Annotated in this window: 54 protein-coding genes, 1 tRNA gene and 1 pseudogene; 24 read left to right on the forward strand and 32 right to left on the reverse strand. The window is 54.1% G+C overall.

Features of this window, described 5'->3' with window-relative positions:
- Window positions 1-99: 99 nt before the first annotated feature.
- Window positions 100-185, reverse strand: a tRNA-Leu gene (locus TH5_RS11870).
- 222 nt (window positions 186-407) lie between these two features.
- On the opposite strand from TH5_RS11870, the gene TH5_RS11875 reads away from it, so the two are divergent.
- The 4 genes and pseudogenes from TH5_RS11875 (at window position 408) to TH5_RS11890 (ending at window position 4958) form a co-directional block, all read left to right on the forward strand.
- Window positions 408-995, forward strand: a complete 588-nt coding sequence (locus TH5_RS11875; RefSeq protein ID WP_114111331.1) for a YqaA family protein — start codon at window positions 408-410, stop codon at window positions 993-995.
- 28 nt (window positions 996-1023) lie between these two features.
- Complete coding sequence (locus tag TH5_RS11880) at window positions 1024-1530, forward strand: disulfide bond formation protein B (protein ID WP_114122053.1); 507 nt, start codon at window positions 1024-1026, stop codon at window positions 1528-1530.
- 262 nt (window positions 1531-1792) lie between these two features.
- A complete protein-coding gene (locus tag TH5_RS11885; protein ID WP_114122139.1) occupies window positions 1793-2680 on the forward strand; it encodes a helix-turn-helix domain-containing protein in 888 nt (295 codons plus the stop codon).
- A gap of 109 nt (window positions 2681-2789) precedes the next feature.
- Window positions 2790-4958 (forward strand): annotated as a pseudogene (locus tag TH5_RS11890) (TonB-dependent siderophore receptor).
- Between the two features lie 91 nt (window positions 4959-5049).
- Here TH5_RS11890 and TH5_RS11900 read toward each other — a convergent pair.
- The gene (locus TH5_RS11900) at window positions 5050-5616 is read right to left on the reverse strand and encodes an HNH endonuclease (protein WP_007089028.1); all 567 of its coding nucleotides are present in this window, start codon (window positions 5614-5616) and stop codon (window positions 5050-5052) included.
- Between the two features lie 370 nt (window positions 5617-5986).
- Window positions 5987-6280 (reverse strand): 50S ribosomal protein L28, encoded by a 294-nt coding sequence (gene rpmB / locus TH5_RS11905; RefSeq protein ID WP_062951537.1) that lies wholly within the window; start codon window positions 6278-6280, stop codon window positions 5987-5989.
- Between the two features lie 487 nt (window positions 6281-6767).
- Here rpmB and TH5_RS11910 point away from each other — a divergent pair, with 487 nt between their 5' ends.
- The 5 genes from TH5_RS11910 to TH5_RS11930 all read left to right on the forward strand — a co-directional run bounded on the left by TH5_RS11910 (window position 6768) and on the right by TH5_RS11930 (window position 9671).
- Window positions 6768-7523: an SDR family oxidoreductase gene (locus tag TH5_RS11910; RefSeq protein WP_114122056.1), complete on the forward strand. Its 756-nt coding sequence runs from the start codon at window positions 6768-6770 to the stop codon at window positions 7521-7523.
- 66 nt (window positions 7524-7589) lie between these two features.
- On the forward strand, window positions 7590-8012 hold the full coding sequence (locus TH5_RS11915) for a cupin domain-containing protein (RefSeq protein ID WP_114122140.1): 423 nt from the start codon (window positions 7590-7592) through the stop codon (window positions 8010-8012).
- Between the two features lie 137 nt (window positions 8013-8149).
- Window positions 8150-8614: a carboxymuconolactone decarboxylase family protein gene (locus tag TH5_RS11920; protein ID WP_114122057.1), complete on the forward strand. Its 465-nt coding sequence runs from the start codon at window positions 8150-8152 to the stop codon at window positions 8612-8614.
- Window positions 8601-9347 carry a sigma factor gene (locus tag TH5_RS11925; protein ID WP_114122058.1) on the forward strand — a complete coding sequence of 249 codons (747 nt, stop codon included), beginning with the start codon at window positions 8601-8603 and terminating at the stop codon, window positions 9345-9347. The genes TH5_RS11920 and TH5_RS11925 overlap by 14 nt, the downstream gene beginning before the upstream one ends.
- Window positions 9348-9482: 135 nt before the next feature.
- Window positions 9483-9671, forward strand: a complete 189-nt coding sequence (locus tag TH5_RS11930; RefSeq protein ID WP_062951542.1) for a hypothetical protein — start codon at window positions 9483-9485, stop codon at window positions 9669-9671.
- A 73-nt stretch (window positions 9672-9744) separates the two neighbouring features.
- Here the strand turns inward: TH5_RS11930 and TH5_RS11935 are convergent, their stop codons facing one another.
- Together TH5_RS11935 and TH5_RS11940 are read right to left on the reverse strand one after the other, a co-directional pair.
- On the reverse strand, window positions 9745-11811 hold the full coding sequence (locus TH5_RS11935) for a putative bifunctional diguanylate cyclase/phosphodiesterase (RefSeq protein WP_114122059.1): 2067 nt from the start codon (window positions 11809-11811) through the stop codon (window positions 9745-9747).
- Window positions 11812-11996: 185 nt separating this feature from the next.
- Window positions 11997-12596, reverse strand: a complete 600-nt coding sequence (locus TH5_RS11940; protein WP_114122141.1) for a short chain dehydrogenase — start codon at window positions 12594-12596, stop codon at window positions 11997-11999.
- 105 nt (window positions 12597-12701) lie between these two features.
- Between TH5_RS11940 and TH5_RS11945 the strand changes: the two genes are divergently transcribed.
- Entirely contained in the window at window positions 12702-13646 is a 945-nt protein-coding gene (locus TH5_RS11945; RefSeq protein ID WP_114122060.1) for a LysR family transcriptional regulator, read from the forward strand.
- Here TH5_RS11945 and gluQRS read toward each other — a convergent pair.
- The 4 genes from gluQRS to TH5_RS11965 form a co-directional block, all read right to left on the reverse strand.
- Window positions 13621-14460, reverse strand: a complete 840-nt coding sequence (gene gluQRS, locus TH5_RS11950) for a tRNA glutamyl-Q(34) synthetase GluQRS (protein ID WP_114122061.1) — start codon at window positions 14458-14460, stop codon at window positions 13621-13623. The genes TH5_RS11945 and gluQRS overlap by 26 nt on opposite strands.
- A 20-nt stretch (window positions 14461-14480) precedes the next feature.
- The gene (gene cobT, locus TH5_RS11955) at window positions 14481-16397 is read right to left on the reverse strand and encodes a cobaltochelatase subunit CobT (protein ID WP_114122062.1); all 1917 of its coding nucleotides are present in this window, start codon (window positions 16395-16397) and stop codon (window positions 14481-14483) included.
- A 55-nt stretch (window positions 16398-16452) separates the two neighbouring features.
- On the reverse strand, window positions 16453-17460 hold the full coding sequence (gene cobS, locus TH5_RS11960) for a cobaltochelatase subunit CobS (RefSeq protein ID WP_114122063.1): 1008 nt from the start codon (window positions 17458-17460) through the stop codon (window positions 16453-16455).
- A 197-nt stretch (window positions 17461-17657) separates the two neighbouring features.
- Window positions 17658-18302, reverse strand: coding sequence for a J domain-containing protein (locus TH5_RS11965; protein ID WP_114122064.1), 645 nt, complete (start codon window positions 18300-18302; stop codon window positions 17658-17660).
- A 160-nt stretch (window positions 18303-18462) separates the two neighbouring features.
- Between TH5_RS11965 and TH5_RS11970 the strand changes: the two genes are divergently transcribed.
- The 3 genes from TH5_RS11970 (at window position 18463) to TH5_RS11980 (ending at window position 20738) form a co-directional block, all read left to right on the forward strand.
- Complete coding sequence (locus TH5_RS11970) at window positions 18463-18753, forward strand: BolA family protein (protein WP_114122065.1); 291 nt, start codon at window positions 18463-18465, stop codon at window positions 18751-18753.
- A gap of 150 nt (window positions 18754-18903) precedes the next feature.
- Complete coding sequence (locus TH5_RS11975; RefSeq protein WP_114122066.1) at window positions 18904-20157, forward strand: PQQ-dependent sugar dehydrogenase; 1254 nt, start codon at window positions 18904-18906, stop codon at window positions 20155-20157.
- Window positions 20157-20738, forward strand: a complete 582-nt coding sequence (locus TH5_RS11980; RefSeq protein ID WP_114122067.1) for a c-type cytochrome — start codon at window positions 20157-20159, stop codon at window positions 20736-20738. The genes TH5_RS11975 and TH5_RS11980 overlap by 1 nt, the downstream gene beginning before the upstream one ends.
- 13 nt (window positions 20739-20751) lie before the next feature.
- On the opposite strand, the gene TH5_RS11985 is transcribed toward TH5_RS11980, so the two are convergent.
- The 6 genes from TH5_RS11985 to TH5_RS12010 form a co-directional block, all read right to left on the reverse strand.
- A complete protein-coding gene (locus tag TH5_RS11985; RefSeq protein ID WP_341866609.1) occupies window positions 20752-21714 on the reverse strand; it encodes a hypothetical protein in 963 nt (320 codons plus the stop codon).
- A 446-nt stretch (window positions 21715-22160) separates the two neighbouring features.
- A complete protein-coding gene (locus tag TH5_RS11990; protein WP_114122069.1) occupies window positions 22161-22748 on the reverse strand; it encodes a DUF2889 domain-containing protein in 588 nt (195 codons plus the stop codon).
- Window positions 22749-22877: 129 nt separating this feature from the next.
- Complete coding sequence (locus TH5_RS11995; RefSeq protein ID WP_114122070.1) at window positions 22878-23327, reverse strand: CBS domain-containing protein; 450 nt, start codon at window positions 23325-23327, stop codon at window positions 22878-22880.
- Between the two features lie 239 nt (window positions 23328-23566).
- Window positions 23567-24841: an HlyC/CorC family transporter gene (locus TH5_RS12000; protein ID WP_114122071.1), complete on the reverse strand. Its 1275-nt coding sequence runs from the start codon at window positions 24839-24841 to the stop codon at window positions 23567-23569.
- A gap of 122 nt (window positions 24842-24963) precedes the next feature.
- A complete protein-coding gene (gene aroB, locus TH5_RS12005; RefSeq protein ID WP_114122072.1) occupies window positions 24964-26103 on the reverse strand; it encodes a 3-dehydroquinate synthase in 1140 nt (379 codons plus the stop codon).
- The gene (locus TH5_RS12010; RefSeq protein ID WP_114122073.1) at window positions 26100-26702 is read right to left on the reverse strand and encodes a shikimate kinase; all 603 of its coding nucleotides are present in this window, start codon (window positions 26700-26702) and stop codon (window positions 26100-26102) included. The genes aroB and TH5_RS12010 overlap by 4 nt, the downstream gene beginning before the upstream one ends.
- Window positions 26703-27099: 397 nt before the next feature.
- Between TH5_RS12010 and TH5_RS25500 the strand changes: the two genes are divergently transcribed.
- From TH5_RS25500 to TH5_RS12030, 5 genes are all read left to right on the forward strand, one after another.
- Complete coding sequence (locus TH5_RS25500; protein WP_167443535.1) at window positions 27100-27237, forward strand: hypothetical protein; 138 nt, start codon at window positions 27100-27102, stop codon at window positions 27235-27237.
- Between the two features lies 1 nt (window position 27238).
- Window positions 27239-29221, forward strand: a complete 1983-nt coding sequence (locus TH5_RS12015) for an antifreeze glycopeptide (protein ID WP_244204897.1) — start codon at window positions 27239-27241, stop codon at window positions 29219-29221.
- Between the two features lie 12 nt (window positions 29222-29233).
- Window positions 29234-30172: a site-specific tyrosine recombinase XerD gene (gene xerD / locus TH5_RS12020; protein ID WP_114122074.1), complete on the forward strand. Its 939-nt coding sequence runs from the start codon at window positions 29234-29236 to the stop codon at window positions 30170-30172.
- 213 nt (window positions 30173-30385) lie between these two features.
- A complete protein-coding gene (locus TH5_RS12025; protein ID WP_114122075.1) occupies window positions 30386-32233 on the forward strand; it encodes a GGDEF domain-containing protein in 1848 nt (615 codons plus the stop codon).
- 77 nt (window positions 32234-32310) lie between these two features.
- On the forward strand, window positions 32311-32706 hold the full coding sequence (locus tag TH5_RS12030) for a hypothetical protein (protein WP_147250096.1): 396 nt from the start codon (window positions 32311-32313) through the stop codon (window positions 32704-32706).
- 21 nt (window positions 32707-32727) lie between these two features.
- Here the strand turns inward: TH5_RS12030 and TH5_RS12035 are convergent, their stop codons facing one another.
- Genes TH5_RS12035 through TH5_RS12055 form a run of 5 tightly spaced genes read right to left on the reverse strand, consistent with a single transcriptional unit; the run spans window position 32728 to window position 36257 of the window.
- On the reverse strand, window positions 32728-33372 hold the full coding sequence (locus TH5_RS12035; protein WP_114122077.1) for a DUF459 domain-containing protein: 645 nt from the start codon (window positions 33370-33372) through the stop codon (window positions 32728-32730).
- Between the two features lie 2 nt (window positions 33373-33374).
- Window positions 33375-34685, reverse strand: coding sequence for a CCA tRNA nucleotidyltransferase (locus tag TH5_RS12040; RefSeq protein WP_114122078.1), 1311 nt, complete (start codon window positions 34683-34685; stop codon window positions 33375-33377).
- Window positions 34686-34736: 51 nt separating this feature from the next.
- Window positions 34737-35024, reverse strand: a complete 288-nt coding sequence (locus tag TH5_RS12045; protein WP_114122079.1) for a hypothetical protein — start codon at window positions 35022-35024, stop codon at window positions 34737-34739.
- A gap of 19 nt (window positions 35025-35043) precedes the next feature.
- Entirely contained in the window at window positions 35044-35679 is a 636-nt protein-coding gene (locus tag TH5_RS12050; protein WP_114122080.1) for a CoA pyrophosphatase, read from the reverse strand.
- Window positions 35676-36257 carry a DUF1285 domain-containing protein gene (locus tag TH5_RS12055; RefSeq protein WP_114122081.1) on the reverse strand — a complete coding sequence of 194 codons (582 nt, stop codon included), beginning with the start codon at window positions 36255-36257 and terminating at the stop codon, window positions 35676-35678. The genes TH5_RS12050 and TH5_RS12055 overlap by 4 nt, the downstream gene beginning before the upstream one ends.
- A gap of 115 nt (window positions 36258-36372) precedes the next feature.
- Between TH5_RS12055 and TH5_RS12060 the strand changes: the two genes are divergently transcribed.
- From TH5_RS12060 to TH5_RS12075, 4 genes are read left to right on the forward strand one after another with little or no spacing between them, the layout of a single operon-like run.
- A complete protein-coding gene (locus TH5_RS12060) occupies window positions 36373-37410 on the forward strand; it encodes an AAA family ATPase (RefSeq protein WP_114122082.1) in 1038 nt (345 codons plus the stop codon).
- A 3-nt stretch (window positions 37411-37413) separates the two neighbouring features.
- The gene (locus tag TH5_RS12065; protein WP_114122083.1) at window positions 37414-38367 is read left to right on the forward strand and encodes a DUF58 domain-containing protein; all 954 of its coding nucleotides are present in this window, start codon (window positions 37414-37416) and stop codon (window positions 38365-38367) included.
- The gene (locus tag TH5_RS12070) at window positions 38364-41081 is read left to right on the forward strand and encodes a DUF4159 domain-containing protein (RefSeq protein WP_114122084.1); all 2718 of its coding nucleotides are present in this window, start codon (window positions 38364-38366) and stop codon (window positions 41079-41081) included. Before TH5_RS12065 ends, TH5_RS12070 begins: the two co-directional genes overlap by 4 nt.
- A complete protein-coding gene (locus tag TH5_RS12075) occupies window positions 41078-43153 on the forward strand; it encodes a hypothetical protein (RefSeq protein WP_114122085.1) in 2076 nt (691 codons plus the stop codon). The genes TH5_RS12070 and TH5_RS12075 overlap by 4 nt, the downstream gene beginning before the upstream one ends.
- A gap of 2 nt (window positions 43154-43155) precedes the next feature.
- Here the strand turns inward: TH5_RS12075 and TH5_RS12080 are convergent, their stop codons facing one another.
- Window positions 43156-44088, reverse strand: a complete 933-nt coding sequence (locus TH5_RS12080; protein ID WP_114122086.1) for a LysR family transcriptional regulator — start codon at window positions 44086-44088, stop codon at window positions 43156-43158.
- Window positions 44089-44255: 167 nt separating this feature from the next.
- Here TH5_RS12080 and TH5_RS12085 point away from each other — a divergent pair, with 167 nt between their 5' ends.
- On the forward strand, window positions 44256-45221 hold the full coding sequence (locus tag TH5_RS12085) for a glutathione S-transferase family protein (RefSeq protein WP_114122087.1): 966 nt from the start codon (window positions 44256-44258) through the stop codon (window positions 45219-45221).
- A 103-nt stretch (window positions 45222-45324) separates the two neighbouring features.
- On the opposite strand, the gene TH5_RS12090 is transcribed toward TH5_RS12085, so the two are convergent.
- The 9 genes from TH5_RS12090 to TH5_RS12130 form a co-directional block, all read right to left on the reverse strand.
- On the reverse strand, window positions 45325-45831 hold the full coding sequence (locus TH5_RS12090; protein ID WP_114122088.1) for a F0F1 ATP synthase subunit B family protein: 507 nt from the start codon (window positions 45829-45831) through the stop codon (window positions 45325-45327).
- A 4-nt stretch (window positions 45832-45835) separates the two neighbouring features.
- Window positions 45836-46321, reverse strand: coding sequence for a F0F1 ATP synthase subunit B family protein (locus TH5_RS12095; protein ID WP_062951573.1), 486 nt, complete (start codon window positions 46319-46321; stop codon window positions 45836-45838).
- A gap of 74 nt (window positions 46322-46395) precedes the next feature.
- A complete protein-coding gene (locus TH5_RS12100) occupies window positions 46396-46620 on the reverse strand; it encodes an ATP synthase subunit C family protein (protein WP_007089066.1) in 225 nt (74 codons plus the stop codon).
- A gap of 60 nt (window positions 46621-46680) precedes the next feature.
- Window positions 46681-47403 (reverse strand): F0F1 ATP synthase subunit A, encoded by a 723-nt coding sequence (locus TH5_RS12105; RefSeq protein WP_114122089.1) that lies wholly within the window; start codon window positions 47401-47403, stop codon window positions 46681-46683.
- 33 nt (window positions 47404-47436) lie between these two features.
- The gene (locus tag TH5_RS25995) at window positions 47437-47790 is read right to left on the reverse strand and encodes an AtpZ/AtpI family protein (RefSeq protein WP_244204898.1); all 354 of its coding nucleotides are present in this window, start codon (window positions 47788-47790) and stop codon (window positions 47437-47439) included.
- A gap of 459 nt (window positions 47791-48249) precedes the next feature.
- Complete coding sequence (locus tag TH5_RS12115; protein ID WP_114122090.1) at window positions 48250-49593, reverse strand: class I SAM-dependent methyltransferase; 1344 nt, start codon at window positions 49591-49593, stop codon at window positions 48250-48252.
- A 91-nt stretch (window positions 49594-49684) separates the two neighbouring features.
- The gene (smc, locus tag TH5_RS12120; protein WP_114122091.1) at window positions 49685-53218 is read right to left on the reverse strand and encodes a chromosome segregation protein SMC; all 3534 of its coding nucleotides are present in this window, start codon (window positions 53216-53218) and stop codon (window positions 49685-49687) included.
- Window positions 53219-53290: 72 nt separating this feature from the next.
- On the reverse strand, window positions 53291-53887 hold the full coding sequence (locus TH5_RS12125; protein ID WP_114122092.1) for a DsbA family protein: 597 nt from the start codon (window positions 53885-53887) through the stop codon (window positions 53291-53293).
- A 233-nt stretch (window positions 53888-54120) separates the two neighbouring features.
- Window positions 54121-54744 (reverse strand): DUF721 domain-containing protein, encoded by a 624-nt coding sequence (locus tag TH5_RS12130; protein WP_114122093.1) that lies wholly within the window; start codon window positions 54742-54744, stop codon window positions 54121-54123.
- 80 nt (window positions 54745-54824) lie between these two features.
- Between TH5_RS12130 and mutY the strand changes: the two genes are divergently transcribed.
- Window positions 54825-55895 carry an A/G-specific adenine glycosylase gene (mutY, locus tag TH5_RS12135; protein ID WP_114122094.1) on the forward strand — a complete coding sequence of 357 codons (1071 nt, stop codon included), beginning with the start codon at window positions 54825-54827 and terminating at the stop codon, window positions 55893-55895.
- A gap of 78 nt (window positions 55896-55973) precedes the next feature.
- Here mutY and TH5_RS12140 read toward each other — a convergent pair whose 3' ends face one another.
- Entirely contained in the window at window positions 55974-56183 is a 210-nt protein-coding gene (locus TH5_RS12140; RefSeq protein ID WP_114122095.1) for a hypothetical protein, read from the reverse strand.
- A gap of 142 nt (window positions 56184-56325) precedes the next feature.
- The gene (locus TH5_RS12145; protein WP_037990538.1) at window positions 56326-57426 is read right to left on the reverse strand and encodes a site-specific DNA-methyltransferase; all 1101 of its coding nucleotides are present in this window, start codon (window positions 57424-57426) and stop codon (window positions 56326-56328) included.
- Window positions 57427-57671 lie beyond the last annotated feature (245 nt).

The raw sequence follows: 57671 nt of genomic DNA on the forward strand, positions 1-57671 counted from the left end.
CGTGTACCACCTGTTGTGTATCACTCGGGAATTGAGAAGGTTTTGCGTGTTATGATGACGTATAAAAATCAACGACTTATCGTTAATTTTGTAGGTCGATGGTGCCCCCGGGGAGAATCGAACTCCCACTCTCAAAGAGAAACAGATTTTGAGTCTGCCGCGTCTACCAATTCCGCCACAGGGGCAGGCACATATGGGTGCGTTGCGCACCCGCCATCGTGGGGGCGGATAATAGCTGTAAATTTCGTCCGGTCAATGGGACTTTGCGCAAAAATTGCGTTGCCAGCCGCATAGAGCTTTCTGCGGGAAAAGGTCATTGCGGCACAAGGCCAAATGCGGTTACATCACCCCCATATCGGCCACCGCGCCGCATCGTTTTGATCGTCTTAACCGCAAAGGGCGTTTCCGTGCTGCGCAGCCTTTATGACTGGACCCTTGGCCTGGCCGCCCATCGCCACGCTGCCATTGCGCTTTTCATTATCGCCTTTGTGGAAAGTTCGATTTTTCCGATCCCCCCCGACGTCCTGCTGATCCCCATGATCATTGCAGCTCCAACCAAGGCATGGCGCTATGCCTTGATCTGCCTTGTCGGGTCTGTACTGGGCGGCATTGCTGGCTATGGCATCGGTTACTTCCTGTTTGAAAGCATAGGCCAGCCGGTATTGCAGCTTTACGGCTATGGCGCAAAGTTCGATACATTCCGCGACTATTATAATGAATGGGGTGCATGGGCGGTGTTCATTGCCGGCGTAAGCCCGTTCCCCTACAAGGTCATTACCATTCTGTCGGGTGTGACAGCGCTCGACCCGGCAATATTCATGGTTGCATCGGTTCTTGCGCGCGGTTTGCGCTTCTTTATCATTGCTGCCCTGATCTGGAAATTCGGCCCGGCTATTCGCGACTTTATCGAAAAACGGCTTGGCCTCGTTTTTACCATATTTGTTGTGGTCCTTGTCGGTGGATTTGCCGCCATCAAGCTGATCCCGCACGGTTAATACCGCAAAACGATAACGGAACGACCCGATGATAAAATTGCTTCGCGCACATTATGCCCCGGCCCTGCCACCGGTTGCCATTTTCCTGATTTCCGCCGGAAGCCTCGGCTTTGCCTTCTATGCCCAGTATGTGCAGAAGCTTCTTCCCTGCGTGTTGTGCCTGTATCAGCGCGTTCCGTTTTATGTTGCGGGCGGCCTTGCCATCCTTGCCCTGCTTTTGCTTAGGATACCCGGCGCGTCACGCGTTCTTGTTTATCTGTGTGGCATGGCATTTGCCATCGGAACCGGCATTGCGATCTATCACGTCGGTGTCCAGGAACTATGGTGGGAAGGCCCAGCAATGTGCGGCGGCCTGACAAGCGGCGCGGCTTCGGTCGCGGACCTCAAGGCACAGTTAATGGCGCAGCCGATTGTTCGCTGCGACAAGATTGACTGGACCCTGTTTGGCATCACGATGCCAACGGTCAATGTCTTCTTCTCGGCCATTCTTGCCATCCTGTGCTTTATTGCTCCGTCGCGCTGGATGAAGCAGTAACATTTGCGATCTGCCCCACGAACCCGCCGGTAGCGATCAGGCGGGTTTGAAGACCGATACCTAACGCGACCAATATCCGCCCGATTAAAATTGCTCCATTTCTGCCTTTTCCAGATTGGTAATGCGAATTGTTCTTGTTTGCACGCAATTCTTCTTATAGTGTCCACCAATCCAAGCATTAATTGATCAGGCAGGACCGGCGCATTGAAGGCAACCGGCTTCTGCTAGAACACAGACAAGGACGATCCTAGGAATGCCGGACATGACATTCCATCCCCAAATGACAAGCAGGATAGAGGGCATCTCGCTTCTGGACGATCTGCGTTTTCGTCGCTGGAATTCTGCGATTACCGATCTGTGGCATGTCGAATGCCGTGAAAAGGCTGGGGGCACCTACGTTTCCTGTGCACCAAGACTGGTCGCCATTCTTGATTGCAGCGGACAATCGAACTTCCGCGTCAAAACGCCCGAAGATCCTTTTGGATCTTCTCGTCGCGAACAGGGGTGCCTGTCATATATTCCGGCAGGAATGGAAATTTCTGCCGAAATTCGGGAAAAATGCCGGTTACGTCACCTTGATATCCATCTCGATATCAACAACCTTGAAAAGCATCTTGATCAAGAGATTGATCGCGCAATCCTTGAAACGCCCCGGATCGGTTTTTGCGATCCCCGGATCAGATCACTTGTGCACATGATCGCAGACGACCTCGCCAGCGATATCGCCTCGCCTGACCTGTACGGAGAGAGTCTGGTAACGGCTCTTACCAGTGCGTTGCTGACGCCACTTCCCGAAAGCGAAACATCACGCAAACGCGGCAAACTTGCCCCGCACCACTTGCGCAAATCGGTAGATTTTATTGAACAGAATTGCGGTCGCGTTATCCGGCTTGATGAACTGGCGGAACTGACTGGTCTGTCACAATCCTATTTCTGCTCGGCATTTCGCGAAACAACCGGCATGCCGCCCCATCAATGGCAAATGAAGGCACGCATTGAACGCGCCAAATCCATGCTGCGCGACAACACAACACCGCTTGCCAGTGTCGTGGCACATGTCGGCTTTGCAGATCAGGCCCATCTGACCCGCGTCTTCCGCCGCATCACAGGCACCACACCGGGCGTATGGCGACGCGAACATACCGCCTGAAAATTAAACCAAAATCCGTTCAATACGGGCAAATAGGGTTCAATATCCGGTTTTCCTAATCGTGCTATCGGACTGTCACACATGACAACCGATGCAGGAAACCCCTCAAATGACGTTCTTGACCCGAACGCGCTTCAAAACAGCCCTTCTTGGCAGCGTTGCAATTCTATGCACCAGCTTGCCCACACAACTTCTCGCCCAGCAAGCCACGGACGAAACCAACGAGGAAATCGTTGTCGATCCTCTTTTAATCGAGGCAGAGCGCCAAGAAACAGCAACATCACCGGTCAAGGGATATGTTGCCGGACAAAGTGCTACAGCGACCAAAACCGATACCCCAATTGCAGAAACCCCGCAGTCCATTTCAGTGATCGGGAATACGGAAATTGAAGCCCGCCAAGCTCAGTCCGTGTCAGAAACACTGAACTACACGGCTGGTATTCAACCTGACAAATTTGGCTATGACAAGCGTTTGGACTGGTTCAACATTCGTGGGTTTGATGAAACCCAGAACGGTCTTTATCGGGACGGCCTCCAGCAACGCTCTTATAGTTTTGTTTCTTGGCAACAGGAAACATACGGATTGGAACGCATTGAACTGATGCGTGGCCCAACTTCAGTCCTTTATGGGCAAAATGCTCCTGGCGGCCTGATCAATACAGTATCCAAACGACCAAGAGCCGACATGGAAAACGAAATTGAACTCCAGACCGGCAGCCATAATCGCAAGCAAGGCTCATTTGATATTGGTGGAAAAATTGTCGAAGATGGTTCGGTTCTTTTCCGTGCAACCGGGCTTCTCCGAGACTCTGACACGCAGGTTAACTACGTCGAAGATGACCGAGTTTATTTCGCCCCTTCCCTAACATGGGAAGGGGAAGATACCAGCTTGACTCTATTATCTTATTATCAAGAAGATAACACCGGTGGCGCCAATAGTTGGCTTCCTGCAAACGGCACATTCCGCGACGCTATCAACGGTGCCATTCCGACAGATTTCTTCACGGGCGAACCAGGTTACGACCACTATGATCGTACTCAGTATGCCATCGGCTATGAATTCAGCCATAACTTCACTGATTCCCTGATGTTCCGTCAGAATGCTCGCTATAGCTATGTTGAGGTTGATTATGACAGCCTTTACGGAAATGGCTGGGCAGACGAAGCCGTAGGCACACTAAACCGCGGTGTTCAGGAGACTGATCAGGAAGGCGACTCCTTTGCCATCGACAACCAACTGCAGGCAAAGTTCGAGACTTCCGGCATCCGCCACACCATGTTGGGTGGACTGGATTATCAGCGATATGTTTTTGATCGTTTCCTGCGCTACGGAACGATTGATTCCATCAACGTTTACAATCCTTCCTATGGAAGCCGTCCGACCAGTTATTTCACCCCAACCGATGAAAAGCTCACAGCAGAACAGGTTGGTGTTTATTTACAGGATCAGATCGAGTTTGATGAACACTGGGTTCTAACCCTCGGTGGACGTCATGACTGGGCGGATGAAACGACACTGAACCAGCAAAATGGAACGGAAAGCAGTTGAAACGATAGTGCTTTTACAGGACGTACCGGGCTTGCCTATAAAACCGATTTTGGTCTGACTCCCTATGTCAGTTATTCTGAATCATTTAATCCGGTTTCCGGTTCAGATCGCTTTGGCAACAGCTTCGATCCTGAAGAAGGTGTTCAGTATGAAGTTGGTGCCAAGTACGAACCAGAAGGTTTTGATGGCTTGTTCACCGTGGCCCTGTTCGATATCACTCGTGAAAATGTTCTGACAAATGATCCTTCTGGTGGTGCTTTTGATAACATTCAGGAAGGTGAACAGCAGTCCCGTGGCCTTGAGATTGAAGGCCTGTTTGAACCTATTGAAGGCCTGACGACAAAATTTGCCTACACTTACCAAGATGTCGAGATTACCGAAACCAACACCGCATCCGAAAAAGGCAATACTCCATCCGGTATTCCAGAGCACACTGCATCAGCATGGGCTGACTACACTTTGAATTCTGGGCCGTTATCTGGTTTGGGAGTTAATGGCGGCATACGCTATCTGGGATCAACATTTGCAACTGATGCAAACAATGTCAAAGTCCCTTCAACGACTCTGTTTGATGCAGGCATTCACTATGATCTGGATGCTTATCGTTTCGCACTTAATGCCACTAACCTGACAGACGAACGTTATGTGACTTCCTGCGCCGATAGCACAAACTCGTGCTATTACGGCCCGGGACGTACGATATTGGCATCGGTCAAATATCGCTGGTAGTTACCACCTGACTGCGATGAAACACAAAAAGCACTGTTCTTAATTGGGCAGTGCTTTTTGTTTATTAAGAAGGGAAGAGAATGGGACGTTCCTAAAAATCGTATTCCAGTTCGGTATCCCAGTACAAAAAATCCCGCCAACTTTCGTGAAGATAGTTTGGCGGGAAGCGGCGTCCGATGGTCTGGAGTTCGTGCATGCTCGGCTGTTCGGGTGTTCTGCGCAGCCGAAGTCCGGCTTCCCGGATCGATCGACTGCCCTTGAAAAGGTTACAGTCCGAACAGGCCGTCACAATGTTCGACCAGTTCGTGCGACCGCCCCGCGACCTTGGGATCACGTGATCAAATGTCAGATCACTGGTGGGCAGACGATCCCCGCAATACTGGCAGGAAAACTGATCGCGGAGGAACACGTTGAACCGGGTGAAGGCCGGGCTGCTTTTGAGCGAAACATATTCCTTGAGCGATATGACGCTTGGCAGTTTCATTTTGAAGGACGGGGAATGGACTTCACGGTCATATTCTGAAAGAACATCAACGCGTTCCAGAAACACTGCCTTTAGCGTATCCTGCCAGGACCACAAGGACAGCGGGAAATAGCTTAACGGCCGGAAATCGGCGTTAAGAACAAGTGCCGGACACGCATTGGGCGATAAATGCATACCATCCGCTCCACCGTGTTTACCGAGTCGCCCCCACTACTTAGCAGGTTCGCGAATCGCGGGTGATGAACATATCGTGACGTTTCATCAAGCCATGCGACGCGGTCGCGTAAATCACTGATAGAGCAAAGTATAGACCAATTTTCGCAAAGCGCAAATGCCGCTTGAAGCCGAGTCGCAAACATTTGCATAAAACCGGCATGAACAAAGACGACTCGTATCTGCGTCCTGCCGCCCGACCAAACAAAAAGGCCGCGCATCGGTGATGCACGACCCTTTTATGGCCCCGGAACAGGGCGATCTGAATTCTTTGAAAAACGAAAGGCCCGCAATCGCGAGCCTTCGTAATTCTTAAAGCAGAAAGCGTGCCTTAGGCAGCTTTTGCTTCAACAGCCTTGGCGACCTGGCGTTTGATTTTCACCAGCTCTGCCGACAGCTTGGAAGCTGCAGTGCCGAGCACATATGCATCCAGACCACCACGTTTTTCAATGGTGCGGATCGCATTGGTGGTCAGACGCAGACGCACCGAACGACCGAGCGCCTCGCTCAGCAGCGAGGTCGGCTGCAGGTTCGGAAGGAAACGACGTTTGGTGCGGTTGTGGGCGTGGCTCACATTCATGCCGACCAAAACGCCTTTGCCGGATACCGGGCAGCGACGTGCCATGACCTGATCTCCTGGTCTATAATTCGCAAAAGGACGCTTGGCCTGACATGCAGGCCCGCGCTTGGAGCCGGGTTATTACCGCCTCTGGCAGATGCCGTCAAGCCTTCATCCACGCTTTTACACGACAAAAACACCTGTTTTGCACATTCCGTTCATATTGCATCGCGCAAGAACGGCTTTTCCCATCTCAACCACACGGAATCAAGCGATTTTCCCCGACATGCCGCCATACCTCCGGTTCGGTTTGGCGCTCCGTATACCTGCGGGATACCCGATTCTGACAGATCACGACCAAGCACATATAATATCAAGGTGAGGGCTTCCCTCTGTCGCCCTCCGGATACTTCTCCAACAGGCCAGTCGATTTTTTTCACAAAAAATGCCGGACCATGTCACTTCTGCAAAATCCGTCTCGTCTTGTTTACGAGCGTCGACGGAATGTCATTCCGATGTCCGAGCGCTTGAGACCAGCTTGAAGGGTTCAGACATGAAGATCGTCATTATCGGTGGTACGGGCCTTATCGGCACCAAAACCGTCGCGCGTCTTGCCGCGCAGGGCCATGACGTGATCGCGGCCTCCCCCAATACAGGTATCAATACAATCACCGGCGACGGGCTTGCGGAGGCACTTGAAGGGGCTGAGGTCGTTATTGATCTTGCGAACTCGCCCTCGTTTGAAGACGCGGCAGTCATGGAATTTTTCCAGACATCTGGGCGGAATCTTTTGTCGGCCGCAAAAGCTGCCGGTGTCCGCCATCACATCGCCCTTTCGATTGTCGGTACAGATCAGTTGCAGGGCAGCGGATATTTCCGTGCCAAGAAGGCACAGGAAGACCTGATCAAGGCATCTGGCATTCCCTTTACCATCGTCCATTCAACACAGTTCTTTGAATTCGTCAGTGGCATTGCCAATGCCGGCACCGTCGGAAACGATGTTCGCCTTTCAACAGCCTTTATCCAGCCAATTTCATCGGACGATGTTGCCGATGCAATGGCGGCCTTTGCGCTTGGCAAACCGATGAACGGCATTGCCGAAATCGCCGGACCGGATCGTTTCCGCATGCATGAACTGGTCGCGAAATATCTGCGTGCCATGCAGAACCCTCGCACCGTCATTGCCGATCCCAAAGCTCCCTATTTCGGTGTTGAACTTTCCGAAAAGGCACTTGTCCCGGATATCGATCCGTGGCTTGGCACGAACCGGTTTGAAGACTGGCTCGGGCATTCAATTGCAGCCCAGTGAATGCCCCAGACATCCACAACCTACGGCCACCTTTGCTTGTTTACCCATCCCCGACAGGAGGCAAAAATGATCAGGAAATTTCTCTTCGCGTCCGCCCTGCTTGCGCCCATCACTTTGGCACAAGCCGCCGCGGCCCATTCAGAGGACAAAGACGCCAAAGTCACCGTTGTCTATGAGCACGAACTGCCCAATGTACCGGGCAAAAGTATGAAGGCGGTATTGGTCGAATATGGCCCTGGCGGCTTTTCCTCGGCACATACCCATCCGGAATCGGCATTCATCTACGCAACCATCCTTGAGGGTGCGATCAACAGTCAGGTGAATGATGGCCCGGTCATTACCTATCGCGCCGGCGAGAGCTTTTCCGAATATCCCGGCGACCGCCACGGTGTCAGCGCAAATGCCAGTGACACCGAACCGGCAAAACTGCTTGCCGTGTTTGTTGTCGATACCAACGAGACCGTCCTGACCACCCCGATTGAGAAATAACCCGTCGGCGGCCCCCTCCGCCGGCACGGATCGCCGCATCAGTTTCCCCCGACCCGGGTGCGGCGATCCTTATCCGACATGTTGGCTGCACCGAGAACCTGCCAACCGCCCCCCAAGCAAAACAAGGAAACCAAACCATGACACTGCGTGTTGAAAACCATTTCAAACTTGCATCAAAATGCATAAAGCCGATGATGGCGTTGGAAGGTGCCATTCAGGAAAGCAGCCTCGAACACCGTTTGCTCGAACTCGTTAAAATCCGTGCGTCTCAGATCAATGGCTGTGCATTTTGTCTTCACATGCACACCACCGATGCCCGTGCTGCCGGAGAAACCGAAATGCGTATCTATATGCTTGATGCATGGCGGGAATCATCGCTTTACAGTGCCCGGGAACGGGCAGCACTTGCCTGGACCGAAACCCTGACGCTGATCGCCGACAAGGGTGCTTCCGACGACGAATATGCTGCCCTTGCCAGTGTATTCACCCCTGAAGAACAGGTTTATCTGACCATGGCTATCGGTGCGATCAATACCTGGAACCGGTTCCAGATCGGCTTTGCCGCGTCTCATCCGATCAATGCATCCGATGTACCCGCCTGATGAAGCAACAGCGGTGTTCGAAGAACACCGCACCCAACTCAAACGGCTGGCTTATCGCATGCTTGGCTCTTTGGCCGAGGCGGACGACGTCGTCCAGGATGCCTGGATTCGCTGGCAACGCACCGATCACAACGTTGTCCGCAATCCCGGCGTTTTTCTGAAACGGATCGTGACCCATCTTTGTCTTGATGTAATGAAGTCCGCCCGTGCCCAGCGCGAGGTTTACGTCGGCAACTGGTTACCCGAACCGTTGGTGGAGTTAGAGGAAGAACCGCAAACCGACGAGTTGACCCTTGGCCTTATGCTCGTGCTTGAGCGGCTTTCACCGTTGGAACGTGCTGCATTTCTATTGCACGACGTTTTTGCGGTGTCCCTTAACGATGTCGCCGAAACACTGGACCGCGATCCTGCCGCCATCCGACAGCTTGCCGTGCGTGCCCGCAAACATGTTCAGGCAGCCAAACCGCGATACAGCGTCGAACGTGACGAAGGTGAAAAAATCACGCTGGCCTTTTTCAAGGCCGCTACACATGGCGACACCGAGAAGCTTCTGTCTTTTCTTTGGATCGACGGGTTACCCGGCTTTGCCAGTCTGGAACGCGGCAATGTCTTGCAAACCACCGCCCTTGATATCCGTGACGGCAAGATCCGCCGTATTTTCATCACACGCAATCCCGACAAGCTTCGCAACGTTGCCAGGTTGCTGAACTTGCCTGATCCACAGGCTCACTGATTTTTTTTATCGATCACGACATAGTTTGATAAGTATCGCGACGCACAGATTGATCCTTGTCAAAACATCATCGCGCATTCGGTGTTAGCGTGTTGTCATAGTTATTCCGCACACGCTTGGGGAGCATTGCGCAAGATGAAAACCGATTCCAAGGTATCCCTGCCCCTTTTGGGCATTTTGCTGGTCGCTGTAATTGGCCTGGTTCTGTATCTGGCCGGTTATGTGCTTGCGCATTTCGGCATTCCTGTCGCATCGATCTGGATTTATGTCGCTCTGGCGCTGGTTCCGGTCTGCTTCCTTGTGCTCCTGGATTTCAGCCGCTAAGCATTGTACTGAACGCTGACAACAAACGGCCTGCCGCATTTCGGACAGGCCGTTTTGTTTATCCGATGCAGGATCAAACGTTTGGTTCCGTTTTCTGCCAATGCGGATCATCACAGGGGCTGCTGGATGGCCGGGCAAAGAAATAGCCCTGATAGGCGTCCACACCCATCGCCGCAAGTTCACTGCGCTGTTGTTCGGTTTCAATACCTTCGGCAATCACATCAAGCCCGAACCGATGCGCAATCAAAATCGCCCCTTCAATTACCGCGCGTGCGTTGATATCCATGTTCAGGATAAAGGATTTGTCGATTTTGACGGCATCGACACGGATCTGATGCAACCGCGAAAGCGACGAATAGCCGGTGCCGAAATCATCGATATGGATTTCCACCCCCTGATCATGCAGATCGGAAAGGACTTCCGAAATCAGTTGCATGCGCCGGATATCAAATATCGATTCTGTCACTTCAATAATCAGGCGATTGGCCGGCAGCCCCGTTTCAAGCAGAAGGTTCTCCACCATACGCGCAAAGCGTGGCACCACAATCTGACGGACCGAGACGTTAACCGCCACCTTAGGCCCACCTGCAAAACCGGACCAGTCAAGGATGGTTTTGCAGGCCTCTCGCATGACCCATTCACCGATATCGACAATCAGCGCAGATTCCTCGGCAATCGGGATAAACTCGTCGGGCGGTATACGCCCAAGTTCGCCACTTTCCCACCGCAGCAAAACTTCGTAGGCCTCGATTTCCCCATTTTTTGCACTAATCACTGGCTGGTATTCAAGATACAGCTCGTCGCCGGGCATCGCCTGACGCAAGGCCTGATTGATGGCAAGCCGGCGTTCCTGTTCGACCAGCAATTTGCTGTCATAACTGTGCACGCTGCCACGTCCCGATCGTTTGACTTCAGCCGCGGCCAAATCGGCCCAGTGGATCATTTCGGCAATTTGCGGGTTTTCGGTCTTCCCGAAAGCAACGCCGGTACTAAAACCGACATGCAATGTCTGTCCCGCAATATGGATGGGCCGGTTGACCGCCGCACGAACTTCACCGATGGTCTGGTCAACCAGTTGATGCAGGTTTTCGGGCTGGTCCGTCAGGATCATGATGAATTCATCGCCGCCCCAACGTCCCACCGCGTGACGATCATCAACATATTCCCGCAGGCGGGCCGAAACTTCCTTAAGCACCAGATCGCCGATTGCATGGCTCAACCCGTCATTGATCTGTTTGAAATGATCAAGATCAATGAACAGAACTGCATAAGCACGATTACCGTGGCTTGCACGAGCTTCTTCAAACCAGGACACAATGCCGTCACGGTTCAGCAATCCGGTCAAAGTATCACGGACCAGAAGATTGCGAAGTTCCCGCGTCCGTTTCGCCACGCGAGCTTCCAGCGTCATATTCCAGTCACGGGTGATCCGGTTCTGTTCACGCAGATCATCCACCAGACCGTCATTTTCGTGTTTAAGCGCAAGCGACCGATAGAGAATTACATGATTGTTGCGATGGGTAACCATCATGACAGTCAGAAATATGAAACCCAGTGCGGCCAGCACATAATTCGGTTCGGGCATGACTATCAATACAATGCTGGCTGGCAGCAGCAACATCACGAGATAAAAGCGGCCAACTCTGAAAACAGGGGCCAGAATACCCGTTGCCCCGCCAGCAAGTCCGGCCAGAATGATCAGCATGACAAACCGGCTTTCATTGCTTTGCTCCGGCAGATCAAAGATGGCTGCCAACGCCCAAAGCGTTGCCCCGGAACAAACACCCAAGGCATATCTCACAAGCCATTTGTGGAAATCCGTATCATCAAACGCCGAAACCAGCCGCCGTTCGGCATGATAACGATATCCGCCAAACAACCGGATCACAGTCGTTATAATGATCACGGCAATCCACATGCTCATGCCAAATGACAGTTCACCCTGAAACCACAGGGTTCCTGCAAGACCGCTTCCGGCCGAAAGATTGACAAGAACATTCGCCCAGTTGTTACGATAGGCAAGGTCAAGAAGGTCCCCACGGACCTTCTTTTGCAGCTCCAGCCCTGCTTCGTTCCCGTGTCCGGGTTCCAAAAGCAGCCGTTTCAAGGTTTTGGCCACCCTGGCCGTTAACTGCCCCATCCGGTATTTCCGTTACAGCCGTTTACACGCTCAACCATCGGATGCGTAACATTAGCCGTTTGGATAGTAAGCAGTCACCTCGCATAATTCCAGACAGAAAGTATGGTTTTTTCGGAGCAAGACCCCTTGTAACACCCAAAACCGGCCAAGACATGACGTCCCGGCCGGTTTTCCATAACTGATCGTTAGAAAATCTCGAAAACCTGACCGGTTTGAAGACCTTCGACCGACTTTGCATAACCAAGGGCCGCACGTGACGCCGGAACGGGGGCATGCCCGCGGAAATACGGTGCATAGCCTTCCATTGCCTCAAGGATCACACCGGGGCTGACCGCATTGATTCGCAGGCCCGGCTTCATTTCAATCGCGGCGGCACGCACGAATGACTCGATTGCGCCATTCACCATCGAGGCCGAGCTGCCATAACGGATCGGATCTTTGGACAGGATACCGGTAGTCAGCGTGAATGATGCGTTATCCGCCACATGGTCACGCCCGACCAGCACCAGATTGACCTGCCCCATCAGCTTATCATTGATACCGATGCGGTATTTGTCATCGTCCATTTCGGAAAAGTCACCGAAATGAACCTTACCCGTCGCTGAAACGACCGCGTCAACCTTGCCGACCTTGGCAAACATTGCCCGGATTGATGCAATATCGATCAGGTCAACATTGACATCCCCACTTGAGCGGGACGCACGAATGATTTCATGACGTTGGGATAATTCGGCATCAATCCCGCGTCCGATGATTCCCGATGCGCCTACCAACAGAACTTTCATTTCATCCTCCATCTTCGGAATATGTTGCAATGGAGGGATCGTCTCACAGGACAATTTTGATGTTAATCTGGTGTTTTTCAAACATTTTGTTTAATATTTTAAACAATGAAAGATCATCTTAGTGAAATGCGCAGCTTTGCGGCGGTTATAGAAAATGGTGGCTTTACCCAGGCAGCCAAGGCGCTTGGCGTATCCAAGGGCCTGATCAGCCAGCATGTCAAACGGCTGGAGGCCGAACTTGGTGCGCAATTGCTGTTCCGGTCCACACGCAAAGTCGAACCGACCGAGATCGGCACAACCTTTCTGGGCTATTGCCAAAACATCACCCAAAGTGCCGCCGCTGCATTCGAGGCCGTCGAAGCCTTGCGCGGCGAGCCGGTGGGAACCGTGCGCATCACGGTTCCCGTTTCCTTTGGTGAAATGTTTCTTGATGACATCATCGTCGCGTTTCAAAGAACCCATCCACGCATCCAGATCGAGATGGAGCTGGAGAATACGTTTCGCGATCTGCAATCGGCCCATATCGATATCGCCATTCGTGCCGGACTAACCGACGATCCGGCACAAGTTGCCATTCCGCTCGGTCAATTATCCGAACTGATCTGCGCCAGTCCGGCCTACTGGGCAAAGCATCCAAAACCTGAAACGCCTGCTGATCTGGCAAATCACAATTGCCTGCTGAACTTTCAGTACTACAAGGACGGCAATTGGGTTTTCTTTTCTGATGATGGCGCACAATCAGTTCCAGCGCAGGGTAATCTGCGCCTGAACCATTATCCACTTTTGCGCAATGCCGCGATCCGCGGCTTGGGGGTTGCCCGGCTGCCCCGTTATGTTGCCCTTCCGGCAATCTTTGAAGGATTGCTTGAAACGGCACTTAATGGCTATTCATCACCCTTGCGGCCGATCTATCTGGTTTACCCGTATCAGGCGAACCTGCCAGTCAAGAACCGGCTGATGATCGATTTTATCCGCAGTTGGTTTATTGAACGCCCGGACCTTCTGGAAACCAAGACGGCATCGCTTAGGCAAATCCCGTCAGCGCCATAACTTCAACAGCGGTCATGCCTTCTTCGCGCATGGATCGCAGCGTTTTGGATTTGTCCCGCTTGGCAAACCGTTTGCCATCCGGCCCAGTCAGCAAGCCGTGATGATGATATTCCGGCACATCGTAGCTCAACAGTTCCTGCAGCAATCGATGCAGGTGACTTGCAAAAAACAAATCTTCGCCGCGGGTGACAAGGTTGATCCCCTGCAAATGATCATCATGGGTCACCGACAGATGATAGCTGGTCGGTGTATCTTTGCGCGCCAGGACAACATCGCCAAATATTTCCGGTGTGGCATCCTGTTTACCGGCCTTGCGATCATACCATGACAATGGGCCATCAGCCTGCCTGAGGGCTCGCCCCATATCCAGACGCAGGGCATAGCTTTCACCGGCGGCCATGCGGCCTGCACGCTCGGACTTACTGCAATTACGGCAGGTTCCCGGATAATGCGCACCATCAGGACCGTGCGGGGCATTTCCGATCCGCTCTATTTCCGACTGAATGTCTTTTCGGGTGCAAAAACAGGGATAAAGCAGACCGGCATCGGTCAAACGATCAAGCACCTGCTGATAATCGCTGAAATGTTGCGACTGGATGCGAACGGGTTCTTCCCATTGAAGCCCCAGCCACCCGAGATCTTCGTAGATCGCATCGATATATCCCGGACGACAGCGGGTCTGATCGATATCCTCAATCCGCAAAAGAAAACGACCATCCGGTCCAGCCTGTTTTGCAGAAAACAGGGCAGAGGCCGCATGGCCAAGATGCAGAAACCCGGTCGGACTGGGGGCAAATCGGGTAATGGCTGTCATGACGCCCTTATCCCCTTTGCCTACCAGCGGTCCCGATCACCGGTCGCCTTGTCTCTGGCGGTATCCGCAGGCACATGACGCATTGGGCGTTTGGGTTGACGCGCGCCCTGTTCATCGAACAGATCGGACAATTCGCGCAACATGGTACCCCCCAGTTCTTCCGGATCGTTGATCGTTACAGCACGCTGATAATAGCGGGTAACATCATGGCCAATCCCGATCGCAAGCAATTCAACCGGTGAACGGGTCTGAATCCCGTCGATTACCTCGCGCAGGTGACGTTCGAGATAATTTCCGGAATTTACCGACAGGGTTGAATCATCGACCGGCGCCCCATCGGAAATCACCATCAGAATCCGGCGTTGTTCCGAACGGACAAGAAGGCGTTCATGCGCCCAAAGCAATGCTTCACCGTCGATATTTTCCTTAAGCAACCCTTCGCGCAACATCAGACCAAGATTTTTGCGCGCACGCCGCCACGGTGTATCGGCTGCCTTGTAGATAATGTGACGCAGATCGTTCAAACGGCCGGGTTTCGGCGGCTTGCCATTTTCAACCCATCTTTCGCGCGATTGACCGCCTTTCCACTGACGGGTGGTAAAGCCAAGGATTTCGACCTTCACCCCACAACGTTCAAGGGTGCGCGCCAGAATATCGGCCGAAAGGGCGGCAATCGTGATCGGCCGCCCACGCATGGAACCGGAATTATCGATCAGCAGGGTCACGACAGTATCGCGGAAATCCGTATCCTGTTCCTGCTTGAAAGACAGCGAAGTTGACGGCGTTGCAACAATGCGGGCGAGTTTCGCCGCATCAAGAATGCCTTCTTCAAGGTCGAAATCCCAGCCACGGTTCTGCTGCGCCATCAGGCGTCGTTGCAAGCGGTTGGCGAGGCGCGAAACAACGTTCTGCAAATTCGCCAGCTGTTTGTCGAGCATGGCACGCAGACGCGACAATTCAAGACCTTCGCAAAGCTCGTCTGCCGTAACGATTTCATCAAATTCACGGGTGAAGGGCTCATACCCGCGTTCAATCGGCTCGTTCCTGCCATCAAATTCCGGCTGTTCGCCCGGTCCAGCAGGCTGTTCTTCCTGCGACATGGCTTCAAGCTGCTGGTCGTCGATATCGCCTTCACCGGCTTCGGCTTCTTCGGTACCGGCGTCCTGCTGTTGATCGTCGCCATCCGGTTCGGATTCGTCAGCCTGCCCCTGCTGACCGCCCTGGCTGTCGAGTTCTTCATCCGGGTCGGTCTCGCCGTCTTTTTCATCTTCGTCCTCGCCTTCATTTTCAGGCGGGGCATCATCGATATCATCTTCCAGCGAAAGATGATCAAGAAGACGGCGCAGCCCCCTTGCAAAGGCATCCTGATCGTCCAGAACATCACTTAGATCGACCAGATCTGCACCGGCATTTTTTTCGATATGCGCACGCCACAGATCGATCAACGGACGGGCCGATTGGGGTGCTGGTTCACCTGTAAAAATCTCGCGTGCGAGCATGCCGATCGCATCGGCAAAAGGTGCATCTTCACGCGCGGTCAGACGATGGAAGTTCTTTGCACGGCAATCCTGTTCGGCATGTTCGCGAAGGTTCTTGCGCACACCGGGGAAATAACGCGAACCGACCGCCTCGCAACGCGCGGTTTCCAGCGCGTCGTAAACGGCCTGTGCCTCGGCCGTTTCAGGCATCCGTCGAGCATGCAGGGCCACGTCATGGTGACGCAGTTTCAGGGCCCAGCCGTCCGCAACACCGCGCAGATCGGCAACCTCGTCCTTTGGCAGGGCCTGTTTGGGCATCGGCAGGCGCACATGTTCACCATAGCCACCCGCCCGACCGCCTTTGACAAAGCCGACTTCAAGATCATTGCGTCCGGCAAGCGCGCGAAACGTCGCCGCTGTGCCGCGCAAAAATCCGGAAAGCGCTTCATCATTCTTCATCTTACTACTCGCTTCTGGAATCAGGTCGCCGATTTGCTTTAACAATGGATGGTCCTTAACGGACCATCACATTGATGGCTTCTTCGGGCAGTTCCTCGCCAAAGCACCGCTGATAATATTCAGCCAGAATCGGGCGTTCCACCTCGTCGCAACGGTTCAGGAACGTCACACGGAAGGCATAGGATATATCCCCGAAAATCTCGACGTTTTCGGCCAGCGTAATAACGGTACGCGGGCTCATGACGGTCGAAATGTCGCCTGCAACAAACCCCTGACGGGTCAGATTCGCAAGTGCAACCATGGCCTCGATCTTCTTGCGGCCTTCGACATTATCGAACGACGGTACCTTGGCTGTAACGATGTTGGTTTCATCCGCAACCGAAAGATAGTTAAGCGTTGCCACAATCGACCAACGATCCATCTGGGCCTGGTTGATTTGCTGGGTCCCGTGATAAAGGCCGGTTGTATCGCCAAGACCAACCGTGTTCGACGTGGCAAACAGACGGAAATTCGGATGTGGATGGATGACCTTGTTCTGGTCAAGCAGGGTAAGCTTGCCATCGACTTCCAGAACACGCTGGATCACGAACATCACGTCCGGACGGCCGGCATCATATTCATCAAACACCATCGCGACCGGGCGTTTAAGTGCCCACGGCAGAATGCCCTCTCGGAATTCCGTGATCTGTTTGCCATCGCGCAACACAATGGCGTCCTTGCCGATCAGATCGATACGCGAAATGTGGCTATCGAGGTTCACACGGACACACGGCCAGTTCAGGCGTGCTGCAACCTGTTCGATATGGGTCGATTTGCCCGTCCCGTGATAGCCTTGGATCATCACACGGCGGTTATGGGCGAAGCCCGCCAGAATGGCCAATGTGGTATCGCGATCAAACCGATAGGTCGGATCGACCATTGGGACATGTTCGCTGCCCTGGCTGAATGCCGGAACTTTCATGTCGCTATCAATTCCGAACGCTTCGCGAACAGAGATTTTGATGTCTGGTGCATCCAGCGGATGTTCGGCGGCTGCACCTGTCGCTTCGTAACCTTGGCTCATAAGTACTCGCGCATTTTATCGGACCGGTGACGCGGTCTCGTTTGAAACTAGCTCATTAATAGCGGCTAAGATGCGCGTGACAAAGGGAAGATACGCAAAAAAACGTCTATCGCCGCAAATGGATCGAACAATGAAAAGGTCCGGAGCATGAATTGCAAGGCAGATTTTATCAAAATTTGCCCGTCAGCGATTTCTGATTACGTCGAAACACGCGCTTCCAGATCACGGATATAGCCCATCAGTGACGAATAGGCCGCGCTGATTTTCTTGAAGCGTTCCTCTGCAACCTTGTCCCCGCCATTGGCATCGGGATGATATTTTTTAGACAACGCCTTGTATTTCGACTTCAGCTCGTCCTTGGAAAACGGCCATGGAAGGTCAAGCGTTGCCATGGCCTGCTGCTGTTCGGACGGCATACCCATCGCCCCGGCACGACGCTGGGCATCTTCGCTTTTGCGTCTCCGATCCCCGGCAGGGTCACCACCGGGTCCATGATGAGTCGGATCACCGTCTTCGTTAAAGAAACCGAACCCGTCGCTGAATTTGAAATTGAACGGTTTCTTGGCACCACGAATATGCCCAAACCGCCATGTCGGGCGCTGCCAATGGGTATCTCGCCGGACATCGTTTTCGATGTCTTCGGCTTTCATGCCCTCGTAATAGTTCCAGGACTTGTTGTATTCCCGGACATGATCGAGACAGAATTTGTAATAGTCGCGCAGCTTGCGATCCTTGGGGGCACGAAATTCGCCATGACCTTCACATCCCGGCCACTCGCATTCGGGCAGGTCTGGTTCTTCGTGATAAAGGGTTTTGCGCTTGTTGCGTTGGCCTCGGTTCATCTGCGTCTATATGTTCTGATCATCCGGCTTCGCAATATCATACGGGTCGATTTAATGCGATAAAAGGCTTGAAAAACTGCCATCGCGTGCCAGAACCTTGCCAACAGTTAGATTTTCGCATTCATCAATGTGAAACACACCGAAACAAGAGGCCATTGTCATGCAGGTAGCCCAGCAGATTCGAGACATCCTGACCACGGAATTTGCTCCCGAGAAACTAGAAATCATTGACGATTCGTCAAAACATGCAGGCCATTCCGGAGCCGACCCGCGTGGTGAATCCCATTTTTCAGTACTGGTGGTGTCCAAAAAATTCGATGGCGAGAATCGCGTCAATCGCCAGCGGCTGGTTTACACCGCCCTTGACCAGCTTCTCAAGGACCGTGTTCATGCGCTGGCGCTGAAAACCATGACGCCTGCCGAGTATGCCGCAGCCCTTACCCGGAAATAACCATTGCGTTTATTCCGCATAGTGAAATCAACTTAGACGACCGTTATTTTTCGGCGCAATATCTGCCCAGAAGTTGCACGTGCGGTTCACTGCACATGCAACACGGGCGCTGGTCAAATCTGCGCCCGATACAAACGGGAGGACTATGTGATGAAAACGCGCCTTGTCGGGGCGAGCGTCGCCCTGTTTATGTCCGGAACAGCCTATGCGCAGGCCCCAGCACCGGACAATCTCGAAAAGCTTTCCAACTTCCAGTCGACCGGAACCACTGAATTCACCAGAATTGAACAAACCGGAGACTATGCCGACGGCATCAAAAAAACTCTTGAGCGCATTACCCTGCCTGCCGGTTTCAAGATCGCCCTTTATGCTGTTGTGCCCGATGCCCGACATATCGCGGTTGGCCCGCAGGGGGTCGTGACATTTGTAGGCACGCGCAAGGATAAAGTCTGGTCGGTGACCGACCGCAACAAGGATCGCGTTGCCGACGAGGTAAAGGACTTCGCCCCGTCTTTACGGTTTTCCATTCCAAACGGTCCATGCTTCTCACCCGATGGTATGCTCTATATCGCAGAACAGAACCGGGTTCTGACATTCCCCGCAGCCGAATTTTTCTATGAGAGCCCGGATGTTGCGGCGTTCAATGTTGTTAAACAGGGTGAACTGGTCCCGCCATCCGAAGAAAGTTATAATCACACCGCACGTGTTTGCAAAATCGGCCCGGATGGCAAACTATATATCTCGCTTGGGCAGCCGTTCAATGTTGCTCCCAAAGACAAGCTGGATCTGTATCGCGAACACGGGATTGGTGGCATCATCCGGATCAATATCGACGGAACCGGTCGCGAAGTTTACACTTATGGTGTTCGCAACTCGGTCGGACATGATTTCCACCCTGAAACTGGTGAACTTTGGTGGACCGACAATCAGGTTGACGGCATGGGCGATGACATTCCCCCGGGTGAGATCAACCGACAAACCGCAGCCGGTCAGCATTTCGGCCATCCATGGTATGGTGGTGGCGACGTTCGCACCAATGAATATGCCGGTGAAGAAGTCCCCTATGACGTCGTAATGCCGGCTGTGGAAACCGTGGCGCACGCCGCTGACCTTGGCATGAGCTTCTATACCGGCAAAATGTTTCCCGCCAAATACAGCAATGCTATTTTCTCGGCCCAGCACGGGTCGTGGAACCGCACAACACCGGTCGGGGCGCGGGTAATGGTGACCTTTATCGACAGCGACGGCAATGCGAGTACAGAACCCTTTGCCGAAGGCTGGATCGATGAAAACGGCGAATATCTTGGTCGTCCGGTCGATGTAGCGCAGCTTCGGGATGGATCGCTGATCGTGTCCGATGACCTTGCCGGTGCGCTTTACCGCATCTGGTACGAGGGCTCCTGATGCGGATAGTGCTTTTCATGATCCTCGGCGGGCTTCTGCCCGCCGGGGCCACCTTGGCGCAGGATCTTGATGCTGGTCGAAAAGTTGCGGGAATGTGCCGCACCTGTCACGGGCTGGACGGTTTTGCCCGCATCCCTATTGCGCCACACATCGGTGGTGAACCTTCGGAATATATCAAAGCCCAGTTATACGCCTTTCGCGATGGCAGCCGGGAACACGAAATGATGACCGTCGTCGCCAAAGGCCTGTCAGATCAACAGATTTCAGACGTGGCCAACTGGTACAACCATTTCGAAATCTCCACAGCATTCCCCACCGGAAAATCCGGCAACGATGCGCCTGAACTTTGCGTGGCGTGCCATGGCGCGAACGGTATCTCGGAAATGCCGGATGCCCCGAACCTTGCGGGTGAAACCAATATCTATATCGAAACTCAGCTAAAAGCGTTTCGGAACGGCAAACGCAATAATGAAATTATGTCACCGATTGCGGCTGACCTGACTGATGCAGATATCCAGGCGGCGGGCGACTGGTACAATTCCATTGAAATCAAAATCACCGACCCGGCCAAACCGAACTGATCTGATCTGATAATCAGCTATCGGGACGCAGAGCGCCCGAGACATCAAGGCCAACCGTCATTGCAGCAATGATATTTCCGGTATCGGGATCGACAACCGGCACTGTCACCTGCGATAGGAAGGTACGGGTCGATCCATCAAAATAGATATCGGCGATCTGGCTGAGATCAGGGTCCTGCCGGATAACAACTTTGAATTTCGGTTCGTCGGACTGGTCGAAATCTGATGTCAGACGGTTCATGCCGATCACCGCCCCCTTGGTGTTGAAGACAAATATTTCCGCGATATTGTCGGCATCGTCTTCCTGGAATGAACGCAACATACCGGAAAGGGGATTTTCAAGGATCTCGGTCGCCTTGGCACTGGCAACACCGAGTTCACTCTCCCGGCGCCATTCACGATCCAGATCGGCAAGTGCCCCTGAGCGCATATCGGCCATGTCCAATGCAGACCGGACCGCTGCAATCAGCTTTGGATTACCTGCCATCGTACGGATCATCGGCAATTGTTGGCGAGTGATAAGATCGCGTTCCCAATCCTCAAGTCGCATGGGCAAAGTTTCGCAGGTGCGAAGTGCCGTGTTCAGGGCCGCAATCAGATAGGGATTGCGGCGAGTATATTCGCGCCCAAAATAGACAACAAGCGGTGCATATCGTTCGAACTGAATGTTGAACTGGGTTTCATGATGCCCCATGTCGTCGCGTGCGGCTTCAAATGTCTGCTTGTCCACCAAGGCATATTCTACCCGCCCGGCCAGAACCTGCGAGATCAGCGAGTTGATGGACGGCACCTTGGCGATTTCATGATAGCCCTGCTCGGCTAGCCACTCGGCCTCGTTCGAACCAAGGATGGCACCAACAGACAGCAGACTGTCAGGTGCCGGGATTGCCGCGAAACTGCCCTGCTGCCCGGCTGCTGAAATCCAGACCCATTTTTCGAGGGCCAGCGGCAAGGTAGGGTCGGCATATTCGTCCATAATCGGGCTTATCCGCGCGAGAAAGAAGCCATCCGCCTGCCCCTTTCTGACCATTTCCCGATTGCGCTGGCGGGGTGCAATTGCAATTCCGTACCCCACTCCGATCCGATCGAACGCACAATTCAATACGTTTATGGAATAGCCTTGAAGAATCCCATCCTGCAATTGCTGATACGGGGGTTGCAGATTGGTTTGCAGGATCAGAAACGCATCCTCGCCAAGTGACTCGGGAGAGTCCTGTGCTTCCGCGGACGAACTATTCAGGATTAAGGCAAAACAGAATGCAGCCAGACAAAGTCGCGGAATGCGGATACAAGCAAATGCCGATTGTCCGAAAAGATGTCGTCCCCATGACTGTGCGTGGCGTCCCATACAACACCTGATTTTCATCGAAAACCCATCGCAGATAATATTGTGGCTGATTATTGTCGTTACAAGATCGGCGCTCAGTCGCCGGTATACATATCCGGAGCGATGCGCTTGACCGCAGCACCGTCGCTGCGCCATCCATGACAGCTATTGACCAAGGGGGACCTGCGTTTTTTAGGCGGGTTCGATGCGGTGACGTCCTTTTCCTGCTGTTTACGCCGTTCTTCGGCTTCCCGGGCACGGATGGGAAAGATTGTCTGAAAGGCAGTTGTTGCCACCGGTCCCATCAATTCTGTCAGATGGGTGCATCCGTGAATACCGCCGACCCTTTCGCGGATCTGCTGTTTCAGCCCCGGCCCGATCCGAAGCCCGACCAGTGCCTCGTAATTCGGGGCGATTTCATTACAGGCATTGAATGGTGCATGGTCTGTGACGGCTTCGACCCCGTTAATCACCATGTCATCCCCAACGGTAATGCGCAGCCACATTTCATGGATTGGCACGCCGGCCGGTATTTCCCCACGGTCGTTATTTTCAAACCCATATGTCTTGGTATCAGTAATATGGCCTTCGATATCCCAAAGACCGTCCTTGCGGCGATATCCGGTGCAGGTGACATTGCGGGTGTGGATATGTTCGCGCTCGGCGGGGCTGGACAAGGGCATGGCGTATCTCTCCTTTACGTAAACGTAAAGACATTAACCGCTACGTTGTCAACCTTCAAAAACGCAAAACGGCTGACGCGCAAGCCCGCATCAGCCGCCATAAAGCATAATACATCGACAGAATCTGATTTACGCGACCCCGTAATCGGACCCGAAAATAAACTTCTCGCGTTCGCGCAAATCCTCTTCGAGCTGTGCCTTGACGACATTGAAAAGGTCACGAATGGAGACCATGCCGACAACAGTTTCTCCATCAACCACCGGAAGATGGCGGTAACGCCGGGCACTCATCAATTCCAGAGCATTCATTGCCGTGTCATCGGGACCAAGCGTATCGGGATTGGCCGTCATAACCTGTTTAAGGGGTGTTGATGCCGCATCCAGTCCTTTCGCCACAACCCGGTTCACAAGGTCGCGTTCGGTAAAGATACCGGCAAGTCTGGCACTGTTATCAACAATGATCACGGCACCGATCTTGCGTTCGGTCATCATATTGACGGCATCCATAACCGAGTCTGCGGGATTCAAGGTTGCGATCGACTGCTCTTTGACCACACCAGGTACGATTTTCGTATCCATATTTTTCTCTCTGCGGGTTGCTGTTGCCACGTGCCCTGCCCCGATCAGATTGCCTGAAACAGCGCTTCAAACGCGCATTGGGGCCCATATTTTGCAAGTGGCCCTGCAATCACATCGATCAAGACCTTTGATGATCATTTTAACCGATAAGTAGATTTAACAGAACAGTTTTACACCGAACAACGCAAAACAGGCAGCACGGCTTCCCATACTGCCTGTTTATTTTAGCGGGTTTGGTGCTAATTCAGCTCGTCGGTGGCGACTTCACGAACTTCGCGCAATTTGATCCGCGTGATCTGATTGCGAATACGGCGCAAGACTTCGAATTCAAGCCCGTGGAAACGGAACTGCTGCCCGACATCGGGAATACGACGGGTCTCGTAAAGCAGCAAACCGGCAACAGTGGCGGCTTCTTCATCCGGCAGGCGCCAGCCAAATCGACGGTTCAGATCGCGAATGGTTACATCCCCACGCACGATGACCGAGCCATCCGTTTGTGGTTGGACCCCGACAACCTCGACATCGGTTTCATCGGCAATATCGCCAACGATTTCCTCAAGAATGTCTTCCAGCGACACAACACCTTCGAAGGCACCATATTCATCCACGACGATGGCAAAATGTTCGTGACGTTCCTTGAACGCTTTAAGCTGATCGGCGAGCGTTGTGCTGTCAGGGATGAACCATGGTTCGGAACTCAGCGCGCGAACATCTTCAGCCGTTTCCGGTTTGGTCCCGCGAACAATTGCCTTCAACGCCTCCCGCGCATGCAGGACACCAACGATATTGTCCGGATCCTTGTCATAGATCGGGATACGCGTGTGCGGGCTTGCAAGAACCGTATCAAGAATTTCTTCCATCGGTCGGGTGATATCGATCATCTGCACCTTGCGACGGTGCACCATGATTTCCCAAACCCCGACATCTTCAAGGTCAAGCACCCCATGCAACATCGTGCGTTCGGCATGGTGATCGCCGACAACCACATCATCGGCATGCAGCTCGATCGCCCCGCGCAATTCACGTTCCCGGTCCGTGCCTGGCCCCTCGCCGCTGCCAAACAACCGCAGGGTAGCACGCACAATCACCTGAATGCTCTGGGTTACGGGGGCAAAGAGAACAACCAGAATACTCATCGGTCGCGCAACACGAAGCGCCATGCTGTCAGCATGTTGCAACGCGTAGGTTTTCGGCAGGATTTCCGAAAAGATCAGAACAAGTGCTGTCATGGCTGCGGTTGCGTAAACCACACCGCGTTCACCAAACAGTTCGATCATGACGGACGTCGCCAGGGCCGAGGCCAGAATATTGACCAGGTTATTGCCCAGCAAAATCGCCCCGATCAAACGTTCCTGATACTGACGTAACCGGTTGACGATACCTGCGCGTACATCCCCATCCTGTTCTTTGTGATGCATCACCGGCTTTGATGCCGCTGTCAGCGCAGTCTCCGAGCCAGAAAAGAAAGCCGAAAGCATCAGCAGGATAAAAATCACGACAATCGTGATTGTCATTCAGGTCCGTCTCCAATGGTATACACAACAGATCATCACATTGTGCTGTTGCGAGGTATCAGGTCAATCATCGATCCGGCAAGTCATCGACTTCACAGCGATTTATTTAGCCCTGCCCGATATCAGGCGTGACAGGATCGGGTAATGGCTGCACGCATTTTCTGAATATCCATCGCCTTGGATGTAAAGGCCTTGCCGATTCCACGCGTCATCACAAATGTGATCTCGCCGTCGCTCACCTTTTTGTCGCGCGACATATGTCGCATTAAACGGTCGATGTCCCAGTGCATGCCGGACACTTCAGACGCACATACGGGTAATCCGACAGATTTAAGATGACTGACAATCCGGTCTTTTTCACCAGCTGGAGCCATCCCCATGGCGCTGCAGACATCATGCGCAATGACCATGCCCATCGCCACCGCTTCGCCATGCAAAAGCTTTGCGCCGTATCCGGTTTCGGCTTCCAGCGCATGGCCGAAAGTGTGCCCAAGGTTAAGCAGGGCACGTTTTCCGGACTCGCGTTCGTCCTGCGAAACGATTCGTGCCTTTGCCGCACAGCTTCGCATTACGGCAGTACGGCGTTCCGGGCCATCATTGTTCAGAACGGCTTCGGCATTGCTTTCAAGCCAGTCGAAGAATTCCGGATCATCAATCAGGCCATACTTAACGACTTCGGCATAACCGGCCAGCATTTCGCGGCGCGGCAATGTATCAAGTACCGCCGTATCAGCCAGAACCAGACGCGGTTGATGAAACGCCCCGACAAGGTTTTTGCCCGATTTCGAGTTAATACCGGTCTTGCCTCCAACGGAACTGTCGACCTGCGACAGCAGGGTTGTCGGGATTTGAACAAAATCAAGACCGCGCAAAAGCGATGCGGCAACATAACCGGCAAGATCACCAACCACGCCACCGCCCAGCGCGATGATCAGGGTTGAACGCTCAATACCCATCGCAAGGATCTGTTCAACGACATCCTCGAACACGGCAAAGCTTTTGGATTTTTCACCCGCCGGAACGATAACTTCGCGATGTGCAATTCCGGCAGCATTCAACGAAGCCAGAACCGTTGGCAAATGACGGTCTGCGACCATCGCATCGCTTATAATGACGACACCGGCCTTTTTAACGAACGATGCAATATGACCGGCAGTATCTGCGAGAAGGTTACTACCGACCAGAATGTCATAACTGCGTGCGCCAAGTTCAACGCGAAGGACATCATGACTTTTTGCAGCGGGGGTCGTCTGATTGCTCACCGGATTATGTTCCCGTCTTTATCAAATGAACGCGCAAGCAGGGCCAGAACCCCATCACGCGTTTCTTCCTTGGATGATTCGTCACAATCAAAAATGATGTCAGCCCCGGCATAGACCGGATAGCGCGCCTCAATCAGGTCAGCCAGTATCTGACGCGGATCACCATTGTTCAGCAGCGGGCGATGCGTGCGCCCGCTGGTACGTTGCAGCAGCAGATCAAGGTCGGCACGTAGCCAGACAGAGATAGACTTTTCAAGAATAAGCGCACGGGTTTTTTCGCGAATAAACGCACCGCCACCCGTCGCAAGCACGAGCGGCTCACCATCAAGCAAGCGGGCGATCACACGTTCCTCACCATCGCGAAAGGCTTCTTCGCCATACAGCTTGAATATGTCGGCGATCGAACAGCCTGCGGCTTCCTCGATCTCACGATCGGCATCGACAAAATCCAGATCAAGCGCCTTGGCGACCATCCGTCCGATGCAGCTCTTTCCAGCCCCCATAAGGCCGATAAACACCAGCGGTCTGCCTTTCAGGCTTGTCCGGATACTTGCAAGCACGTCATCGCGCAAACCCGACTCGGCAATATTGCTTTCCATGATCGGTTTGCAGTCCTGTCTTTAATCCGGTTATCACACAATTTACCCATTTCTTTAGGCCAGCTAAGGCGTGAACGCAAGCAAACCGCACTGTTGACCGACAAATTCCTTTGTCACATGGGGGATCTACGCACTATCGGGTAGCCGGGCCATTTGCATACCAACAGAAAACTTTTGCCAATCGCGTTAACCCTCTGTGAGGACCCAGACCCTAAACTGCCTTTATATCGCCGAATTGGAATGTCAGGGAAAAGGTTCGGGGAACGGGGTTGGAAAAATCACAGGCTGAATTCATGGCTTAGGGCCAAAGCGGTTCGGCTCTGTCTTGCATCTTATACCGGGCTCCGCATACTGATCTTTGCGCATATCGAACCAAAGCACCGAAGTCTGGATAACCATGAAGATAATTTCGCGTCTCATTTTATTGCTGATCATTGCCGTCATCGTTGGTGGCGCAACATTTCTGGTCACCTGGGATATACCGTCACCGACGACCCAGATGGAAGAAACCATTCCGAATTCGAGGTTTAACTGACATGCGCTTGCGTTCTCGCCTGCTGATGCAATCCTGTTTCATCACCATGATGACAGGGACCGGAATCACTTTGCCCTCGGCTTTTGCCAATGCGCAGGCACCGGTGCCGCTGTTTTTGAAACAGGAAGCAGAACAGAACGCAAATTCACAGTCCGAGCAGTCCTCCCCTACCACAAACAACAATTTCGGTCAGGGTACGGCGACACAAACCGAAACATTCCCTAGCGACCCCGATGCTGTACAGACAGTAACCCTCCAAGCGGTCGATGCCGAAGCAGTCGGCACACTGGGACGTGAACGTGGCGGACTTGGCGTTGATATGTGGAATGGCACCAGCCGTGAAACTGCTGCGCGCCTGCTTACGGATCTTCCGGCAACCCCCGCCACACACACGGCCCGCGATCTTTCGCGTCGCCTGCTACTGAGCATCGCGGCAGTTCCCGATGATCACAAGGAAATCAGCATGCTCGAAACGCGTGCGGCCAAACTGATCAATATGGGGGAGCTTGATGGTGCAATTGATCTGGTTCGTGCCACTCCGCAAGGCGCACGCGGTTCGCTTCTGGCCCAGACAGAAATCAATGCCCTGATGATTTCCGGAAAACTTGACGATGCCTGTGCCGCGATTGATGGATACGGCAACAGTTTTGATGATCTTTTCTGGCTCAAGGCCGCTGTCATGTGCGCCCTTCATGCCAATGACCGCGCATCGGCCTCGTTCTCGACCGATCTGGTCCGCGAAATGGAAGGCGAAACCGACAAGACATTCTTTGGTCTGGTTGCCGCCATCCGGAACGGTACCGCCGCATCTCCGGACATTCTGGTCAATCTGCGACCGATTGACATCGCCTTGCTTGAAATCGCCAAACAAAACATCCCGACCAGTCAACTTGAGACCGGCAATCCCTCCGCCATTCTTGGATTGGTCAATGCGTCGGCAACATCGACCGATGTCCGGCTTGAAGCCGCACGGAAAGCTGAAAGCCTGGGCCTGATTGATGCTCCCCGGTTGCGCGACATATATGGCGCAGTGTCATTTGATGCCGATACACTTATCAACGCCCTTGATGCTGCCCCCGAAGCCGTCCCGGCCCGTCAGTATGCCAAACTTTATCAAGCGGCGGGCAAAAGTGACGTTCCGGCGGTACGTGCGGAAATCCTCGCGGCTCTTTACGAGAGTGCAATCATCAATGGTGATTTTGCACAGGCATCCCGTCTGACATCTGATCTTCTGGCCGATATCCCCGTGAATGGCGATTTTTCCTGGTTCGCAATTGATGCGCTGAAAGCCTCGGTCGCAGCAGACAATATGGAACGTGCGTCAGGCTGGCTGCAAATCGCCAAGAATAACGCCAATCCGGGGAACGACATCGAATCCCGTCTGATCCTTCTATATCCGGTTCTTGCACTTGCCGGACTGGAGGATACCGGTGCCTCGATGATGGCCGAGGCCGATGATGCGTCCAACGGCAGCGTTACGGTTAATCTGCCCGATGATACGGCCGCGACACCTGTGCGATACGGACTTGGGGGTGCTGTGACACTTACCCCGCCAGCGACGACATCCGCTCCGATGAACGACGCTCAAGCCAAACATCGTGCCCGCATGGCAGAATGGCAGGAAATGGACGCGGCGCGTGGCGATCAGATACAGGCAAAACGTGATGCAGAACTGATCTTCAGCCTTTTTGACGGGTTCGGAATCGAAGTGCCGGTCGCACTTTGGAATGTGTCTCTGACCGCCCCCTATCTTGACACGCGCCAGACTGTCAGCACGGCTGTCAGCCATCATCTTGAAACCGCAGCAATGAATATGCAACGCGGCAAGACGGTTGCCCTGACCATTCAGGCACAGCAGGTTGCCAGTGCTCCGGAGGGGGACCCCAAGGACCTCTCGGATGCGGTTGCCGCACTCAACCATATCGGACTGACACAGGAAGCACGTCGCCTTGCCGTCGAAATACTGATGGCACGCAGCCAGTAACGGATATGAATTGTGGCCCAGCCGCCTAACAGCAATCTTGTCGCTGCCTTTCTGGAAATGATGGCGGCAGAACGTGGTGCGAGTATTCATACGCTCGACGCGTATCGTCGCGATCTCGAAGATTATGTTGCTAGTCTGACCAGGCAGAAATCGGACCTTATCGGCGCGCAGGACATACATGTTCGAAAATACATGGCATCACTTGGTGATACTGGTCTGGCCCCCCGCACGCAGGCCCGGCGTCTTTCAGCAGTAAGGCAGTTTCACAAATTCCTGTATGCCGACGGATATCGCAATGACGATCCATCCGCCCATATTGACAGCCCCAGACAGGGCAACACGCTACCCAAGTTTCTGACAATTGATGAAATTGATCGGCTGATTATCACCGCAACCCGCCATGACGGCATCAAAGGCAAGCGGCTTCTGGCAATGGTGGAACTGATGTATGCCACAGGCATGCGCGTTTCGGAGCTGGTTGAACTGCCTTTTTCCGCCGCGGCGCGCGATCCGCAAATGTTGATAGTGCGCGGCAAGGGAAGCAAGGAGCGCCTCGTGCCGTTGTCCGATCCGGCACGTGATGCTTTGCGAAACTACCTTGAAATCCGGGACTCTTTCATTCCGATGACCAGGGCGAAACAACCCGGCCACTCACCCTATCTGTTTCCGTCGCGCGGGAAGTCCGGTCACCTGACACGGCAAATGTTTCTGAATATGGTCAAAGACCTTGCCGCCGAAGCCGGAATCGCCCCGTCACGGGTATCACCGCACGTTTTGCGTCACTCGTTTGCCAGCCACCTTCTGGCAAACGGCGCTGATCTGCGGAGTCTGCAACAGATGCTAGGTCACTCCGATATTTCGACGACACAGATCTATACGCATGTTCTCGAATCGCGATTACGCGGCCTTGTGCAGGAACATCATCCGCTGGCGCAATTGCTGCGCGGTTGATCACGATCCGCCCGGATCGTCAAATTTGTCTAGCTTTCCGTATAAGAATACTCGACCAAATTCTGCAAAAAATGTCGGTTTTCTGCGGATGTCACATATTCGTAACTGTACTGTCATCAGGTTGTTGCCGATCCTGCGATAGGAGCGGTACATCATTCATGATGCTTTGCTAACCAAAGGATCGGTAAAATTTTTCAAGATCGGGGAACAGCCTTGGCATTTGATGCGGAGGACGAACTGACAGCTGACAGATCGGAGGGGCCAGCTATCCGCCTTCGAAACTGGAAGCAAATCGTCGAGAAAGTCGACTTTGCCTTTCAGCCCATCGTCAATCCGCATACCGGTCATGTTTTCGGATATGAAGCCTTGCTGCGTCGCTGGGAAGACAGCGGCTTTAGCTCGATCCAGTCTCTTTTCGATACCGCCTGGGAAACCGGGAACCTGCACGGTGTGGATATGATGCTGCGCGAGAAGGCGATTGCAAAATTCGCGCGTCTGCCCGAAGCCCGCCGTTTAAAACTTTTCTATAATTTTGACAGTCGCGTTGTCCGCACCCGGGATTATCAGCCCGGTCGCACCGCGGAACTCCTGCGCAATGCCGGACTTGAACGCGACACCATCTTTCTTGAAATTTCCGAACGGCACGACATCAGCAACGCTCAGTACCTTCAGGATATCCTGCTGCGATATCGCAGTCAGGGTTTCAAGGTCGCAATTGATGATTACGGCAGTGGCTTTGCCCAGTTGCGCGCCCTGTATGAATGCGAACCCGACATTATCAAGATTGACAGGTTTTTCATCGACGGCATTGATCGCGACCGGCGCAAGGAACTGTTTGTATCGCAGATCACCGCTTTCGCGCATATGATTGCCGCACAGGTTGTCGCCGAAGGCGTTGAAACCCGAGAGGAATTTCTGTGCTGTCGCCGGATCGGGTGCGATCTGGTTCAGGGTTTTTTCATCGCGCGGCCATCTGTCGATTTACCAGAACGTACCGATATTGTGCCTGCCATTTCCGGTGTTTCACTGGAAAACCGGCGCGGTGTTGAACGTGATGGTGATGTGCTGCGGTCATACCTTCTTGAAACACCACCAATCGAAAACAATATCAACCCGGTCGAGATTCTATCCTATTTCCAGAAAAATACAGACATTGCCATCGCACCGGTTATCAACCGGCAAGGCGAACCGCTTGGGGTTATCCGGGACTCTGATTTCAAGGCATTCATCTATACCCCGTTCGGGCGCGAGCTTTTGCAAAATCCGGCGAACCGAACCAATATCAGCCGGTTTTTACGCCGTTGTCCCATTGCAGACATCAATACCAGTCTCTCAGAACTGCTTGAAACTTTTGTGGCAGCAGACTCGCTTGACGGTGTGATCCTGACCGAGAACGGACTTTATCTTGGGGTTCTGGATCAAAGTGCACTGTTACGCGCTGTCAATGAACGCAACACGCTTAATGCCCGCGATGAAAATCCGCTGACGCGCCTCCCGGGGAACAGTGCCATTTATCGATATGCCGCAAATGCACTCGCCAAACCGCGTCGCCGTCGATTTGCTGTCTATTTTGATTTCGACAATTTCAAACCCTTCAACGATCTATATGGATTCCGGCAGGGTGATCGGGCCATACTGCTTTTCAAGGACATACTTGGCAAAGCACTTAGCCAGAATGACTGGTTTGTTGGCCATATCGGTGGCGATGATTTCTTTGCCTATGTTCAGTCGATTGATTTCGAGGATGCAGTCAGCGCGGTGCAACGTGCCCAATACATGTTCGATGAACAGATCAAAAGCTTCTATGATGCCAAAACCCGCGATCAGGGTTATCTGATCGGCAAGGGACGTAACGGTGAAACAAGCGAATTTCCACTTATGACCGTAAGTGCTGCATTGGTTCGTATCCCGCCGGAGCGCACGGATATCACCCTTGATCACATATCGATCGAAGCAGCCAAGCTAAAGGCAACAGCTAAAAATAGCCCGACCCGATTTGCCAGCGGTCATTATGATGCCACGGATGCTGTCACGTCGATGACGCCACCAGAAGTCCGGTAAACCTGCGTGGTTCGCCTTATCGTTGCAAATAACGCTTTTCTTTAAAATCGCCGACGCTAAAATCCGGGACTAGCAGCATGCCCGTTGTGCTGCCCTTAGCAACAAATGTATCGAGCTATCCCGACATTATGGTCAGCGTTACCAGCACGTCTGAAATTCTGCCGCCGATCCCGGTTCGCCCTGCGAGTCCGGTTTCTCCGCGTGCATCACAGACCCAACAGGATCAGCAGAAACAATCCGTCGAGCAGGTCGCAAATTCGATCCAGCTTTCGGAACACGAAATCGAACGTGTTCAGCGTGCGGCGGAAACAGCACGCAATGAACGCCGGTTTCAGGACGGGCAGAATGCCTTAACGTTGGAAAACAATCAGGCCGAAGATGCCGCGAATGGTTATGGCGCCAAGGGGCAGTCTAACGGTAATTTCGTCAACGCACCCAACAGCCGTGGCAGTCTAGTTGATTTACATGTCTAGCAGAACGGCAATATCGCGGCCTTAAAGCCCGATTGCGCGTTTCCAACCATCCCAGTTCCAGATCAGTTCTGCAACCCGATCATAACCGGCGCGGTCCGGGTGGTATCCATCCCCGCGACGAAGCGCACGCTGCCAATCCTGATCGGCAAGGGTTGTGGCATGCAAATCAAGATATGGTACATCAAACCCACGTGCCGTTTCGGCATATATCTGGTTAAGTCCTTCAAGGCGTTCGTTGATTTCCCTGCTGGACTTGCTGCCATCAATCACCGCCTGTGGTCCTATCCACAATGTCGGTGCCAGCTTTGATGCCTCGCCAATGATATCGACGGCATTGGCTGCCGATTTGGCAGGGGAAACCCGCATCGTGGTTTCTTCACCGCGATCTTCGGCATGATTGGCGTCATTCACGCCAAAGCTGAACATCAGGATCGTGGGGAATTCCGCCACCATACGAAGCTCTGCCTCGAACTTCCAGCGGGTTTTAAGCCCCTCACTGGTTTCAGCACGAATACCAAGATTGTAGATCGTCGTTTCGCGCTTCGCCTCGTCCAGCAAACGGCGACCCAACCGCATTGGCCAGCCCCCCTTTTCGCTGTCGCGTACACCATTGACCAGACTGTCACCAAAACAGCAAATGCGATGACCTGTAACACCTTCGGCCATAATTACTCCTGCAACTTTGCGGCACTTTGCGCCGCCAGATAGGCCATCAGTTCGTCGGGCCCCGGTACAAAGGCATTGGCAAGCCAATATTCCTCGGCAAGCTTTAACAACCGCCCCATTTGCGGCCCGGCAGGAGCAAGACCGGCCACCAAAATGTCACGTCCCTGTATCGGCAACTTCACGGGAACCCAGTCGTTTGCCGCCTGCAGCAAACCCTGCCATTGTTTGTTTTCAACACTCCCCGGGCGGGGTGGGACCGAAGCCCGGGCGGCCCAGGCGATCAGAACCGCATCACGAAATGCGTCGACCCCCAAACGATAAAGATCACGGCGGGTTGTGTCCTCGGACATATCTGCGCTGATCAGGCTGGCATCGGAAATCATCGCAGCGAACCGTTCGGTTTCATCGTTTGATAATCGTAGTCCCTTACCAAAATCGGTTGCAGCCAGAAAATCATCATCGGTATTTTCCGGCGCACGATAAAGGGCTGCCAGGCGACGCAATGGATCGGGCCTGATCGCCGGATCTGCAAGGGCGTTACTGTCAAGCCATTCCATCATACGAAGCCGCGACGTATCTGCCAGATCCGGCAATATAACGGGTAAGACTTTAAAGCCGATCATATCCTTGATCGTGGCGGCGGGACTGCGGGAACGTAGCAGTTTCAGCGTTTCATCACGAAGACGTTCCGGGGAAATATTACGAAGCCCATGGGCCCCCTTTCGACATGCTTCGGCACCAATCGGATCAAGCGGCGGTCGCCCGAACCACGCATGAAAACGGAAGAACCGCATAATACGCAGGTAATCCTCTGCGATGCGATCCTCGGCAATGCCAATGAAGCGCACCCGCCCTTCGCGCAAATCGGTTTCACCATCAAACGGGTCGTAGATCGTCCCGTCCTGATCGCAATAAATTGCATTGAAGGTAAAATCGCGACGTTTGGCATCGCCAAGCCAGCTATCGGTGAAGGCAACCTCGGCATGGCGGCCATCGGTTGTCACATCAATGCGCAGCGTCGTGATTTCATAGGTAGCCGCATCGGTGACCGCTGTCACCGTGCCATGTTTAAGCCCGGTTGGGACAACTTTCAGTCCTGCCTTTTCAAGGGCGATAACCGTTTCTTCCGGTTTCAGATCGCAGGCAATATCCACATCGACCAAATCGCGCTTCAAAAGTGCATCCCGCACAAGGCCACCAACAAAACGTGCCTTGCCGCCGTGTGCAGCAATTGCGTCAAAAACGCGTACCGTATCAGGATGGGTCATGATCCCGTAGGGCTGCAAATGGCCTGTTGCTGTCAGTGCGGTCATCGGTAAATCTTTGCTGGCCGGAAACCTTGCAAGCAGATGGCTTGTTCCGGATTATTCCTTGGGTTCGAAATATCCCGGCTGAACGACGCCATCCTTCAATGTCGGCGCATGATAGATGGAATCAGGCGATGCGCCAGTCCCAAGTGCCGTCGCAATCAGGATTGCCGCCGCCAATGCCACACCGATACCAAGCAGCAAAAGCCATGGCCCTTTGTCCCAAGGCGGGATCACATCATGGCCTTCGCGAATGGCCTTTGCCCGTGCCCATTTAAGCCACAGACCATAAACCAGAAACGGCAGGATAACGGGCAGGACGATCTGGATAATCTGTCGCAACATTACCAATGGTCTCCATTCATTATCGCTCTGCGCTGGCCTTCAGGACTTCGCTGAAATTCACCAGCATACCCGCCGTTGCCCCCCAAATGTAATACTCCCGGTACGGAATGGCGAAATAGCGCCGCTTCGCCCCTTCAAAGGTCACGGTTTGCAGTTTCTGGTTTCGAGGTTCAAGGATGAATTCCAGCGGTACTTCAAATACTTCTGCCACTTCATGCGCATCTGGCGCAAGGTCGAAAGGCGGCGTGATCAATCCGACAACCGGCGTTACCTGATATCCGGTTACGGTATAGTAATCATCCAGACGGCCGACCAGATCGATATGCACACGCGCCAGTCCTATTTCTTCCTCGGTCTCGCGCAGTGCGGTTTCTTCCAGCGTATTGTCATTGTCCTCCTGGCGGCCACCAGGAAAACTGATCTGCCCGGCATGATCACTAAGATGGTCGGTACGGCGTGTCAGAATAACATGCAAACCTTCATCGCGCTGCACCAGTGGCACCAGAACCGCAGCCGGACGGGCGATCAGTTCTCCTTCGGCAAAGGCACGCGCCCGTGATTTCGAACCGGGATAATCGACCGCATGATCTCCGCGCCGCTGCAGGATATCTCCGCGCGGTGCGTTCAGTGCTGCAATGATCTGGGCCGGTGTCATTGGTCAGCCTCCAAGGTCCCGATCTCGAAGAACTTGTTGTGACTGTAAACACCGATACGCACTTTGCCGGTCTCCGGTTCCATAATCTCGTCGGCCATATCGACCAGCTGGTAGAATACCGCCCGGTTCAACCGCGCTTCAAGCCCGCGATCGAGCTTCACATAAGGCGATGGCTCACCTGTTTCGGAGTCGTGTTCCACCCGCAAACCGTGGCTTTCATCAAGCTCAACCCACTGATCGATATTGGTTCTGAGCCGAATGACCGATGCTTCCCCCTCGCCGGTTTTTTCCAGCTCGACTGCAATAAAAGCAACGTCTTCGACCTCGATGCGGGCCATCTCGGCCGGTGTCACCAGCCAGTGGCCTCCCTCTTCGTCTCGCTGCAACACAGATGCGAAGAGTTTGACAAGTTCGATACGGCCAATCGGCCCACCTTGATAGAACCAGGTTCCATCCCGACCTATAGACATAGGAATGTCACCACAGATCTGCGGATGGCGTCCGCCTGCCGGTTTTCCGGCGCGAAGGCGAGTCCAGAGCTTCTCGGCAAGATCGACGGTTTTTTCGTTTTTGCTCATGCTATACACTTGAGTCCGGAACCAAAAGATTGCGCACCTGTTTTACGCTGATACCATCCTTCTTGGGGAACCGGCATCCATTACCGGCACAACAGAGGAAGCAAAGTTTCCTGTCATGACAAACGCGCCACGTTTTCCCGAAGAAATGGGACTCTCACAAGACAGCAGCCTTGAACGCGACGCAGCGCGACTTGACGCCTGTGTTGGCCGTTTGGACGAAGCCCGCAAGATGGTTTCATCTGTTATATTTGGGCAGAATGAGGCCGTAGAGCAAACACTTATCGGCATTTTATCTGGTGGTCATGTCCTGATGGTCGGTGCGCCCGGCCTTGGGAAGTCATTACTTGCACACACATTGGGCAAGGTCCTTGGCCTTCTCGACAAACGCGTTCAGTTCACCCCAGACCTAATGCCCGCCGATATCCTCGGCTCCGAAGTTCTCGAAGAAGGCGCGGATGGCAAACGCGCATTCCGGTTCATCAAGGGGCCGGTATTCTGCCAGTTACTCCTGGCTGACGAAATCAACCGCGCCAGTCCGCGTACCCAGTCCGCCCTGTTGCAGGCCATGCAGGAACGCGAAGTTTCGGTGGCCGGTTACAGCCACAAGCTTCCCGAACCTTTCCATGTCCTGGCGACCCAGAACCCGCTGGAACAGGAAGGCACCTATCCACTGCCCGAAGCACAGCTTGACCGTTTCCTTCTGGAAGTCCGGTTGGGCTATCCCGATCAGGATGAAGAACGCCGCATCGTGACCGAAACCACCGGACGTTATCCGGTGCGCCCAAGGCAAGTTCTTCAGGCGGACGATCTGGCCGAGGCGCAAGATTTTGTCCGTCGTCTGCCGATGCCTGACCGCGTGCTTGATACCATCATCGCCCTTTGCCGCGAATGTCGCCCAGAAAGCACGCATATGGCCGATATACGCGATAATGTTGCCTGGGGTCCCGGCACACGCGCGGCACAGGCGCTGTCACTTGCCTGTCGTGCGCGAGCCATGCTGTTTGGGCGTTTCGCTCCCTCAATCGAGGATATAGAAGCCCTTGCCGTTCCGGTTCTGCGCCATCGCTTCGGTTTGACTTACGGGGCCCGGGCCGAGGGCTTTACCGCACGGGGTCTGATTACCAGCGCACTGGACTACCTGCAGGAGAAATAGGAATTGGCATTGGCCGCGGTTCACGATCATGTTGCAGCCGCACGGGCACTGGCGGCCCGATTGCCACAGCTAATCGATGAAAGCCGTCGCATGGCAATCAGCCTGAGAAGTGGCCTTCACGGCAACCGCAAAGTCGGCCCCGGCAGCGATTTCTGGCAATTCCGCCCTTATATCACGGGTGACCCAACCAACCAGATCGACTGGCGCCGTTCCGCCCGCAGCGATCATACATTCATCCGCCAAACGGAATGGCAGGCCAGCCACAATTACTGGATCTGGCCGATTCTATCCCCGTCCATGTACTGGTCTTCGGCACGTGACATCCCGTTCAAGGCCGAACGTACCCTAATTATTTCTATCGCCCTTGCCGATCTACTGCTGCGCAACGGGGAAACGGTCGGAACGTTCGATGCCGAACGGACCCGCATCACATCCGCCGAACACCTTGAAAAACTGGCCCATGCCATGCTGGCAAGTCCGGGTAACATTACCGACCATGCCGGTGCCATGCATGCCGGTCGCAAACATTCGGTTCTGGTACTCGGTGATTTTCTGGAGTTCGTGGACAGCAAGCAGTCGCCGGTCCGCGCGATCAAAACCCTTGGCCAGTATCAGAATGACGGTGCACTGGTGCATGTTCTTGATCCCGCTGAAATCGAGCCCCCCTTTACCGGACGGGTCAATTTCATGGATACCGACGATCAGATGATTTACCGCAGCGAACGGTTTGAAGACCTTCGGGAAGGTTTCCTGCAGCGGGCCAAAACCTGGCGTGCCGACATCCGCGACGCCGCGCGTGAAAACGACTGGCTTTGCGATCGGCATGTGACATCGGAAAGTGCAAGCCCTACCCTGCTTGCACTTTATCAGCATCTGAGCGAACGCCAGAGCCAAAGCGGATCGAACGGGCGCGGACGTCCAGCTATGAACCGTAATAGCACGACGAGGCCGCGATGAACCTTGCGGCCATAACGTTTTTATATCCTGCGATGCTTGCCGGTTTGCTGGTTTTGCCGATTGTCTGGTTGATTATCCGCTCAGCACCAAGGGCCCCGAAACAAATCGTGTTTCCGGCGGCCCGGCTATTGCGGGGGCTGCGTGCCAACCGGCGCGACATGCAACGCGCTCCCATCTGGCAGACGATCTTACGTTGCCTTATCCTCACCATGCTGATTTTGGCTGCCTCCCGACCGGTTCTGAACCGATCCGAATTTTCGCAAAACGAAGGTGCCCTTCTTGTCATTGCCGACAATAGCTGGTCATCCGCAGCAAACTGGACGGAATATCGGACGGGTCTGCGTCAGATTATAAATCAGGCGCGACTTGATCTGCGCAGCATCTATATCGCGCAAACCGCGCCGGAAGCTTCGGGAGCAACCACAACACGTCTCCCCGACATCATCGGCCCGGTATCCCCGCATGAGGCTGAACGCTTTATTGATCGTCTGCATCCTCGGCCCTGGGCTCCGGATTATGCGGCTTTGTCCAATCAGATTGCCGATCATCAATATATGGCCAATTCCATCGGCAGCATTTTGTGGCTAACCGACAATATGGAACAATCCGGCAAAGCCGATCTTGCCAATGATCTGGCAACAATCGCCCCAATTACCGTACTTGGAACTAATCGGGATAACCGGATTGCTGTGCAATCTCTGATCCGTAACCGGACCGGACTTGGCATCACGCTGACCCATCAAAATATTGATGCTCCGCGCGAAATTGTTCTTCTGGCCCGAAATGAACGTGGCCAGGTTCTATTGCGACATAAGGTAAAAATTGTCCCGACCGCAAACCGGACCGCAGCCGAAATCCCCCTGCCCAGTGATATCACCAATTCGATCCAATCGATCGGTATTGAAGGCATTGAATCTGCGGCCACCGTTTTTCAGACCGGTGCCCGCTGGCAGCAGCGCAAGGTTGGTGTGATTGTAAGTTCCGGCGACAGCCCGGTCCTCCTGTCTGATCGCTATTTCTTCCTTGATCGCGCGATTTCACCCTATGCGGATGTGACCTATGCACCGCTTGGAAAACTGCTTGAAAGCGGAATGGATATTCTGGTTGCGGCCGGTCCGATCTCAGGTCTCGGAAGCCAGTATAACGCCCTTGAACGCTGGCTCAGGGATGGCGGCATGTTGGTGCGGTTTGCAGGTGACAGTACAACCGAAGTCGAACCAGAGTTCCTGCCCGTAACCCTTCGCCTGGGTAATCGTGATTTCGGTGGATCAATGTCATGGGAAAAACCGAAACGTCTTCTGGCATTTCCTGAAACCAGCCCGTTTTCCGGAATCACCATTCCCGAGGAAATTACCGTAAACCGGCAACTTCTTGCCGAACCTGATCCGGATATTGTTGCCAAAACGTGGGCGCGCCTGACAGATGGTACTCCGCTTGTGACCAGCGCACCGCGCAATGCCGGACGAATTATTCTGTTCCATGTAACCCCGTGGGCGGATTGGTCCAACCTGCCGATGTCAGGCCTGTTCGTCGAAATCTGGCAGCGCCTTTTGCCTCTTGCCAGTCCAAGTGATCGTTCGGACGCGGAACTGCAAACAAGCCTGCCCCCCCAGGCAGTCCTTGACGGCTTCGGTCGTGCCCATCAGCCCGATGCGACGATCCTTCCATTGCGGATGCCCCTGCCGGTTCCCGGCCCACGGCACCCACCGGGCATATATGGTGAAAACGGCCAGGCTATTGCCTTTAACCTTGGCTCATTCCTTGAAAATCTGGATCATCAGATTCGCTGGCCCTCTGACGTAACGACGAGGCAGATCACCAATCAGGACCAGATTGATCTCGCTGCAATGTGCCTGATGGCAGCGATGCTGCTTCTGATCTTTGACGGGGTTGCATTGATACTGGTCCACCATGTCAGTTTAAGACGTTCCCGGCGCAGTGATGCTCTTACATCTGTACTTATGATTGCCTTTATCGGCACTGCGGCAACGGCAATGACCGTTGGTACCAGTGATAGCGCCCAAGCTGTCGAAACGCAGGCCGCTGCATTGCAGCCGCGTCTGGCCTATCTCAAGACCGACGTTGCCCCGATCGACCGCCTAAGCCAATCGGGACTTGCGGGCCTGACCGAAATTCTGCGCCGACGTAGTGCCGCCGATCTGGCACCCGCAGATGCGATTGATCCCGAAGCAGATGATCTTAGTTTTTATCCGCTGATTTACTGGCCGTTGGTTGATGGACAACAACCTTTTTCGGAATTTGCCCAGACACGTATCAATCGGTACCTCGACAGCGGGGGAATGATACTGATCGACAGTCGCGATCAGGAAGTTGAGCCCGCTCGACTGCGCCGACTGCTTGCCGGGCTTGAAATTCCGATACTGGACAAGGCGCCTGGCGATCACATCCTTTTTCGCAGCTTCTATCTGCTTGATCACGCCTATGGTCGTTTTGCGGCACCGCTTTGGCTTGATGCCCGTCCCGATCAGCGGCTGGATGGTGTTGCATCTGTTTTGTTTGGCGGCAATGACTGGGCATCGGCCTGGATGCTGGAAGAAGGCCACACACCTGAAAATCGCACGGATGATATTTCCCCGCGTCAGCGCGAAATGGCATGGCGGTTCGGTGTCAATCTGGTGATGTACGCCCTGACCGGCAGCTACAAGGGGGATCAGGTTCATTTGCCTGCGATCCTTGAAAGGCTTGGTCGATGAACCAAAACTGGCAGGACTTTCAGATCGCACCGCTACTTGATATCGGACTGCTTCAGATCCTTGCTGTAATCTGTCTCGCCGCAATCCTGCTTTTTGCGGTGTTTCGCCTGCGTGGCACGATCTGGCGGGCGATCATAATGGCGATCATGTTGCTTGCCCTGATTGCCCCGCAATTTACCGACCAGAACCGCGAAAAACTGAGCGACATCGTCCTTGTGCTGGTTGATCGTTCCAGCAGCCAGAATATCGGCAGCCGCATCGAGCAGACTGACGCCGCTATTTCGCAGATACGTAACCGTTTTGCTGACGATCCCAGTATCGAGCTGCGTATCGAAGACGTTCCGGGTGAAACGGACACCCGTATGTTTTCCGCCCTTGACCGGCTTCTTGGCGGCATTCCGCGTGAAAGACTGGGTGGTGTCGTGATGGTTACCGATGGCCAGATTCACGACATTCCGGCGAATCTCGATTTAGGCGCACCGCTTCATGCGCTCATCACCGGGCAAGAAGACGAACGCGACCGGCGTTTGCAAATCCGCCAAACAGCCGATTACGGCATCGTTGGCAAGAATGCGGATTTCATGGTCGAGGCCATTGATCACAGCCTTGCCGCCGGAAGCCCCGTATCGGTTCGAATGCTGCATGAAGACGGCAGCGAACGCAATCTCACGCTACCCGCAAATGAACCGCATCGCGTAACCATTCCCGTTCCGCATGCCGGGCCCGTCATCGCCGAATTGCGGATGGAAGAAAGCCTGAACGAAACCGATCAGACAAACAACCGGCTGATCCTTGAAACGACCGGTGTTCGCGACCGGCTGCGCGTTTTGCTGCTTTCGGGGGAACCGCACCCCGGTGAACGGGCCTGGCGTAACCTTCTGCGTGCTGATCCAGGCGTTGATCTGGTGCATTTCACCATTCTGCGCCCACCGGAAAAAGGTGACGATACCCCGATCAACGAATTGGCCCTGATTCCGTTTCCCATCCGGGATCTATTTGAGGTTCGTCTGCGCCAGTTCGACCTGATCATTTTTGATCGCTATCAGATGAGGGGCGTTTTGCCGCCGCATTATCTTGAAAAAGTAGTGGATTATGTAAAATGGGGCGGTGCAGCACTTGTCGTCGCCGGGCCGGAATATCTGGGTCCTGACGGACTTTCGAACACTGTCCTGGGGGACTTGATGCCGGTTCGGGCCACTGGCCGCGTCATTGAACAACCCTTTGTACCGCAGGTAAACACCGCCGGGCGCATTCACCCGGTTACCGCCCCGATTGCAGGATCAATCAACACCTCACCCAAATGGGGGCGCTGGTATCGTCAGATCGAAACACGCGAAGCCGATAATGATGTCATGACGCTTCTGACCGGCTCGGATCAATTGCCTTTGCTGTCTTTACGCCGTGTCGAGGAAGGCCGGGCAGCAATGCTAAGTTCGGATCAGATGTGGCTGTGGCAGCGCGGCCATGATGGTGGTGGGCCGATTGCCGAACTGCTGCGCCGACTGTCGCATTGGCTGATGAAGGAACCGGCCCTTGATGAAAACACCGTCACCACGGAACGCAGTGCCGATGGCAAAAGCCTGACCCTGACCTGGCGAAAGATCGGAGCGGAACCGACAACCGCAACCGGTGCCAATCCGGAAACCGGCGAGATTGTCCGCACCACTTTTGAACAGCAATCCGACCAGACCTGGCAGGCAACTTTACCGATTGCAGAACGGGGCCTGATCGGCGTTCAGGCACTTGATCGTGACGGCAGCACCCAATCGGCCCTGCATGTTGACCGGGATGTTTTGACCAGTGAACGCCGCAACACCAATTCCACTCCCGATCTTTTACGGGATTTGGTTCTAGCCAATGGCGGATATATCGACCGCATCGAAAAAGGACTTCCCGATTTCCGCCGGGTAGAGGATGACCGTGTCTGGAACGGCACCAACTGGGCCGGTCTGATGGAAACGGACAGCTATCGCACGGTGATCGGCGGGATTACCAATCTTTTGCCGCTACCGGTCGTTGCCGTGTTGCTGGGGCTTATGTGCCTGATTGGCTGGCGGATCGAAAGCAAGTAGTCCTAATCGGACGGAAACATCGTTTTGTGGAAATTGCACAATCCGCCGCGAAACTTTTCCACCAGAAAATCGATAAAGATACGTACCTTGGTCGGCAGATGACGCCGTTCCGGATACACTGCGTAAATCCCGCCGCTGGCCAACGAGTTATATTCATTCAGGATCGAGACCAGAGATCCTTTTTGAAGTGCCTCGGCAACAATAAATTCCGGTTCACGCGCAACACCAAGCCCCCGGATGGCCGCGAACGAGGTAAAATCGCCATTGTTGCACGACATGATCGGATTGACGCGAACATTGATCTGTCCCTCCGGACCTTCAAACTCCCACACATTCGGGTTCGCCAGGTTGGTATAGGCAAGCGTCCTGTGATTCGCCAGTTCGGTCGGGTGTCTTGGTTCCCCATGTTCAGCGATATAGCCCGGCGATGCCACAACGTAACCGTTAAAATCGGCAAGCTTGCGTGCAATCAGGCTGGAATCTTTTAACCGCGTGATGCGGATTGCCATATCGAACCCTTCAGCAACCAGATCAACCATGTGATCGGCCAGATGAATGTCGACATGCAATCCCGGATGCAGCCCCATAAATTCAGACACCAGATCGGGCATGTAACGCTGCCCGAATGTCAGGGGGGCCGAAATCCGAAGTGTACCACGCGGCGTACCGCGCAAATCGGTCAGGGCATGCTCGGCTGTTTCGATTTCCTCAACTACACGCGCGCAGTGCTGATAGAAGGTTGCCCCCGCATCGGTCAGGCTCAAGCGGCGTGTCGTGCGATTAAGCAATCGAATGCCAAGACTGTCTTCAAGTTTGGTGACATGCTTGCTGACTGCGGATTTGGACATGGCAAGCTTGCGCGCGGCACCGGAAAAGCTTTGCTCCTCCACAACACGGGCAAAAACCGTCATTCCATCCAGATTACCGATCAGCATTGCTTTGCCCCCGTACGATCACCGAATAATTGTTGCCGATTTGGAAACAAATTAATGTCATATCCCCTGATTGCGTTCAACGGGGAAATGACGATGATGGGAACAACCACCCCGGCCGCACGTAATCGGCATATCACGGGACAAACAAAAAACCGGAGGATACGATTATGGGCCTTTTGGTCGATGGAGAATGGAAAGATCAATGGTACGACACGAAATCGACCGGCGGTAAGTTCAAACGTCAGGATTCTGCTTTTCGAAACTGGCTGTCGAAAGATAAGAACGCAGAATTTCCCGCCAAAGAAGGCCGGTATCACCTGTATGTTTCCTATGCCTGCCCGTGGGCGCACCGTACGCTGATCTTCCGCGCCCTCAAGCGGCTGGAAAAACTGATTTCGGTCTCGGTTGTACATTGGCGCATGCTTGAGAATGGCTGGGAATTTGCCCCAGATGTCGGGCTGCCAGACCATCTTGGCAATCACCTTTTCATGCATCAGATTTATACTGTAGCAAAACCCGATTACACCGGGCGAGTCACAGTGCCGGTACTATGGGACAAGAAAACCAACCGGATTGTCAGCAACGAATCTGCTGACATCATTCGGATGCTCAACACCGCCTTTGATGATCTCGGTGCCAAACCGGGCGATTACTATCCCGAAGATTTGCGCACCGAAATCGATGCGATCAATGAGCGCGTCTATAACGATGTGAATAACGGTGTTTACAAATCTGGCTTTGCTACGGCACAGGATGCTTATGAAGATGCGGTAACGACGCTTTTTGGCACGCTGGATTGGCTGGAAGACCGTCTATCGACCCATCGCTATCTGGCGGGTGATCGCCTGACAGAGGCTGACTGGCGACTATTCACCACCCTCATCCGTTTTGACCCGGTTTATCACGGGCATTTCAAATGCAATCTGAAAATGCTGAAGGATTACCCGAATCTTTGGGCCTATACGCGCGAACTTTATCATGTCCCCGGGATCAGACAGACGGTATTCTTTGATCACATCAAGGGGCACTATTACGAAAGCCACCTGATGATCAACCCGACGGGTATCGTGCCCAAGGGACCAATTCTTGATCTTGATCTGCCCCATGGTCGGGACAAACAGTTCGCCAGTTAGGTATCCCTTGCCGGGTTTGAGCACTGGCGTGACGAACAGGTAACCAAACAAAAACCCCCGCAGAAGTTCTGCGGGGGTTTTGCGTTCCGGAAAACCGGAATTTTTAGTTCAGGCGACCTTTGATTTCCGCGATTGCATTATCGACAAGCTCGTCGGCCTTTGCGGCGGTAACCTTTTCGGAAACCAGTGCAAGCGTTGCCTGTGCCGCGATTTCGGCCACACGGGCACGAACTTCGGCAATGGCCTGGGTTTCGAGATTGGCGATACGGTCCACGGCCTGCTGTTCGCGACGCTTGAGCGACGCTTTCAGTTCAGCCTGGGCGTTCTCCAGCATGCGGTCGGCTTCCGCCTTGGCATGGGCACGGATTTCATCCGCTTCCTTCAATGCTTCGCGCTGTTTGGCCTGATATTTGGCCAGAAGCTCCTGAGCTTCTTCACGCAGGCGCTGTGCTTCATCGAGCTCCTCGGAGATTTTCTGCGCACGCTTGTCGAGTGCGCCGGAAATACCCTTAACAGCCTTGAAGCCGCCGAAACCGGCAACCAGCAAGAAGGAAAGCGTGGTCCAGGTGTAGGGATCGGTAAGGAACGTAACCTCGTGCGGGGTTGCCATCTTCTTACTCTCCTACGATCGCCGAAACAGCCTTGTCGGCAGTTTTGGCCTGAACCTTGACACCGATAAGCTTGTCGGTTGCTTCACGGGCGATTTCGGATGCGGCTTCTGCCACACCTTTCATCGCATCGTCTTTCGCACCAGCAATGGCCTTTTCGGCATCAGCGGTCTTTTTCGACAGTTTCTTGACCAGTGCTTCGGTTTTCGCAGCATGCTCTGCAGCTGCTTTTTCCGTTGCTTCGCGAATATCTGCCTGTGCGGCATCACGAGCTTCTGCCAAGGCAGCCTCGTATTTCGCGATGGCGGCATCGGTTTCGTCTTTCAACGCCCGTGCCTTGCCAAGGTTGTCTTCAATGGTTTTGTGACGGCGTTCCAGAACTTCGCCAACCTTCGGCAGCGCGATCTTCGACATCAGGAAATACAGGATGCCAAAAATAACAAACAGCCAGAAAATCTGTTCCGAGAACGTCGCAATATCAAACTGCGGCATAGCCTACTCCCGAATTCAACGACACCGGCGAGGGGTATCCTCGCCGGGCCGAGTATTCGCGCAAAAGGCGCCGATTAGCCGAACAGAACGATCAGCGCAACGACGAGTGCGAACAGTGCAATAGCTTCGGTAACGGCAAAGCCGATCCAGCCATACAGTTCAACGTCGCCTTTTGCAGCCGGGTTACGGCCAACAGTCGCAATCAGGCTCGACCAGATGTTACCAACCCCGATACCGGCACCAATCATGCCAATAGCAGCCAGGCCAGCACCGATCATCTTAGCAGCATCGAGTTCCATAACTTCACCCTTTCGAATTTCTTAAAGGCAATCAGAAGAGATCACACCGGTCCACTAGCATTAGTGCATGTGGATTGCATCATGGAGATAGATGCAGGTGAGAATGGTGTAGACATAAGCCTGAAGCGCAGCAATGCCGAACTCCAGAACCGTAATCCCCGTCAGAAGAGCAAACGGAAGGACGCCGAAGATGCCGATCAGGCCGACGAACCCGCCAATCACTTTCAGCATGATGTGTCCGACGGTCATGTTCGCAAACAGTCGGATCGCCAGGCTGAACGGACGAGAGAAATAGGAGATGATTTCAATCGGGATCAGAATGAAGGCCGTTGCGATCGGCGCACCTTCCGGGAAGAACATCCGGAAATAATGCGTACCGTGGCGAACGAAGCCGATAATGGTCACACCGATAAAGATCACCAGAGCCATCGCAAAGGTAACAGCGATATGGCTCGTAAACGTAAAGCTGTGCGGGATCATGCCAAGCAGGTTCCCGAACAGAACAAACATAAACAGGGTGAAAACGAACGGGAAGTACTTGCGACCCGCGGTTCCCACGTTATCTTTCAACATATTGGCGACGAATTCATACATCACCTCGGCGGCACCCTGCCAGCGGCCAGGTACCAATGCCCCGCGACGCATGCTGAGCGTCATGAAGCCCGTTACGAGAACGGCTGCGATCACCATCCAAAGTGCGGAGTTGGTGAAGGAAACATCAACGCCAGCAACCGATAGCTCGGCCAAGGGCTTGATCTCAAACTGCTCTAGCGGTCCAGCCACCGTAATCCTCGCTCAATCTTTTGAGGGCCAAGGCTAATCCTTGTCCCCCTGCTTGCGCTCCCCCATCGCGCGCCCAAGTCCGACGGCACTGTCGAATCCCTTGGCCACCCGATAAGCGTTAAGACCACCAGCACCTGCTCCGAGAAATACAAACAGAACAAGCAACCAGGGCGTCGTATCAAGCACCCGATCCAGCGCCCAGCCAATCAATAGTCCAACAAGAACCGCAGCAATCATTTCCGCTGAAATTCTCATTCCTAATGCCATCCCCTGGGATGGTTTGCCGGTCGCCCGGTTCGGGCTGTGCGTTTCTTCACGCTTGCTTGCTACAGCCGCCAACTTGCTTTCAAGCTCTGCTAATGAAGCGCGATCTTTATCATCGCTCATCGTCGTGAACCCCGCTGTGGCAGCCTTGCAAACGTCGCAAGGAAATGCGCGGGCAACATACTTAGCGCCCCATAGGCTGTCAAGCCGTAAAACCCCGCCTTGCCGGGGGGATGGAATTGCATTTAACTATTTGTTTTAAAATAACTTTATAGCCTAAATGTGCGATCATTCACATTTGACGTTAGGCGATAGTCGCACCCGCATTTACCGGAGACCCACGCAAACACAGACGTGCAACCGGCGGTTTCCCTTGGTTCCTGCCCCTTTGAACCGCAGAATTGGCCTTCTGTGTAACGAGTGTGAATTCAATCGCTTTTTATGGATTTCCAACTTTTGCCACGTGGTTTGGCCCCAATAACGCAATGATGTCCCGACACCGGTTACAAAGGACCGCCACCTACCAGGCCGATTCATCACAAAGCCGCCCGCATCGTTACCAGCAGAAACACCGATCAAGGATCACTTTGGCAACGTAACTGACAATCGGCGTTGTCCGTCCTGCTGCTGCCAGCCGCTTTCGGATGATGATGCCAGCATCCAGTCAAACTTGTGAAACAGCCCCCAGACCGCCGCCAATGTATTATCCGCGATCTGATTCATGTCGATTGGCTGTTTATGTAGGATTTCGTCGCGCAACCGGGCTGATATATCCCCAAAAGACGTCTTGCCATCAAACAGTGCCAAAAGCTTGGCCAGGTCCGGACCGCCTGTGAGGTCGACCGCATTGCCGGTACCATCTGCAAGGACAATCGGTTTACCCGCATTGCGGAGCAGATCGTCAAAGAAGCTTTCGGAAGGGGCAACAAAGAACCACGGACATAAATCGCGATCCGGCATTACGGTTCCGCGCGCCGCACGTTTGGTGTCAGGACGCGTAAGATAAAATGCATGCAGCGGCATTGCACCGCTATAACGTTCACAAAATGTCTGTTGATCGCGAAGCGGTAAGGCCATCAGGTCACGCAGAATTTTCGGGTCGGCAATGTGGTTCTCAATGCTGTAATGCGCCTTGCCGGTGCCACCAAATCCGAAAAACCCGGTAAAGGCCGCAACTTCAAGCCCGGCTGACGCCGCAAAATCATAAACCCCGTGCACGTCATAGGCACATTCAACCGGATGCAGCAGCAGATCGACAATCTCGGGATCGTTTTCAAGCAATCCTTTGATAAAGCCCGGACCGCCACCCATTTTAAGCAGCATGTTGCCTTCGGGCAGGGTCGAAAGCAGGCTCCGCGTCATGGCAAGCTGTTCGTCAAGTGTCTTGCCCGGCAGAAGCGGCGCAACCATCCTGCGCCACTCGGTCACTGCAAGGCGGCCATGTTCACCGTACAGCATCGCACCGATGCACCCGTCATCGGCAAGAACCGCAACCAGATCACGAAGGCCTTCTTCCGGCACTTCAAGGTGATGCAGCACACCTGCACAATTGATGTAATCGAACTTTTTCGGTGCAGTCGCGGCGAACTCGCCAATCGTCGCATTTACATAGGTGACATTGGTTAAACCGCGCGCCTCGGCGCGCGCACGCGCTACCCTTGTGCTGGCACTTGATGGTTCAAGATAGGTGACCTGCCCGCCGCAATCACGCAACTGTTCGGCCAGCCAGATCAGACTGTCACCGGTCCCGCCTCCGGCAACAAGTGCACGAAAACCGGCATCGATCTTTTTGCGGCCACCAAATCCGTAATGATTGACCCGGGAAAGGGTATCCATTGGCGGCATAAGCAACCGGTCCTTTTCCTCCTGCGGGTCACGCATCGGATAAGGAAACTGTTCGTATAACGCACGGACTTCTTTGGACATTCAGCACACTGTTCCCGGTTGGAGTGTCTCGTCAGGGCTCCCTCTTAACCCAAAGACGGATACTAACGAAACCCCAATACGGGAAAAATGATCAGTTGGTGAAATCGAGCTCTTTTTGCTCTTTCTGGGAATAAACCTCGGCCTGACGCAGATCGACCGACACCAGCGAAGAAACCCCGCGTTCCGCCATGGTCACACCAAACAGGCGGTTCATGCGCGCCATCGTCATGCGATGGTGGGTAATCACAAGGAAGCGCGTATTGGCGTGGCGACCAATGGCTTCAAGCAGCTTGCAGAACCGGTCGACGTTGGCGTCGTCAAGCGGTGCGTCAACTTCGTCAAGCACGCAAATCGGTGCCGGGTTGGTCAGGAACACCGCAAACAGAAGCGCAACCGCCGTCAATGCCTGCTCGCCACCGGACAACAATGAAAGATGCTGTAATTTCTTGCCCGGCGGGGATGCCATGATCTCAAGCCCGGCTTCCAGCGGATCATCCGCATCGGTCAGCATCAGATGCGCGCCACCACCGCCAAACAGCCGGACAAACAACTGCTGGAAATGCTTGTCGACCTCGTCAAATGCCGTTTTCAGACGGTTTCGGGCTTCACGGTTCAGCTGGTTGATACCGTTGCGCAATTTTTCGATGGCCGCAATCAGGTCATCGCGTTCGGAAACCAGCGTGTCTTTCTGTTCTTCCATCTCGGCCAGTTCGACCTCGGCCCTCAGGTTAACCGCGCCAAGGTTTTCGCGTTCGCGTGACTGACGCTGCAAACGGGCTTCTATATCCTCTTCAGAAGGCAATTCCTTGGTCTGGTCAATTTCGGCCAGTTCAACAAGCTGATCTGGCGTTGCATTCACCCGTTCGCGAATGCGTTCGATCAAATCGCGACGATGCTGTTCTGCCTGCTCCAAAAGTGCTTCGCACCGAACCCGGCCTTCGCGAGCCTCGGCAAGTTTCTGTTCTGCTTCTTTCAGGTTGTGATCGGCTTCGCGCTGCGCGTTTTCCGCACGCGCCAATTCGTCAGCCGCGTCCTTGCGTGCCTGATCGGCTATTTCGATCCGGTCCGACAGGATCGCGCGGCGCTCTTCGATCTCGTCGGGCTTAAGTTCAAGCTCCTCGATCTCCATCCGCGCTTCTTCCTGACGCTCGCGGAGCTGGGCAACGCGTTCGCCCGCTCCCGATGCACGATCGTTCCAGGATGCTATTTCGCTTTCAACAAATTCAAGGCGCTTGCGACGGCCAGATGCGTCACGCTGCATTCGTTCAAGCTGACTGCGCGCCTCCATCTGATCGGCACGTGCATCCGAAAGCTCAGCACGTTTTTCAATCAGTTCGGCCTTGATTTCCATCAGGCCTTCGCTCGATTCCTCGGGCGTTGCGGCAAGCTCTTCCTGCTCGGCGATCAGTTCGTCCAGATCCTGCTTGGCGCGCTTTTCGGCTTCTTCGGCATGTTGCAGACGACCTTCAATGGCGCTGGCATCACGTTTGATATTGGCAATTTCTTCACGCGCACGGGCCAATGATCCCTCTGCTTCGCGAAGAGCGCGGTGGGCTTCCTGTTCGCCGTTGCGCGCGGCTTCAACATCTTCTTCAAGACGTTCAACATTTTCGCGCGCTGTATCGGCCTTTTCCGCTGCAAGCTCGACCGCTTCGTCGACTTCCTCAAGCTCAAGGCGCAATTCTTCAAGTCGATTACGCTGCCGCAAACGTACGGCTGCTGGAAGTTCCGCACCAACCTTGATCCGATACCCGTCCCAACGCCAAAGCGCACCTTCGCGCGACACCAACCGCTGCCCGGTTTTCAACGTCTTGGCCAGCCAGTTACCAGTTGCCTCGTCATCAACAACCCCGATCTGCCACAGACGGCGGTTCAGCAATGCCGGACCTTCAACAAATTTCGCCAGCGCCTGAACCCCTTCGGGCAGTGCCGGGTCATCTGCACCGGGATCAACCGCCGACCAGTGCATCGGCGCATCTTCGGCATCAGGCGCGTCAAGGTCTTCTCCGAGTGCTGCAGCCATCGCCATTTCAAGACCGCTGGTCACCGAAAGCCTTTCGATCACCGCCGGGAATTGCTGATCTGCATTCCCCTTGACCAGACTTTCAAGCGCTTCGATTTCTGCCAGGAGCCGTGCCTTGCGGCTTTCGACATCACGCAAGGCATCGCGCGATGCGGTTTCGGCCGTTTTCAGACTGTCTTCACGGTCTCGCAATTCCGCAAGGCGCATCTCGGCATCTTCGATGGCAAGCTTGCGCTGCTCGCAAAGTTCCTCGCACTCCTCAAGCGCCAGACCGGCTTCTTCAAGGGCATCGGTAAAATCGGCTTCAACCCGGATATCATCAAGACGGGAAACCGCCTCGTCATAGCGTTCGGTGAGGCGCGAGCGACGGGCAGAAAGCTCGCTTAACCGCTGCTGAACACTTTTAAGGCGGGCCTCCTCGGCCGCGGCCCGATTGGTCAGTTCGTCAACCTGCCCTTCCAGCGTTTCGACCCGCGCGGCCTGCTCGACGGCGCGTTCCTTTGCCTCGTCAAGCTCGTCATCCTCGCCGCCCTGCGCTTCGCGCAGTTCTTCGCGTTCATTCTTAAGCTTGTTAAGGGCACCTTCGGCGTCACTTGCCAGTTCGGCTTCACGCGCAAGGTCGGCATCAATCTGCTGGATGCGTGCGCGAAGCTGCGACATCTGGGTTTCGATCTGGGCCTTGTCCTTGTCCAGTCCTTCGCGCTCGATCAGCATGCGCTGCAAGGCCGCCGCCGCATCGCTTTCCTTTTTGCGAAGTTCTGGAAGGCTTACGGCGATATGGGCCTGAATAGTGGTTGCCTCGGTCACCTGACCGGTCAGGTCACGCACGGCACTTTCACCCAGCACCAGCAATTCACGTGCATCTGCCTGTCGTTTGTCGGCATCGGTCCAGCGAATGTGGAACAGCAACGCCTCGGTTTGACGGATGCTTTCGGAAAGTTTGCGGTACCGTTCGGCCTGTCGCGCCTGCTTTTGCAGGGACGCGATCTGGCTATCAAGTGTCACCAGAACGTCTTCAAGACGTTCCATATTCTGTTCGGCATTTTTAAGCCGAAGTTCGGCTTCGTGACGGCGCGAATGCAGGCCAGTGATCCCGGCGGCTTCTTCCAGAACAAGTCTGCGCTGACTTGGCTTTGCCCCGATAAGCGCCCCGATCTTGCCTTGCGACACCATGGCGTTTGACCGGGCCCCGGTTGCCGCATCAGCAAACAGCAACTGGACATCACGCGCGCGGACATCCTTGCCGTTAACCTTGTAGTTCGAGCCACCGCTGCGTTCTATGCGTCGAACAACTTCAAGCGTCTCGTGATCGTTGAACATCGCCGGAGCTTTACGTTCCGCATTGTCCAGAACGACCGTAACCTCGGCAACATTTCGGGCAGGACGGGACGATGTCCCACCAAAAATAACGTCGGACATGTCCGAGCCGCGCATCTGCTTGGCCGAGGTTTCCCCCATGACCCAGCGCAGCGCTTCAACAAGATTGGATTTGCCACAGCCATTCGGGCCGACAACACCTGTCAGCCCGTCTTCCACCAGTAATTCGGTTGAATCGACGAAGGATTTGAACCCCGTCAGCCGTAGCGATTTAAACTGGACCAATCATGCCCCCGGTCCGTCCCTTCCCCTGATTGCCGGATGCCACCGATGCGGCATCCGGCAAGATCACATTTATCAGTTGGTCAGTTCTTCGACCTTGTCTTCGAAGAATTTCAGATCACGCGAACCGGCAAAGGTTTCGCCATCAATCACGAAACTCGGCGTCGAATTGACCTTGAATTCCTGCTCACCACGCATGCGCGACGCAACGATCCCGTCAATCAGGGCCTCGTCCGCCATACAGGCATCCACCGCATCGCCATCCATACCAGCAAAACGAACAACCTGTTTGATCCCTTCGATCGGGTCAGCTGCACGTGCCCAGGTCATCTGCGATTTGAACAGCATCCCCAAAACACCGAAATAACGATCATCCCCGGCACACTGCGTAACAGCAGCGGCGCGCACAGCAACACCATCCAGCGGATAATCGCGGAAAATCAGCTTTGCCTTGCCGGTATCAATCAGAGATTTTTTAATTTCCGGCAGGGTTTCATTGTGGAACGCAGCGCAATGCGGGCAGGTCAGCGATGCATATTCAATGATCGTCACCGGCGCATCCGGATTGCCAAGCACATGTTCCTTGTATTCCACAGCCTTGGCCTGCTGCGCCCCGACAACACCGATCGCAAACGCGAATGCGATCGCAAAAAACTTAACTGCCTTCAGCAAGGAAACCTCCGTTAAAACAATATTTTGTGATTACAAGCCTGTTGCAGCGCGGGAGTCAACACGCCCCCAAAAAGCGCTAATGAGCCAACGAGTCGCCAACATCGTTTGGAAATGCGGCAACTCCGTGATCAAACATTATGGGAAAATGATTCGATCCTACCCGAACCGGAATAAGGCTTTGCGCCACTGATTGGCAAATGACTTACACGTGATTTGGAACGCAATTTCACCAACTATTTCTTCTGCCCCGGTTGCCCCCGGGCATGAACATCCCCTGAAATGCGACGACCGAGCCGGGTCAGCACTTCGCGCAGATGAGGGTCTTCGATTTTGGCGATATCGACTTCGCTGGTTGCGCGGATCGGGCCTTCGGGCACGTTTTCCGGCCGTTTGACGGTGCGTTCCGGGCGGGAAATATCGCCCTGCATCATCTTTATGCGTTCCACCGCGCGATATCCGAAATAGGTATTCACGCGGTCGATGATCTGCGGCATGCGGTGCTGCAATTCAATCGCCACCGGCCCCATCACCCGGATCACAAGCGTCCCACCCCCGGCATTTTCACCCCGCGGCGGGTTGTATTTGACCGGCATGGTGAATTGTTCAAGATCGCGACCGACAATTTCCGCCCAATGCAAAATGATTTCGGCCTGAAAGAAACCGCGTTTACGCACCAGTGGGCGCGTCAGATTGCCAACCATGGCCGCGATATTGCGCAGGCCCATGCGGCGTTCCGAACTGCCCATCGGGGTAATTTTCTGTTTCTTTTTGACCGCATTCTTTGCCGCAACCATATCGGCACGCTGATCCGGCGTGCTATGTGTCGGCGTATCGGTCATATCTTTTTGCTTGCTCACGCCCGCTTCTTTCGTAGGGTCTGCTCAGAACCTAAACGTAACTACCCGTTTTCATACCCGCAACATAACACGGGAACGCCGTGCATTTCACCAATGACGAAATCCATCACCTCGGCCGGACCATGCTGGACTGGTACGATCGCCATCACCGCACCCTTCCATGGCGTGCCGAACCGGGCGACGCACAAGACCCTTACCGCGTCTGGCTAAGCGAAATCATGTTGCAACAGACCACCGTAGTTACGGTCGGTCCCTATTTCGCAGCATTCCTGCAACGCTGGCCGACCGTCACCGATCTTGCCAATGCCGATCTCGATGAAGTTCTGCATGCCTGGCAAGGTCTGGGATATTATGCACGCGCACGCAACCTGCACAAATGCGCCAAGGTTGTTGCCGATGAATATGGTGGCCGGTTCCCCGATACCGAAGAAGGCCTTCTGAAGCTGCCCGGCATCGGTCCCTATACCGCCGCCGCCGTTGCAGCCATCGCCTTTAACCGCCATTCAAGCCCGGTCGATGGCAATATCGAACGGGTTATTTCCCGCCTGTTTGCGCTTGAAACCCCACTGCCCGACGTCAAACCCGAAATCAAGGAAAAGTCGGCAGCCCTGACACCCTCCGACCGGCCGGGCGACTATGCGCAGGCGCTGATGGATTTGGGGGCAACGATCTGCACGCCGCGCAATCCGGCGTGTGGCATTTGTCCGTGGCAGGCTTCCTGCGAAGGCCGCAAATCGGGCATTGCCCCGGAACTGCCCAGAAAACGAAAGAAACCCGCCAAATCGACCCGGGTTGGCTATGCCTTCTGGATACAGCGCGAAGACGGTAAAATACTTGTCCGTCGTCGCCCGGAAAAAGGCTTGCTGGGCGGACTTTACGAAGTCCCCGGCAGCGACTGGCGTGCAATTGATGCCCCGGACGATGTGATGCTGTCCGAAGCCCCGATCAAGGCCAATTGGACGGAACTGGATGGTACTGTCGGGCACACTTTCACCCATTTCCATCTCGATGTAACGATTCTTGCCACCAAAATATCTGAAAGCGATGCCGCAAAGCTTGATGGCAGTTGGACCACAATTGACGGGCTATCGGAATTTGCCCTGCCGACAGTGATGAAAAAAATCGTTCGGCACGCGCTGAAATACCGCTGATCCGGGTTCAATCGTCCACCTAAACAAAAAGGCCCGCTGCCATTCCGGCGCGGGCCTTTTAAAATCGTATGCAATCGGTCAGGCGTAGATGTCAATGACCTGCCCACGGCCCGTACTGCTGGGCGGGGACGATTGTTGCGATGTTTCGGTTTCTGCCACCTGATCGACCCGCTGGGTCGGCGGTGATTGAAGATCATTACCACCGGTTTCGGCGATCGGCGCAGCTGCCTGCTGGATCTGGACCGGGTTCGGTGCGTAAGCGGCACTACCTGTTGCGCCAACCTGCATGGGACTCTCCATCTATCCTTACGGATAATTCCAAGACCCAAGATATAGCAAGAATTGCCCCCGAATGCAAAAGGCCGGAAGGTTTCTCAACCATCCCGGCCTTCCAGATCAGGTCATTTTGCGCGTGCTGCGCTGCAAGAACTCAGGCGGAAACCTGTCCCATTTCCTTGCGAAGCTGACTGCGCAAATTGTCGATCACAACCAATCGTCCGTCACACTTGTAATGCCAGTAAGTCCAGCCATTACAAGCCTGTGCGCCCTGAACATGGGCACCGATCTGATGGATCGAACCGGCATTGTCCTTGTGACTGATTGAGCCATCTGCACGGACAAGCGCTGCAACATTGCCACGGTTGTCATAAATCTTGTCGCCCGGTGCCAGAAGACCGCGTTCGATGACCGCACCGAACGGAATACGCGGAAGCGACCGCTTCGACTCCGTCATCTCGAGGCTTTCGCCATCAAGCATCTGAACCTTGGCAATGCGTTCCTTCGCAGCCTTGGCGTATTCTTCCTCGCGCTCAAGCCCGATGAAATGACGGCCAAGACGGCGCGCTGCCGCACCGGTGGTACCGGTACCAAAGAACGGATCAAGCACGACATCACCCTGACGGGTCGTCGCCAGCAGAACACGCTGCAACAATGCTTCGGGCTTCTGGGTCGGATGGACCTTTTTACCCTTTTCATTCTTCAGACGTTCAGACCCCGAACAGATCGGCAGCAGCCAGTCGGACCGCATCTGCAATCCTTCATTAAGCTGCTTCATCGCTTCGTAATTGAATGTGATCGCCTTTTGCTCGGCATTTTTCGAACACCACAACAGGGTTTCATGCGCGTTGCAGAAACGTTTGCCGCGGAAATTCGGCATCGGGTTGGTTTTGCGCCACACGATATCGTTCAGAATCCAGTAACCGATATCCTGCATCACCGTGCCGACGCGATAAATGTTGTGATATGAACCGATTACCCAGATCGCACCGGTATCCTTAAGGACACGACGTGCAGCGGTCAGCCAGTCACGGGTGAAATCGTCATAGTGACGGAAACTGTCAAACTGGTCCCAGTGATCGTCAACTGCGTCGACCTTGGAATTGTTAGGGCGCAGCAGATCACCACCCAGCTGCAGGTTATAGGGCGGATCGGCAAAAATCAGATCGACCGACTTTTCCGGCAGGCTGTTCATCAGTTCGATGCAGTCCCCGACCATAACCTGATCAAGCGGTAAGGATGTCTTCTTTGTCATGATGCGTTCCAGGTTCCCCCATATTTCTTGAGGAAAGCATCACCGCAAAAAGTTAATAGACTCCGAAAATTTTCAAGGAGTCGCGACAGTTTCAAAGTAATTTCAGCCGTTTAGACAATCTTAACCGGTTCGGCTCAAAAACAGGAAGATTTTCGTCCCCGACATCAACAGCCCAAAACCCCGCATATTATCGTCGGACTCCATGTTTTTATTCTGGTCTGACCGAATTGATGCGGGCGATATGC

Source organism: Thalassospira xianhensis MCCC 1A02616 (genome assembly GCF_003326475.1).
GTDB classification, from domain to species: domain Bacteria; phylum Pseudomonadota; class Alphaproteobacteria; order Rhodospirillales; family Thalassospiraceae; genus Thalassospira; species Thalassospira xianhensis.

What these genes read in the sequence shown, in the direction of transcription:
- TH5_RS11990 (WP_114122069.1), bottom strand. Translation starts at nt 22,748, where the DNA reads ATGCCCTTGTCCAGCCCCGCCGAGCGCGAACATATCCACACCCGCAAT.
- TH5_RS12070 (WP_114122084.1), top strand. Translation starts at nt 38,364, where the DNA reads ATGAACCTTGCGGCCATAACGTTTTTATATCCTGCGATGCTTGCCGGT.
- TH5_RS11980 (WP_114122067.1), top strand. Translation starts at nt 20,157, where the DNA reads ATGCGGATAGTGCTTTTCATGATCCTCGGCGGGCTTCTGCCCGCCGGG.
- TH5_RS12055 (WP_114122081.1), bottom strand. Translation starts at nt 36,257, where the DNA reads ATGAGCAAAAACGAAAAAACCGTCGATCTTGCCGAGAAGCTCTGGACT.
- TH5_RS25995 (WP_244204898.1), bottom strand. Translation starts at nt 47,790, where the DNA reads ATGAGCGATGATAAAGATCGCGCTTCATTAGCAGAGCTTGAAAGCAAG.
- TH5_RS12075 (WP_114122085.1), top strand. Translation starts at nt 41,078, where the DNA reads ATGAACCAAAACTGGCAGGACTTTCAGATCGCACCGCTACTTGATATC.
- TH5_RS11920 (WP_114122057.1), top strand. Translation starts at nt 8,150, where the DNA reads ATGACACTGCGTGTTGAAAACCATTTCAAACTTGCATCAAAATGCATA.
- TH5_RS12050 (WP_114122080.1), bottom strand. Translation starts at nt 35,679, where the DNA reads ATGACACCGGCCCAGATCATTGCAGCACTGAACGCACCGCGCGGAGAT.
- TH5_RS12030 (WP_147250096.1), top strand. Translation starts at nt 32,311, where the DNA reads ATGCCCGTTGTGCTGCCCTTAGCAACAAATGTATCGAGCTATCCCGAC.
- TH5_RS25500 (WP_167443535.1), top strand. Translation starts at nt 27,100, where the DNA reads ATGAAGATAATTTCGCGTCTCATTTTATTGCTGATCATTGCCGTCATC.
- TH5_RS11910 (WP_114122056.1), top strand. Translation starts at nt 6,768, where the DNA reads ATGAAGATCGTCATTATCGGTGGTACGGGCCTTATCGGCACCAAAACC.
- TH5_RS12080 (WP_114122086.1), bottom strand. Translation starts at nt 44,088, where the DNA reads ATGCTGATCGGTAATCTGGATGGAATGACGGTTTTTGCCCGTGTTGTG.
- cobS (WP_114122063.1), bottom strand. Translation starts at nt 17,460, where the DNA reads ATGAGCCAAGGTTACGAAGCGACAGGTGCAGCCGCCGAACATCCGCTG.
- TH5_RS12010 (WP_114122073.1), bottom strand. Translation starts at nt 26,702, where the DNA reads ATGGAAAGCAATATTGCCGAGTCGGGTTTGCGCGATGACGTGCTTGCA.
- TH5_RS12100 (WP_007089066.1), bottom strand. Translation starts at nt 46,620, where the DNA reads ATGGAACTCGATGCTGCTAAGATGATCGGTGCTGGCCTGGCTGCTATT.
- TH5_RS11940 (WP_114122141.1), bottom strand. Translation starts at nt 12,596, where the DNA reads ATGAAAGTTCTGTTGGTAGGCGCATCGGGAATCATCGGACGCGGGATT.
- cobT (WP_114122062.1), bottom strand. Translation starts at nt 16,397, where the DNA reads ATGAAGAATGATGAAGCGCTTTCCGGATTTTTGCGCGGCACAGCGGCG.
- TH5_RS12090 (WP_114122088.1), bottom strand. Translation starts at nt 45,831, where the DNA reads ATGGCAACCCCGCACGAGGTTACGTTCCTTACCGATCCCTACACCTGG.
- TH5_RS11970 (WP_114122065.1), top strand. Translation starts at nt 18,463, where the DNA reads ATGCAGGTAGCCCAGCAGATTCGAGACATCCTGACCACGGAATTTGCT.
- gluQRS (WP_114122061.1), bottom strand. Translation starts at nt 14,460, where the DNA reads ATGACAGCCATTACCCGATTTGCCCCCAGTCCGACCGGGTTTCTGCAT.
- TH5_RS11885 (WP_114122139.1), top strand. Translation starts at nt 1,793, where the DNA reads ATGACATTCCATCCCCAAATGACAAGCAGGATAGAGGGCATCTCGCTT.
- TH5_RS12045 (WP_114122079.1), bottom strand. Translation starts at nt 35,024, where the DNA reads ATGTTGCGACAGATTATCCAGATCGTCCTGCCCGTTATCCTGCCGTTT.
- TH5_RS12145 (WP_037990538.1), bottom strand. Translation starts at nt 57,426, where the DNA reads ATGACAAAGAAGACATCCTTACCGCTTGATCAGGTTATGGTCGGGGAC.
- TH5_RS11880 (WP_114122053.1), top strand. Translation starts at nt 1,024, where the DNA reads ATGATAAAATTGCTTCGCGCACATTATGCCCCGGCCCTGCCACCGGTT.
- TH5_RS11975 (WP_114122066.1), top strand. Translation starts at nt 18,904, where the DNA reads ATGAAAACGCGCCTTGTCGGGGCGAGCGTCGCCCTGTTTATGTCCGGA.
- TH5_RS12085 (WP_114122087.1), top strand. Translation starts at nt 44,256, where the DNA reads ATGGGCCTTTTGGTCGATGGAGAATGGAAAGATCAATGGTACGACACG.
- TH5_RS11925 (WP_114122058.1), top strand. Translation starts at nt 8,601, where the DNA reads ATGTACCCGCCTGATGAAGCAACAGCGGTGTTCGAAGAACACCGCACC.
- TH5_RS12140 (WP_114122095.1), bottom strand. Translation starts at nt 56,183, where the DNA reads ATGCAGGTTGGCGCAACAGGTAGTGCCGCTTACGCACCGAACCCGGTC.
- TH5_RS12015 (WP_244204897.1), top strand. Translation starts at nt 27,239, where the DNA reads ATGCGCTTGCGTTCTCGCCTGCTGATGCAATCCTGTTTCATCACCATG.
- TH5_RS11935 (WP_114122059.1), bottom strand. Translation starts at nt 11,811, where the DNA reads ATGGGGCAGTTAACGGCCAGGGTGGCCAAAACCTTGAAACGGCTGCTT.
- rpmB (WP_062951537.1), bottom strand. Translation starts at nt 6,280, where the DNA reads ATGGCACGTCGCTGCCCGGTATCCGGCAAAGGCGTTTTGGTCGGCATG.
- TH5_RS11930 (WP_062951542.1), top strand. Translation starts at nt 9,483, where the DNA reads ATGAAAACCGATTCCAAGGTATCCCTGCCCCTTTTGGGCATTTTGCTG.
- TH5_RS12035 (WP_114122077.1), bottom strand. Translation starts at nt 33,372, where the DNA reads ATGGCCGAAGGTGTTACAGGTCATCGCATTTGCTGTTTTGGTGACAGT.
- TH5_RS12060 (WP_114122082.1), top strand. Translation starts at nt 36,373, where the DNA reads ATGACAAACGCGCCACGTTTTCCCGAAGAAATGGGACTCTCACAAGAC.
- TH5_RS11995 (WP_114122070.1), bottom strand. Translation starts at nt 23,327, where the DNA reads ATGGATACGAAAATCGTACCTGGTGTGGTCAAAGAGCAGTCGATCGCA.
- TH5_RS12000 (WP_114122071.1), bottom strand. Translation starts at nt 24,841, where the DNA reads ATGACAATCACGATTGTCGTGATTTTTATCCTGCTGATGCTTTCGGCT.
- TH5_RS11985 (WP_341866609.1), bottom strand. Translation starts at nt 21,714, where the DNA reads ATGGACGAATATGCCGACCCTACCTTGCCGCTGGCCCTCGAAAAATGG.
- TH5_RS11900 (WP_007089028.1), bottom strand. Translation starts at nt 5,616, where the DNA reads ATGCATTTATCGCCCAATGCGTGTCCGGCACTTGTTCTTAACGCCGAT.
- TH5_RS11915 (WP_114122140.1), top strand. Translation starts at nt 7,590, where the DNA reads ATGATCAGGAAATTTCTCTTCGCGTCCGCCCTGCTTGCGCCCATCACT.
- TH5_RS11945 (WP_114122060.1), top strand. Translation starts at nt 12,702, where the DNA reads ATGAAAGATCATCTTAGTGAAATGCGCAGCTTTGCGGCGGTTATAGAA.
- TH5_RS12115 (WP_114122090.1), bottom strand. Translation starts at nt 49,593, where the DNA reads ATGTCCAAAGAAGTCCGTGCGTTATACGAACAGTTTCCTTATCCGATG.
- TH5_RS12095 (WP_062951573.1), bottom strand. Translation starts at nt 46,321, where the DNA reads ATGCCGCAGTTTGATATTGCGACGTTCTCGGAACAGATTTTCTGGCTG.
- TH5_RS11965 (WP_114122064.1), bottom strand. Translation starts at nt 18,302, where the DNA reads ATGAACCGAGGCCAACGCAACAAGCGCAAAACCCTTTATCACGAAGAA.
- TH5_RS12040 (WP_114122078.1), bottom strand. Translation starts at nt 34,685, where the DNA reads ATGACCGCACTGACAGCAACAGGCCATTTGCAGCCCTACGGGATCATG.